57 protein-coding genes and 2 rRNA genes (1 of these 59 running past the window's edge) are annotated in these 57,671 nt (G+C 44.4%); 49 read left to right on the plus strand and 10 right to left on the minus strand.

From position 1 onward, the window contains the following. The 24 genes from Q8P28_01265 to lptG form a co-directional block, all read left to right on the plus strand. Window positions 1-532: ribosomal RNA gene (locus Q8P28_01265) — 23S ribosomal RNA — on the plus strand; the annotation flags it as partial. 74 nt (window positions 533-606) lie between these two features. Continuing rightward, window positions 607-723: ribosomal RNA gene (rrf, locus tag Q8P28_01270) — 5S ribosomal RNA — on the plus strand. 154 nt (window positions 724-877) lie between these two features. Beyond that, the gene (locus Q8P28_01275) at window positions 878-1,423 is read left to right on the plus strand and encodes a helix-turn-helix domain-containing protein (GenBank protein MDP2681424.1); all 546 of its coding nucleotides are present in this window, start codon (window positions 878-880) and stop codon (window positions 1,421-1,423) included. Window positions 1,424-1,430: 7 nt separating this feature from the next. Then, window positions 1,431-3,509, plus strand: coding sequence for a hydrogenase 4 subunit B (gene hyfB, locus Q8P28_01280; protein ID MDP2681425.1), 2,079 nt, complete (start codon window positions 1,431-1,433; stop codon window positions 3,507-3,509). Between the two features lie 34 nt (window positions 3,510-3,543). Continuing rightward, complete coding sequence (locus tag Q8P28_01285) at window positions 3,544-4,488, plus strand: NADH-quinone oxidoreductase subunit H (protein MDP2681426.1); 945 nt, start codon at window positions 3,544-3,546, stop codon at window positions 4,486-4,488. A 27-nt stretch (window positions 4,489-4,515) separates the two neighbouring features. Then, complete coding sequence (locus Q8P28_01290; GenBank protein MDP2681427.1) at window positions 4,516-5,181, plus strand: formate hydrogenlyase; 666 nt, start codon at window positions 4,516-4,518, stop codon at window positions 5,179-5,181. Next, window positions 5,178-6,626, plus strand: a complete 1,449-nt coding sequence (locus Q8P28_01295) for a hydrogenase 4 subunit F (protein ID MDP2681428.1) — start codon at window positions 5,178-5,180, stop codon at window positions 6,624-6,626. The genes Q8P28_01290 and Q8P28_01295 overlap by 4 nt, the downstream gene beginning before the upstream one ends. Before the next feature lie 4 nt (window positions 6,627-6,630). Then, a complete protein-coding gene (locus Q8P28_01300) occupies window positions 6,631-8,217 on the plus strand; it encodes an NADH-quinone oxidoreductase subunit C (protein ID MDP2681429.1) in 1,587 nt (528 codons plus the stop codon). Next, on the plus strand, window positions 8,214-8,720 hold the full coding sequence (locus tag Q8P28_01305) for an NADH-quinone oxidoreductase subunit B family protein (GenBank protein ID MDP2681430.1): 507 nt from the start codon (window positions 8,214-8,216) through the stop codon (window positions 8,718-8,720). Before Q8P28_01300 ends, Q8P28_01305 begins: the two co-directional genes overlap by 4 nt. A gap of 172 nt (window positions 8,721-8,892) precedes the next feature. Continuing rightward, window positions 8,893-11,502 carry an ATP-dependent chaperone ClpB gene (clpB, locus tag Q8P28_01310; GenBank protein ID MDP2681431.1) on the plus strand — a complete coding sequence of 870 codons (2,610 nt, stop codon included), beginning with the start codon at window positions 8,893-8,895 and terminating at the stop codon, window positions 11,500-11,502. Between the two features lie 109 nt (window positions 11,503-11,611). Further along, entirely contained in the window at window positions 11,612-12,061 is a 450-nt protein-coding gene (locus Q8P28_01315) for an Hsp20/alpha crystallin family protein (protein ID MDP2681432.1), read from the plus strand. Window positions 12,062-12,253: 192 nt separating this feature from the next. Continuing rightward, window positions 12,254-13,765, plus strand: a complete 1,512-nt coding sequence (locus tag Q8P28_01320; GenBank protein MDP2681433.1) for a DegQ family serine endoprotease — start codon at window positions 12,254-12,256, stop codon at window positions 13,763-13,765. Between the two features lie 3 nt (window positions 13,766-13,768). Next, entirely contained in the window at window positions 13,769-14,380 is a 612-nt protein-coding gene (locus Q8P28_01325; GenBank protein ID MDP2681434.1) for a flavin prenyltransferase UbiX, read from the plus strand. A 2-nt stretch (window positions 14,381-14,382) separates the two neighbouring features. Beyond that, window positions 14,383-15,669 (plus strand): serine--tRNA ligase, encoded by a 1,287-nt coding sequence (gene serS / locus Q8P28_01330; GenBank protein ID MDP2681435.1) that lies wholly within the window; start codon window positions 14,383-14,385, stop codon window positions 15,667-15,669. A 34-nt stretch (window positions 15,670-15,703) separates the two neighbouring features. Continuing rightward, window positions 15,704-16,996 carry a nucleotide sugar dehydrogenase gene (locus Q8P28_01335; protein ID MDP2681436.1) on the plus strand — a complete coding sequence of 431 codons (1,293 nt, stop codon included), beginning with the start codon at window positions 15,704-15,706 and terminating at the stop codon, window positions 16,994-16,996. Window positions 16,997-17,003: 7 nt separating this feature from the next. Continuing rightward, window positions 17,004-18,182, plus strand: a complete 1,179-nt coding sequence (locus Q8P28_01340; protein MDP2681437.1) for a glycosyltransferase family 4 protein — start codon at window positions 17,004-17,006, stop codon at window positions 18,180-18,182. Continuing rightward, complete coding sequence (gene rfaE1, locus Q8P28_01345; GenBank protein MDP2681438.1) at window positions 18,179-19,192, plus strand: D-glycero-beta-D-manno-heptose-7-phosphate kinase; 1,014 nt, start codon at window positions 18,179-18,181, stop codon at window positions 19,190-19,192. The genes Q8P28_01340 and rfaE1 overlap by 4 nt, the downstream gene beginning before the upstream one ends. Beyond that, window positions 19,189-19,746: a DUF4416 family protein gene (locus Q8P28_01350; GenBank protein MDP2681439.1), complete on the plus strand. Its 558-nt coding sequence runs from the start codon at window positions 19,189-19,191 to the stop codon at window positions 19,744-19,746. The genes rfaE1 and Q8P28_01350 overlap by 4 nt, the downstream gene beginning before the upstream one ends. Then, window positions 19,739-20,647: a YicC/YloC family endoribonuclease gene (locus tag Q8P28_01355; protein MDP2681440.1), complete on the plus strand. Its 909-nt coding sequence runs from the start codon at window positions 19,739-19,741 to the stop codon at window positions 20,645-20,647. Before Q8P28_01350 ends, Q8P28_01355 begins: the two co-directional genes overlap by 8 nt. Beyond that, complete coding sequence (gene gmk / locus Q8P28_01360; GenBank protein MDP2681441.1) at window positions 20,637-21,314, plus strand: guanylate kinase; 678 nt, start codon at window positions 20,637-20,639, stop codon at window positions 21,312-21,314. The genes Q8P28_01355 and gmk overlap by 11 nt, the downstream gene beginning before the upstream one ends. Window positions 21,315-21,362: 48 nt before the next feature. Continuing rightward, window positions 21,363-21,551, plus strand: coding sequence for a DNA-directed RNA polymerase subunit omega (gene rpoZ, locus Q8P28_01365; GenBank protein MDP2681442.1), 189 nt, complete (start codon window positions 21,363-21,365; stop codon window positions 21,549-21,551). After that, on the plus strand, window positions 21,538-22,176 hold the full coding sequence (locus Q8P28_01370) for an isoprenylcysteine carboxylmethyltransferase family protein (protein MDP2681443.1): 639 nt from the start codon (window positions 21,538-21,540) through the stop codon (window positions 22,174-22,176). The genes rpoZ and Q8P28_01370 overlap by 14 nt, the downstream gene beginning before the upstream one ends. Window positions 22,177-22,214: 38 nt before the next feature. Continuing rightward, the gene (gene lptF, locus Q8P28_01375) at window positions 22,215-23,402 is read left to right on the plus strand and encodes an LPS export ABC transporter permease LptF (GenBank protein MDP2681444.1); all 1,188 of its coding nucleotides are present in this window, start codon (window positions 22,215-22,217) and stop codon (window positions 23,400-23,402) included. Beyond that, window positions 23,399-24,478 carry an LPS export ABC transporter permease LptG gene (gene lptG, locus Q8P28_01380; protein MDP2681445.1) on the plus strand — a complete coding sequence of 360 codons (1,080 nt, stop codon included), beginning with the start codon at window positions 23,399-23,401 and terminating at the stop codon, window positions 24,476-24,478. Before lptF ends, lptG begins: the two co-directional genes overlap by 4 nt. 22 nt (window positions 24,479-24,500) lie before the next feature. Here lptG and Q8P28_01385 read toward each other — a convergent pair whose 3' ends face one another. The 10 genes from Q8P28_01385 to rimP all read right to left on the minus strand — a co-directional run bounded on the left by Q8P28_01385 (window position 24,501) and on the right by rimP (window position 35,405). Further along, window positions 24,501-25,172: a response regulator transcription factor gene (locus Q8P28_01385; protein ID MDP2681446.1), complete on the minus strand. Its 672-nt coding sequence runs from the start codon at window positions 25,170-25,172 to the stop codon at window positions 24,501-24,503. 33 nt (window positions 25,173-25,205) lie between these two features. Beyond that, a complete protein-coding gene (locus Q8P28_01390; protein ID MDP2681447.1) occupies window positions 25,206-26,522 on the minus strand; it encodes a pitrilysin family protein in 1,317 nt (438 codons plus the stop codon). Window positions 26,523-26,533: 11 nt separating this feature from the next. Further along, a complete protein-coding gene (gene pnp / locus Q8P28_01395) occupies window positions 26,534-28,624 on the minus strand; it encodes a polyribonucleotide nucleotidyltransferase (protein MDP2681448.1) in 2,091 nt (696 codons plus the stop codon). A 22-nt stretch (window positions 28,625-28,646) separates the two neighbouring features. Then, on the minus strand, window positions 28,647-28,913 hold the full coding sequence (rpsO, locus tag Q8P28_01400) for a 30S ribosomal protein S15 (protein ID MDP2681449.1): 267 nt from the start codon (window positions 28,911-28,913) through the stop codon (window positions 28,647-28,649). Window positions 28,914-28,917: 4 nt separating this feature from the next. Next, window positions 28,918-29,874, minus strand: coding sequence for a tRNA pseudouridine(55) synthase TruB (gene truB, locus Q8P28_01405; GenBank protein ID MDP2681450.1), 957 nt, complete (start codon window positions 29,872-29,874; stop codon window positions 28,918-28,920). Then, a complete protein-coding gene (locus tag Q8P28_01410) occupies window positions 29,871-30,851 on the minus strand; it encodes a bifunctional oligoribonuclease/PAP phosphatase NrnA (protein ID MDP2681451.1) in 981 nt (326 codons plus the stop codon). The genes truB and Q8P28_01410 overlap by 4 nt, the downstream gene beginning before the upstream one ends. Further along, complete coding sequence (gene rbfA / locus Q8P28_01415; GenBank protein ID MDP2681452.1) at window positions 30,835-31,188, minus strand: 30S ribosome-binding factor RbfA; 354 nt, start codon at window positions 31,186-31,188, stop codon at window positions 30,835-30,837. The genes Q8P28_01410 and rbfA overlap by 17 nt, the downstream gene beginning before the upstream one ends. Window positions 31,189-31,253: 65 nt before the next feature. Then, on the minus strand, window positions 31,254-33,563 hold the full coding sequence (infB, locus tag Q8P28_01420; GenBank protein MDP2681453.1) for a translation initiation factor IF-2: 2,310 nt from the start codon (window positions 33,561-33,563) through the stop codon (window positions 31,254-31,256). Between the two features lie 45 nt (window positions 33,564-33,608). Further along, the gene (gene nusA / locus Q8P28_01425) at window positions 33,609-34,910 is read right to left on the minus strand and encodes a transcription termination factor NusA (GenBank protein ID MDP2681454.1); all 1,302 of its coding nucleotides are present in this window, start codon (window positions 34,908-34,910) and stop codon (window positions 33,609-33,611) included. A 21-nt stretch (window positions 34,911-34,931) separates the two neighbouring features. Then, window positions 34,932-35,405: a ribosome maturation factor RimP gene (rimP, locus tag Q8P28_01430; GenBank protein MDP2681455.1), complete on the minus strand. Its 474-nt coding sequence runs from the start codon at window positions 35,403-35,405 to the stop codon at window positions 34,932-34,934. Window positions 35,406-35,581: 176 nt separating this feature from the next. Between rimP and Q8P28_01435 the strand changes: the two genes are divergently transcribed. The 25 genes from Q8P28_01435 to tkt all read left to right on the plus strand — a co-directional run. After that, window positions 35,582-36,016, plus strand: coding sequence for a BlaI/MecI/CopY family transcriptional regulator (locus Q8P28_01435; GenBank protein ID MDP2681456.1), 435 nt, complete (start codon window positions 35,582-35,584; stop codon window positions 36,014-36,016). A 3-nt stretch (window positions 36,017-36,019) separates the two neighbouring features. After that, a complete protein-coding gene (locus Q8P28_01440; GenBank protein MDP2681457.1) occupies window positions 36,020-36,922 on the plus strand; it encodes a M56 family metallopeptidase in 903 nt (300 codons plus the stop codon). A gap of 266 nt (window positions 36,923-37,188) precedes the next feature. Next, the gene (locus Q8P28_01445) at window positions 37,189-38,466 is read left to right on the plus strand and encodes a TolC family protein (protein ID MDP2681458.1); all 1,278 of its coding nucleotides are present in this window, start codon (window positions 37,189-37,191) and stop codon (window positions 38,464-38,466) included. An 80-nt stretch (window positions 38,467-38,546) separates the two neighbouring features. Next, window positions 38,547-39,833, plus strand: coding sequence for an efflux RND transporter periplasmic adaptor subunit (locus tag Q8P28_01450; GenBank protein ID MDP2681459.1), 1,287 nt, complete (start codon window positions 38,547-38,549; stop codon window positions 39,831-39,833). Then, entirely contained in the window at window positions 39,834-42,959 is a 3,126-nt protein-coding gene (locus Q8P28_01455; protein ID MDP2681460.1) for an efflux RND transporter permease subunit, read from the plus strand. A gap of 17 nt (window positions 42,960-42,976) precedes the next feature. Further along, on the plus strand, window positions 42,977-43,147 hold the full coding sequence (locus Q8P28_01460) for a YHS domain-containing protein (GenBank protein MDP2681461.1): 171 nt from the start codon (window positions 42,977-42,979) through the stop codon (window positions 43,145-43,147). Between the two features lie 343 nt (window positions 43,148-43,490). Beyond that, entirely contained in the window at window positions 43,491-44,129 is a 639-nt protein-coding gene (locus Q8P28_01465) for an isoprenylcysteine carboxylmethyltransferase family protein (protein MDP2681462.1), read from the plus strand. Between the two features lie 13 nt (window positions 44,130-44,142). Continuing rightward, window positions 44,143-46,548 carry a heavy metal translocating P-type ATPase gene (locus Q8P28_01470; protein MDP2681463.1) on the plus strand — a complete coding sequence of 802 codons (2,406 nt, stop codon included), beginning with the start codon at window positions 44,143-44,145 and terminating at the stop codon, window positions 46,546-46,548. A gap of 111 nt (window positions 46,549-46,659) precedes the next feature. Further along, entirely contained in the window at window positions 46,660-46,896 is a 237-nt protein-coding gene (locus Q8P28_01475) for an SHOCT domain-containing protein (GenBank protein ID MDP2681464.1), read from the plus strand. A 217-nt stretch (window positions 46,897-47,113) separates the two neighbouring features. Further along, window positions 47,114-47,545 (plus strand): heavy metal-responsive transcriptional regulator, encoded by a 432-nt coding sequence (locus tag Q8P28_01480; GenBank protein MDP2681465.1) that lies wholly within the window; start codon window positions 47,114-47,116, stop codon window positions 47,543-47,545. Window positions 47,546-47,581: 36 nt separating this feature from the next. Further along, window positions 47,582-47,830, plus strand: coding sequence for a thioredoxin family protein (locus Q8P28_01485; GenBank protein MDP2681466.1), 249 nt, complete (start codon window positions 47,582-47,584; stop codon window positions 47,828-47,830). A gap of 61 nt (window positions 47,831-47,891) precedes the next feature. Beyond that, window positions 47,892-48,224 (plus strand): mercuric transporter MerT family protein, encoded by a 333-nt coding sequence (locus Q8P28_01490; protein ID MDP2681467.1) that lies wholly within the window; start codon window positions 47,892-47,894, stop codon window positions 48,222-48,224. 22 nt (window positions 48,225-48,246) lie between these two features. Next, a complete protein-coding gene (locus Q8P28_01495; GenBank protein ID MDP2681468.1) occupies window positions 48,247-48,540 on the plus strand; it encodes a heavy metal-associated domain-containing protein in 294 nt (97 codons plus the stop codon). Window positions 48,541-48,551: 11 nt separating this feature from the next. Next, window positions 48,552-49,013 carry a hypothetical protein gene (locus Q8P28_01500; GenBank protein ID MDP2681469.1) on the plus strand — a complete coding sequence of 154 codons (462 nt, stop codon included), beginning with the start codon at window positions 48,552-48,554 and terminating at the stop codon, window positions 49,011-49,013. Window positions 49,014-49,320: 307 nt separating this feature from the next. Then, a complete protein-coding gene (locus Q8P28_01505) occupies window positions 49,321-49,713 on the plus strand; it encodes a heavy-metal-associated domain-containing protein (GenBank protein ID MDP2681470.1) in 393 nt (130 codons plus the stop codon). A 5-nt stretch (window positions 49,714-49,718) separates the two neighbouring features. Further along, on the plus strand, window positions 49,719-50,603 hold the full coding sequence (locus Q8P28_01510) for a transporter (GenBank protein MDP2681471.1): 885 nt from the start codon (window positions 49,719-49,721) through the stop codon (window positions 50,601-50,603). Window positions 50,604-50,615: 12 nt separating this feature from the next. Beyond that, entirely contained in the window at window positions 50,616-51,608 is a 993-nt protein-coding gene (locus Q8P28_01515; protein MDP2681472.1) for an NHL repeat-containing protein, read from the plus strand. A gap of 147 nt (window positions 51,609-51,755) precedes the next feature. After that, window positions 51,756-52,427 carry a Crp/Fnr family transcriptional regulator gene (locus Q8P28_01520; protein ID MDP2681473.1) on the plus strand — a complete coding sequence of 224 codons (672 nt, stop codon included), beginning with the start codon at window positions 51,756-51,758 and terminating at the stop codon, window positions 52,425-52,427. 166 nt (window positions 52,428-52,593) lie between these two features. Beyond that, window positions 52,594-53,358 carry a TVP38/TMEM64 family protein gene (locus Q8P28_01525; GenBank protein MDP2681474.1) on the plus strand — a complete coding sequence of 255 codons (765 nt, stop codon included), beginning with the start codon at window positions 52,594-52,596 and terminating at the stop codon, window positions 53,356-53,358. A 5-nt stretch (window positions 53,359-53,363) separates the two neighbouring features. Then, window positions 53,364-53,513 carry an SEC-C metal-binding domain-containing protein gene (locus Q8P28_01530; GenBank protein ID MDP2681475.1) on the plus strand — a complete coding sequence of 50 codons (150 nt, stop codon included), beginning with the start codon at window positions 53,364-53,366 and terminating at the stop codon, window positions 53,511-53,513. A 57-nt stretch (window positions 53,514-53,570) separates the two neighbouring features. Next, window positions 53,571-54,185: a cytochrome C peroxidase gene (locus tag Q8P28_01535; protein MDP2681476.1), complete on the plus strand. Its 615-nt coding sequence runs from the start codon at window positions 53,571-53,573 to the stop codon at window positions 54,183-54,185. A gap of 85 nt (window positions 54,186-54,270) precedes the next feature. Next, the gene (locus Q8P28_01540) at window positions 54,271-54,393 is read left to right on the plus strand and encodes a hypothetical protein (GenBank protein ID MDP2681477.1); all 123 of its coding nucleotides are present in this window, start codon (window positions 54,271-54,273) and stop codon (window positions 54,391-54,393) included. A gap of 85 nt (window positions 54,394-54,478) precedes the next feature. Further along, the gene (locus Q8P28_01545; protein MDP2681478.1) at window positions 54,479-54,781 is read left to right on the plus strand and encodes a hypothetical protein; all 303 of its coding nucleotides are present in this window, start codon (window positions 54,479-54,481) and stop codon (window positions 54,779-54,781) included. A 318-nt stretch (window positions 54,782-55,099) separates the two neighbouring features. Beyond that, window positions 55,100-55,783 carry a ribosome biogenesis GTP-binding protein YihA/YsxC gene (yihA, locus tag Q8P28_01550; protein MDP2681479.1) on the plus strand — a complete coding sequence of 228 codons (684 nt, stop codon included), beginning with the start codon at window positions 55,100-55,102 and terminating at the stop codon, window positions 55,781-55,783. Window positions 55,784-55,789: 6 nt separating this feature from the next. Next, window positions 55,790-57,671: the 5' portion of a transketolase gene (gene tkt / locus Q8P28_01555; GenBank protein ID MDP2681480.1), read on the plus strand. It continues 119 nt past the right edge of the window; only the first 1,882 of its 2,001 coding nucleotides appear in the window; the start codon lies at window positions 55,790-55,792; the stop codon falls past the right edge of the window.

Below are 57,671 nucleotides of genomic sequence, written 5' to 3' on the forward strand. Positions count from 1 at the left end.
TGCGAAAGCAGGTCTTAGTGATCCGGTGGTTCTGTATGGAATGGCCATCGCTCAACGAATAAAAGGTACGCCGGGGATAACAGGCTGATCTGGCCCAAGAGTTCATATCGACGGCCAGGTTTGGCACCTCGATGTCGGCTCATCGCATCCTGGGGCTGAAGCAGGTCCCAAGGGTCCGGCTGTTCGCCGGTTAATAGCGGTACGTGAGCTGGGTTCAGAACGTCGTGAGACAGTTCGGTCCCTATCTGATGTGGGCGCAGGATATTTGAAGGAAGCTGTCCCTAGTACGAGAGGACCGGGATGGCGGCATCTCCGGTGTTCCAGTTGTTCTGCCAAGGGCAACGCTGGGTAGCTGCATGCCGAAGGGATAACCGCTGAAAGCATCTAAGTGGGAAGCCCCTCCTAAGATAAGATATCCCGGGCCGCAAGGCCCCTAAAGGTCACTTGGAGACTACGAGTTTGATAGGCCGGATGTGTAAGTCCAGTAATGGATTGAGCTTACCGGTACTAATTGACCGTGAGGCTTGACCATAATAATATCTAAGTGCTTGGGTTCTGATTCTGAGCGTTTTGCCCCTATTCAATTGAATATAAGTTTTTACGCCTTCCCGCGGCCATACCGGAGGGGTCACACCCGTTCCCATTCCGAACACGGAAGTTAAGCCTTCCAGGGCCGATGGTACTGCATGGGCAACTGTGTGGGAGAGTAGGACGTCGCGGGATTTAATATTAAAACCCCGATTCTTAACTGAGTCGGGGTTTTAATTTTTGTGAAAATTTTAAATTGAGGTACATCCTTCTTATCATCGAGAACCTGCCTGCGCACCCCCGTAAACTATTACTTGACAAATGTAAACCATTAGTGTAAACACAATTTATGATTACTATAGGGGCTAAATTAAAAGCCTTAAGAGAGAGCCAAAAATTATCTCTAAGAGATTTGGCTGATAAAACCGGCTTATCTGCCAGCTTCTTATCACAATTGGAGCTTGGGCAGGTGTCGCCATCCATTGCCTCCCTTGAAAATATTGCAAAGGCGCTCAATGTCTATATTACATATTTTTTTGACGACACCCAAAAGACAGATAGTGTAGTAATAAGAAAGAATGAGCGGAGAAAGATATACAGTAAAGGTTCTATGGCAATTATTCAGCCCCTGGCGCATGAAATAAGCAAAAAGAAGATTGAACCTTTTATGCTGGCGCTGGAGGCCGGAGGCGAGGCCGGGGAGCACCCATATTCGTCCCGCCACGGCGAGGAATTCGGGATTGTTATACAGGGGCGGATTGGATTTACCCTGGAGCAGAATGAATATGTTTTAGAAGAGGGGGATAGCGTATATTTTAACTCATTTAAACCGCACAACTGGAAAAATATAAGCAGGAAAAAGGCAAAGATTATTCTGGTTATTCCGGCGCCATAAGGACAAAATGACATTGTCACCCTTTACCCTCGTATCTTTTTCAATGCTTGTTTTTGCGTTTGCCGCTGTTATTGCGGTGGTTTTTGTAAACCGGCAGCAACTGGCAATATCTCTTTGTTTTCCCCTTGCCGCAATTGCTTCAGCCGTTGCTGTTACTGCCGGGGTATGGACAGTATCAAAAGGTTTTATTCTGTCAAAAACTATCCCTCTGGGACTTCCAGATCTACCATTTCACATGAGACTTGATTCCTTATCAGGCTTCTTCCTCGTTGTAATAGGGCTTTTAGGTCTTTTTGTCTCCATCTATTCAATCGGGTATGTAAAAGAGATATTAAAACATAGGCCGGTAACAAGTCTTATTGTATTTTACTGCATCTTTCTTGCCGGGATGTTTTTAGTCATTCTGGCAGATGACGCGCTTTTCTTTATGATTTCATGGGAGGTCATGGCCGTATCATCCTATTTTCTTGTGATGTTTGAGGATGAAAAGATAGAGAATAGGCGGGCAGCCTTTCTCTATCTGGTAGTTGCGCATATCGGCGCAATCGCAATACTTCTATCATTTGGCGTTATGGCTGGCCTTGCAACAGGGATTGAGACATTTAATGGTTATACATTTGATGCCATGCGTTCGACCTCATTTCCGGCAGGATGGGCGACCCTCGCCTTTTTGCTGGCATTTTTTGGATTTGCTGCAAAGGCAGGCGTTGTCCCCCTGCATGTGTGGCTTCCAGATGCCCACCCGGTTGCCCCCTCCAATGTCTCTGCCTTGATGAGCGGAGTTATGCTCAAAACAGCCATCTACGGCATAGTCCGTATTGTCTTTGACCTTATACATGTTTTCCCATGGTGGTGGGGAGGGCTCGTGCTCATAGTGGGGCTTATATCCGCCGTCTTCGGGATACTCTTCGCGCTCATGCAGGTTGACCTTAAAAGACTGCTTGCGTATTCGTCTGTTGAAAACGTAGGCATTATCCTTATCGGCATCGGGCTTTCAATGATATTCATCTCATTTAAAATGCCTGTCCTTGCCGCACTTGCCCTGACAGCCGGGCTCTATCATACACTCAACCATGCCATGTTCAAAGGGCTTCTGTTTATGGGTGCAGGGGCAGCGCTTCATGCCACCCACGAGCGAAATATGGAAAACATGGGCGGTCTTATTCATAAAATGCCGTGGACTGCCGCTCTCTTTCTCATAGGTTGCATCTCCATATCAGCGCTTCCGCCATTTAATGGCTTTGTCTCAGAATGGCTTATGTTTCAGGCATTTCTTTTGTCGCCCGCGCTTCCAAGCGCCCTGCTTAATCTCTTAATCCCGCTCGGCGCCGCGTTTCTGGCGCTTGGAGCCGCTCTTGCCGCGGCATGCTTTGTCAAGGCATTCGGCATAACATTTTTAGGCCGCTGGCGCGGACATCGCAATCCCCCCTTACATCCCCCCTTTTACAAAGGGGGAAAGGGAGGATTGGAGGCGGATTGGTCAATGCGTATTGGAATGATGCTTTCTGCCGTTGCATGTCTTGTGCTTGGGATATTTCCAACAATATTAATAGGCTGGATGGATACATTATCAGAGCAGATGGTAGGGGCAAGGCTTGCTGTTTCAGCAGGGGCATTCGGCTGGATGTGGCTTACGCCAATAAGTCATGAGCGGGCATCGTATTCAGGCTTTATTGTCTTTCTCGGCATTCTGTCAGTGGTAGCTGTAACATATCTCCTGCTCCATACCCGCCGTACTGCTGTGAGGAGGACGCCGGTCTGGAACTGCGGTTTTGAAAAACTGACAAGCCGTATGCAATATACTGCCACTGGTTTTTCCATGCCGATCCGGAGGATATTTGGATTTCTTTTTTATGTTAGGGAACGGGTGAGAACGACTCAATCGACTGGAAATACGGCATATCCTGAAAGATTACATTATCACCTTCGGGTGAGAGACCGTTTTTGGAATTTACTCTACAAACCTGTTGCCGATGCGAGTTTTTGGGTGTCACGAATGGTTGGGAGGCTTCAACAGGGACGGATACAGATATACCTCATGTACTCATTTATAACAATCATAGTCCTTCTGATGTTTTTGAGGTGAAACCAATATGAGTCCTCACAAAGGATAAAGGATGATGAAAACTTACCCATTTATAATAGAGATGCTTCAGATTGCCGCTGTTCTGATATTATCGCCTGTTTTTATAGGCTGGATACGGATGGTGAAGTGCTGGTTTCAGGGAAGGACATCCGCAGGGCTTTTTCAGCCAATGATGGGTATTATAAAATTATTTTATAAGGATGCAGCGCTGGCTGAAAATGCCTCGTGGATATTCCGCTTTACGCCGTATCTTGTCTTTGGTGTAAGTGTCCTTGCAGCAGGTATTATACCGATTATTTCTACTGATTTATCTCTGGCCTTAACAGCAGACGCAATTGTGATAGTGGCGCTCTTTGCGATTGCAAGATTTTTTACTGCCCTTGCCGGGATGGATATCGGCACAACCTTTGGCGGCATGGGGTCAAGCCGCGAGATGATGGTAGCATCGCTTGCGGAACCCGCTATGCTGATGGCGATATTCGCCGTATCGCTGGTCAGCCATTCAACATCCCTCTCGCAGATAGTAACAGCGCTTGGCCATGGGCTGCTGATACTGAGGCCGTCGCTTGCATTTGCGCTTTTAGCATTTATATTAATTACATTGGCGGAAACCGGAAGGATACCAGTGGACAATCCGGCTACCCATCTGGAATTAACAATGATACATGAGGCCATGATACTGGAATATTCTGGAAGACATCTTGCGCTCATGGAATGGGGCAGCATGATGAAACTCTTTCTTTTTACAACACTGGGGATAGCGTCTTTCTTTCCATGGGGCATTGCTGATAAAAATGACATAACAACGGTTGTGTTAGCCGTTCTTTTTCTTGCAATAAAGCTGGCCGTTGCCGGTGTTGGCCTTGTTTTAATAGAGACAGGGCTGGCAAAGATGCGAATCTTTCGTGTGTCTGAATTTTTAGGAAGCGCATTCCTGTTCGCCACATTAGGGATGCTTTCGTATTTTATGCTGGAATAAATAAGGCAGGGATTAGGGGTTATAAGTATGTCTACAAACATTGCGGCTCAGATAAACAGCGTTCTTGCCGCACTCATTCTCCTTACGGCCTTCGGACTTCTTGTACAAAGGAGGATATACGGGCTTTTGCATCTCTTTGCATGGCAGGGACTATTTCTTTCAATAAGCACGGCAGTTGTGGGATTTGTTGCAGGCGCGCACCATCTTTATATTTCATCTGTTTTGACTCTGGCCATTAAGGTGATACTGCTGCCGTATATACTCCATGTCCTTATAATCCGCTTGCGGATACGGAAGGATATAGATACCGTGGTAAATATCCCAACTACCATGCTCATGGGGATTGCCATTGTGATATTCTCTTATCACCTGACCGCTCCTATACGGGAACTTTCTACGCTTGTAACAAAGTCCACCCTTGCGGTCGCCCTTGCAACTGTCATGTTAGGGCTTCTCATGATGATTACCAGGAGGCATGCGGTTACGCAGATTATAGGATTTCTGGCAATGGAGAACGGGCTCTTCTTTGCGGCTACAAGCGCAACCTACGGCATGCCGCTTGTTGTTGAACTCGGTGTTGCGCTCGACATCCTGATCGCAGCATTCATATTCGGCATATTCTTTTTCCATATCAGCGCCACCTTTGAGTCGCTTGATGTGGAGCAGATGGCGAGACTCAAGGAGGAAGACTGATACTTCTCATTCTATTAGGCATATCATTTTTTGCGGCGGTCATCCTTGCCTTTGTGGGCGACAGGAAATATGCGCCTGAGATAAACATCCTCGGCTCTGCCGCCACATTTCTGGCAGGGGTTGGTCTTGCGGTTCAGGTCTACAGGCACGGGCCGATAATAGCAGGCAACAAATTTTTTTTTGTTGATGCCTTTAATGTCTATCTCGCTGTTCTCACATCATTTGTATCAATGACAACCGCCATCTTCAGCAGGAGGTATATGCGCCGGGAAAGGGAACATGGCCGTGTTGGGCACTGGGGCATGCGATTTTATCACGCCATGTTCCAGCTTTTTATCTTTGCCATGCTTCTTGCGCTTCTTACAAACAATCTCGGGGTTTTATGGATAGCAATGGAGCTTGCCACCCTGTCCACTGTTCTTCTGGTCTCTCTCTACCGCACACCTACGGCGATTGAGGCTGCATGGAAATATTTTATCCTCTGCGGCGTAGGTATAGCCCTGGCGCTCTTCGGCACTGTTCTTCTCTACTTTGCCGCAGAAAAGGTTTTGGGCGAAGGCGGCGAGGCTCTTCTCTGGACAAACTTAAATCAGGTAAAAGATAAACTTGAGCCAACGGTTCTCTCGCTTGCCTTTGTATTCTTAATGGTTGGTTACGGCACAAAGGTGGGACTTGTCCCTTTACACAACTGGCTTCCTGATGCGCACAGCGAAGGCCCGACGCCAATCTCTGCTGTCCTCTCCGGATTATTGTTAAATATTGCCCTCTATGCGCTGGTGAGGTGCAAGGTTCTTGTTGACGGCGCTACAGGCACGCATCAGGCCGGCTATATAATGATGGGGTTTGGGCTTTTATCTATTCTTGTGGCCGCCTTTTCCCTTTTGAGGCAGAAGGATATAAAACGGATGTTCGCATATTCATCCATAGAGCATATGGGCATAGCAACCTTTGCCTTTGGTCTCGGCGGGCCCATAGCCACGTTCGGCGCATTACTGCATATGCTGATGCACAGCTTGACAAAATCATCCATATTTTTCACCGTAGGCCATGCCTCACAGATGCACGGCACGCAGGAGATGAGCAAGATAAAGGGTCTCATAAGGGGAAACCCGCTTGTTGGATGGGGGCTCATGCTCGGCGTTATGGCAATTGCCGGTATGCCGCCATTCGGTATATTTACGAGCGAATTTCTTATATTGACAGCAACCATAAAGAATGCGCCGTTTTTAGCGCCTTTTCTTCTTTTGGGGCTTGCCGTTACATTCGCAGCGCTTTTCAGAAGGGTTCAACCAATGATTGCCGGTGAGATTCCTGCAAACCAGCAGTTTTTAAAAGTCGCCCATCTGCCGGTGATTTTGCACATGGTATTGGTGCTTATCATTGGCATCTATATGCCAAATTTTCTGGCTGAGTGGTTTAATACTGCAGTGGCCTTATTTAAATAAAAATATGAGCACACTAAAAGACAATACAATTTCTTTGATAGGAATAGAGGCAAGATTTGATGAAGGGCAGTATCCTAAAGATGTACCTGCCTGTATCGTTCCGCGAGAACGGTTTGCAGAAGTTGCAAAGGCAATGAAATCTGCTGGGGCGAGGCTTGTTGCAGAGTGGGCGACAGATGAGTCTTCCTTCGGCAGAGGCTTCGGCATTTATGCCTGCTATGCAAAAGATTCAGAATATCTTATTATTAAGACATACGCGCCTCTTGAAGACCCCGCATTTCCAAGCCTCATAAAGAAGTTCGTTTCAGCCTATCGGTTTGAGCGGCAGATGAAAAGTCTTATAGGTGTTAATCCAATTGGTCATCCAGACCCAAGGCCTTGGATAAAGCATGAGGACTGGCCTGAGGATGCATATCCATTGAGAAAATCATTTAATGCATCAAAACCATTGCCAAGAGTGGCGGGCGAATACCAGTTCATAAAGGCAGAAGGCGAGGGGGTTTATGAGATACCTGTTGGTCCTGTTCATGCAGGTATCATTGAGCCTGGGCATTTTAGATTTCAGGCTGTTGGCGAGGATATCATAAATCTTGAGGAAAAACTCGGGTATGTTCACAAAGGCATAGAAAAGAGGTTTGAGTCACTATCATGGGTAGAAGGCGCAAAACTGGCAGGCAGGGTATCGGGTGATACTACTGTTGCACACAGCCTTGCATACTGCAGGGCGTTAGAGTCAATGGCAGGGTGCAATCCCCCTCAGCGGGCATTATGGCTTCGGGCGTTGATGCTGGAAAGGGAGCGCATAGCAAATCATCTCGGAGATTTGGGCTCAATCTGCAATGATGTTGCCTTTGCATTTCTTTTATATCAGTTCTCAATACTTAAAGAGAGGCTTCTCCGCACAAACTTAAAACTCTTTGGCCACAGGTTTATGATGGATAGGATTATTCCGGGCGGAGTGGTTGTTGATATTGGAAAAAATGCTCAAGAAGAAATGTTATCAGAAATGGATTGCCTAATAGATGAATTTGAAAGGCTTGTTACTATCTATGATGAAAATCCATCCCTTGAAGACAGGGTAAGGGATGCAGGCACACTCAGTCCTGACAAGGCAAAGGAAATAGGAGTTGTTGGATTTGTGGCAAGGGCAAGCGGCCAGAACCTTGACTGCCGCATACAGAGTCCGTTCCCACCTTATAACATCATTATTCCTAATATAGCAGTCCTTCAATCAGGTGATGTCCACGCCCGCGCATGGGTGCGCATAGAGGAGATAAGGGAATCTATTAGAATCATTTGTGAGATATTGCATAATCTGCCAGACGGAGAGATTTCTAATCCAGATCTCCAGTCTCAAGCCTCCAGCCCACAGCCTCATATGGCTGGCTTTGCAGTTGTTGAAGGATGGCGCGGAGAAATTGTTTACTGGATTCAGTCCGGGCCAAAGGGTGAGATAAATCGGTGTATGGTGAGAGACCCGTCCAGCGTCAACTGGCTTGCTTTGGAGCAGGCGATTCATGGGAATATTGTCCCTGATTTTCCATTGTGTAATAAGAGTTTCAATCAGTCTTATTCAGGACACGACCTATGATTAGGATACTTCATCAGATATTCAGGACAGGTATTGTTACCGAGCCTCTTCCTCCTTTAGTAGAGGCTGAGATAAAAGAAGTAGGCGCAAGACTTGAAGAGACTATAAGAAAGCGTTTTCGCAGAAGCCTTACTATAAGGGAGGTAGATGCAGGTTCATGCAACGGCTGTGAACTTGAGATTCATGCTATAAATAATCCAATCTATAACTGCGAAAGATTTGGCATACGCTTTACCGCTTCCCCAAGGTTTGCAGATATGCTTTTAGTAACAGGGCCTGTTTCACGGAACATGGAGATTGCACTTAGCAGAACCTACAATGCCACACCTTCGCCGAAGCTTGTAGTAGCAGTTGGAGACTGTGGTTATAATGGAGGCATATTTGGCGAGAGTTATGCCTCCCTCGGCGGTATTGGAAAGGTTATTCCTGTAAATATTTATATTCCGGGATGTCCACCTGCGCCTATTGCCATATTGCAGGGTATTCTAAAAGTCATTGGGTGAAACGAGAATGAATAACATGGTACTAAATTGGTAAAGAGTATGACGCCGCTGGATTTAAAAAAAGAACCCCCGTTTCTTTCAAAAGGAACGGGGGTTCTTTTGTAGCCTTGACAATATTGTTCTACAAGACTAAATTATAATCGTAGTTGTTTGAACGGAGGATTATCAAATTATGCGGTTTGACAGATTTACCATAAAATCACAGGATGCGCTGCAGGAGGCGCAGTCAATTGCTGAAAGGCATCAGCACCAGGATGTTGACGACGGGCATCTTCTTCTTGCGCTTATTGGCCAGGAGGGGGGCATAGTTGCGCCCATAATTCAGAGGGTTGGGGCAAATATAAACTTGATAAAGGGCCAGATTGAGGATGCATTGAAAAAGCTTCCAAAGGTTTCCGGCGCCGGTGGGGAGGTATATCTTGCGCCTGGGCTAAAGAAGATTCTTGATAAGGCATTGGAAGAGGCGCAGAGGCTTAAGGACGAATTTGTATCAACTGAGCATATACTCATAGCAATCGCGAACGATAAGACAGGCGAGGCCAGCAGGATACTGTCAGCCCAGGGAGCTACTAAAGACACCATATTAAAGGCATTGGCATCTGTAAGGGGCAGTCAACGTGTAACAGATCAGAACCCTGAGGAAAAATATCAGGCCCTAATGCGTTATACAAGGGATCTGGTTGAGCTTGCGAGAAAGGGTAAGCTTGACCCTGTGATAGGCAGGGATGATGAGATACGGCGCGTTGTTCAGGTTCTTTCCAGAAGGACAAAAAATAATCCTGTCCTGATCGGCGAGGCAGGGGTCGGGAAGACTGCCATTGTTGAGGGCCTTGGGCAGAGGATTGTGTCAGGAGATGTGCCTGAGACCTTGAAGAATAAAAGGCTTCTGGCTTTGGACCTGGGCGCGCTCATTGCAGGGACAAAATACAGGGGTGAATTTGAGGACAGGCTAAAGGCCATTTTGCGGGAGATTAATGAATCGCAGGGTGAGGTGATTTTATTCATAGATGAACTTCATACATTAGTTGGCGCAGGCGCTGCCGAGGGCGCAATGGATGCATCTAATATGCTTAAGCCCGCGCTGGCGCGTGGAGAGATTAAATGCGTGGGCGCAACCACCCTTAATGAATACAGAAAGCATATTGAAAAGGACGCTGCGCTTGAAAGGCGGTTTCAGCCTGTTTATGTGGGCGAGCCTTCTGTGGAAGACACCATATCAATCCTGCGCGGCCTTAAGGAAAAATACGAGGTTCATCACGGCGTAAGGATTGCGGATTCTGCCATTGTTGCAGCAGCCACACTATCCCACAGATATATTGCTGACAGGTTTCTTCCTGACAAGGCAATTGATTTGATAGATGAGTCGGCCTCGGGGCTCAGGATTGAGATAGACAGCATGCCCACAGAGATAGATGAGGTAGAGAGGCGCATAATACAGCTTGAGATAGAGAAACGGGCATTGAAAAAAGAAACGGATAAGGCGTCGCTGGAGAGGCTTGCAAAGATAGAAAAAGAGCTTGCCGATCTAAAAGAAGAAAGCACCGGTTTGAAGGCAAGATGGCAGAAGGAAAAGGCAGAGATAGGAAAGATAACGGCGATAAAGGAAAAGATTGAGGATACAAAACTCAAAGCAGCACAGGCTGAGAGGGGAGGGGATTTGGGTAAGGCTGCTGAGCTAAAATACGGTGTCCTTGTTCAGCTTCAGAAGGATATGGAAGAGGGACAGATAAGGCTGACAGAGACTCAAAGGAATCACGGTATGCTGAAGGAGGAGGTTGGTTCAGAGGATATCGCAGAGGTAGTTTCCAAGTGGACCGGCATCCCTGTGTCAAGGATGATGGAGGGGGAGAGGGAGAAGTTGTTAAAGATGGAGGACAGGCTCAAGAAGAGGGTTGTGGGCCAGGAAGAGGCGATAAAGGCGGTTTCCAATGCAGTGAGGAGGGCGAGGGCAGGGCTTCAGGATGTAAACAGGCCTGTGGGCTCTTTTATATTCCTGGGGCCGACGGGTGTTGGCAAGACGGAGACAGCAAGGGCTCTTGCAGAGTTTTTGTTTGATGACGAGCAGGCAATGGTAAGGATTGACATGAGCGAGTTCATGGAAAAACATTCTGTGGCAAGGCTTATAGGCGCGCCGCCTGGTTATGTGGGGTATGAGGAGGGCGGCTATCTCACAGAGGCTGTGCGCAGAAGGCCGTATTCAGTCCTTCTCTTTGACGAGATAGAAAAGGCGCATCCCGAGGTGTTCAATATCCTTTTACAGATACTAGATGACGGAAGGCTTACAGACGGTCATGGTCGCACGGTTGATTTTAAAAACACGGTTATTATAATGACATCCAATATAGGCAGCCAGTTTTTGACTGAGTTGGGGGAGAATGAATATGACGAAATAAGAAACAGGGCGCTGGAAAGCCTTAAGGTTTCATTTAAGCCGGAGTTTTTGAACAGGATTGATGATATAATCATTTTCCATCCACTATTAAGGGAGCACATAAAGGCAATAGTGGATATACAGGTGGAGCGTCTTAAGAAACTGCTTAAGGAAAGGAAGCTTGAGCTTACGTTGGATGAAGGGGCAAAGAATTTTCTTGCTGCCGAAGGCTATGACCCGGCATACGGCGCAAGGCCGCTTAAAAGGCTAATCCAGAGGGAGATTCAGGACCCCCTTGCAAGTAAATTGCTTGAGGGTGAATTCAGGGAAGGCGATAATATTATTGTAAGCGAGGATAAAGGGAAACTCAGGTTTGAGCAGTCGAAGGCGCGGCATGGCGCAAAGAAATAATTTGATTAATTTCCTGTTAATTTACATTAATACTGCCAAACAGGTCTTGACAAAGGTGTGATTTTCAGGTGAAGTATCATTTGTAACGGTTAAGGGAGGTAGTTTTATTATGGCATTGTTAAAATGGGACCCGTTCAAAGATCTGCTTACCATTCAGGAAAGGATGAACCGCTTATTTGATGAAACCCTCTCCAGGGCAAAAGGCACGGGCGAAGAGATGGGAAGGAGCGGTTGGCATCCTCCGGTGGATATTTATGAGACAGATGAGCATATTATTCTAAAGGCGGAGTTGCCGGGGATAAAAAAGAAGGATATTGAAATAGAGATAAATGACAATATTCTTGTATTGAAAGGTGAAAGCAGGTTTGGAAAAAATGTTCAGGAAGAAAACTATCACAGGATGGAACGTTCCTATGGCGCCTTCCAGAGGGTATTTACCCTTCCTTATATAGTGGATAAGGATAATGTTAATGCAAAATATAATCATGGTGTTCTGGAGATTATGCTGCAAAAAATCAGAGAACAAAAGCCTAAGCACATAAAGGTAGAGGCAAAATAAAAGTGCAAATTGCAAATTGCAAAATTAAACAATCCATTAGCTTATTGCCTAAACAAAAAAACAAAGGAAATCTCAACGAAAGGAGAGGCAGGGCTTTTAGATAATATTCTTTATGATTTGCGAATGAGGTATGTTAGTGTAATAAAATAGCGAACGGCGCATGCCGCTTGCTTCAGTGAAAGGAGGAAGAAGATGGACAATATTACAGGTAAGAAAAGATCCGGCATTACCGGCATTAAGAGTATAATGATAGTCGGGATAGCATCCCTGTTGCTTGGTGTTATGCTGACTGCAAGATTTGGCATCACACCATCAACAGACGCCCAGAGTTTCTGGAAAGAAAAAATGGAAAAGGCAGAGTTGTTGCAGCTTGAGCCCAACTCATTTGTAAGATTAGCAAAAGAACTGAACCCTGTAGTTGTCAACATATCCATGACACAGGTCGTAAAACAAAAACCGATGGTTCCGTTCCCTGAATTCAGAAATCCTTTTGAAGAAGAAGATGAGTTCAGGTTACCAGGAGAGGCACCGGAAAGGGAATTTAAGAGGCAGAGCGCCGGCTCAGGATTTATAATAAATAAAGAAGGATACATCCTTACAAATAGTCATGTGGTGGAAAACGCAGAAGAAATAATAGTTACACTTTCGGATAAAAAGGAAAAGGAGTATAAGGCAAAGCTCGTGGGCAAGGATGTAAGGCTGGATGTGGCGCTTATAAAGATTGACGCAAACGGCGATCTGTCTGTTGCCGCGCTTGGGGATTCTGACAAGATTGAGATAGGGGAATGGGTTATTGCTATCGGCAATCCATTTGGTTTGGGCCATACAGTTACCGCTGGTATTGTAAGCGCAAAAGGCAGAGTCATTGGCGCAGGGCCGTATGATAATTTTATTCAGACTGACGCGGCTATCAATCCAGGCAATAGCGGAGGTCCTCTGTTTAATCTCAGGGGAGAGGTTGTAGGAATAAATACCGCAATCATTGCAGGCGGCCAGGGCGTTGGTTTTGCCACGCCTATCAATATGGCAAAGGATATACTTCTTCAGTTAAAAGAAAAGGGCAGTGTTACGAGGGGATGGATAGGCGTCGGTATTCAGGAGGTGACGCCTGACCTTGCAAAGTCTTTCGGCCTGAAAGACAAGCAAGGCGCGCTGGTATCCTCTGTGCAGGAGGGTGAGCCTGCTGATAAGGCAGGGATAAAGCCGGGCGATATTATTGTGGAGTTTGATGGCAAAGAAATAAACGAGGTAAGCGATTTGCCGAGGACTGTTGCCTCTATTGCCCCCGGCAAAACCGTTAAGGTAAAGATTATAAGAGACGGCAAGCAAAAGGATATTTCAATTACTGTAGGAAAGATGAAAGAAGAGGAAGAGGCCGCGGCAGTTGAGGGGAAGGAAGAGGGAACGCCGGAGAAAAGGTTTGGGCTTTCAGTTCAGTCAATAACCCCTGAAATAGCCCAAAGGATGGATCTCAAGGATACAAAAGGTGTATTGGTGGTTAAGGTCAAGCCTAATAGTCCTGTTGCGGAAGCAGGTATAAAGAACGGTGATATTATAAAACAGGTGAATAGAAAAGATATTAAGGATCTCAAGGAATACAAAGAGGCAATGAAGGCAGTTTCTAAGGACGATACTGTTCTCTTCCAGATAGTCAGTGGCGGCAGGACATTTTATGTTGCCATAAAGGTGAAAGCAAAGGATTAGGGATTGCGGAAAAATACCAGAATTGTTGCCATAACAGGCGCCAGCGGGACGCTGTACGGCTTGAGGCTTATACAGGAACTTCTGAAAAGGGGAGATGATACGGCAGTAATCATCTCCCCTTCTGGTTTTCTGGTTCTGGAGCAAGAGACAGGTTTAAGACTAAAAGGCGATAGACTTGGTGTTGCAAAGGGCTTGAGAAAATATTTTGGCAGAACCAGGGGCAAGATAAACTACTATCCTTCAAACGATATTTCTTCTCAACTGAGCAGCGGTTCATCCCTTATTCGTGATATGGTTGTATGTCCGTGCTCCATGGGTACGTTGGCAAGAATTGCATCAGGCATATCTGGAAACCTGATTGAACGGACGGCAGATGTTGTATTAAAGGAAAAGGGGAGGCTCATTATTGTCCCGCGGGAAACACCTTTAAATCAGATACACCTTGAAAACATGTTAAAGCTCTGTAAAATGAATGCGCATATAATACCTGCAATGCCGGCCTTTTATCACAAACCAAAAAAAATGGAAGACCTCGTTGATTTTGTCGTGGGCAAGATTCTGGACGCAATGGGAATCGAGAATAGATTGTATAAAAGATGGGGTGGCGGGAAATAGTTATGCTGGATATAAAATTTGCAAGAGAAAATCCAGAGAAAGTAATCAAAGCCCTTGAGAAGAGGCATTATGATATATCTGTATTTGATGACTTTCTCAAAAACGAAAAAGAAAGGAAAACGATACTTTCCGCTGTTGAAAACCATCGCCAAAAGTTGAATGAGATTTCTAACAAGGTTGGAGTAGGCAGAAAACAGGGACAGGATGTATCAGAATTATTATTCAAGGCAAAAGAACTTTCAGACACAATAAAAAATCAAGAGGCTTTTTTAAGTGAATGGGAAGAAAAAGTTAAAAATGCGTTATTGATTATCCCCAACATCCAGCACGCAACAGTTCCCGAAGGTAAGACACCGGATGATAATAGAGAAGTCAGAAGATACGGCAACCTTCATCAAATTGCCTTTACACCAAGAGATCACAGCGAAATAGGTGTCAACCTCGGCATTCTGGATTTTGAGCGGGGAAGTAAAATAGCCGGCGCCAGATTTACATTGTATAAAGGTCTGGGTGCGCTTTTAGAAAGGGCGCTTATCAATTTTATGCTGGATGTGCATACGCGGGAGAACGGATATATAGAGGTCCTCCCGCCTTTTATGGTAAACAGGGCATGTATGACAGGGACAGGCCAGCTTCCAAAGTTTGAAGACGACCTGTTTAAGATAGAAGGATGGGATCATTTTCTTATACCTACCGCAGAGGTTCCTGTTACAAATATCTTTAGAGATGAGATATTGAAAGAGGGAGAATTGCCAATCTATTACACGGCATATACGCCATGTTTCAGAAAAGAGGCCGGTTCATACGGCAAGGATGTGAAGGGGCTTATAAGGCAGCATCAGTTCAACAAGGTGGAATTAGTAAAATTTGCAAAACCGGAAACATCTTATGATGAGTTGGAAAAACTCACATCAGACGCGGAAAAGATATTACAGAAACTCGGCTTGCATTACCGTGTTGTTGAGCTCTGTGCCGGCGATATAGGCTTTTCATCCGCAAAGACTTACGACATAGAGGTCTGGCTTCCCGGCCAGGGCAAATACAGGGAGATATCATCATGCAGCAATTTTGAGGATTTTCAGGCGCGGAGGGCGAATATAAAATATAAACCAAAAGATGGAGGAAAGCCCAGATTTGTCCATACCCTTAACGGCTCCGGTCTTGCTGTGGGCAGGACTTTGGTTGCCATACTGGAAAATTTTCAGCAGGAAGATGGAAGCGTAATAATCCCGGAGGCCCTCAGACCGTATATGGGAGGGGTAGAAAGGATAGTAAGCGGTAAGCAGTAAGCAGGTTTGGTGGGGTACAAAAGGAGGGATTGTCTTGCTTGAAGAGAAGATAAAGAACAAGACTGCAAGGATTGGTATTATAGGTCTTGGGTATGTGGGTTTGCCGTTGGCGCTGGAATTTGCAAAGGCAGGTTTCAGAGTAACAGGCTTTGATGTTGATGAAGTTAAAGTCAGGAAGGCAAACAGAGGCGAGTCGTATGTAAAGGATGTAAAAAGCGCGGATTTTGCAAAAGAGATAAAAAAGGAAAGGTTTATTGCAACTGCTAACTTCAATAAACTCAGCGGGATGGATGCCATAAGCATTTGTGTCCCCACACCTTTGAGCAAGACAAAAGATCCGGATATGTCGTATATAATTGCGGCAACAGACGCGGTTTCCAGAAATTTGAGAAAAGGGCAGCTTATAGTTCTTGAGAGCACCACATATCCTGGAACAACCGAAGATGTTATCCTCCCTATGCTTGAGGCAAAGGGCTTTAAGGCCGGCAGAGATTTCTATCTTGCATTTTCTCCTGAAAGGGTTGACCCGGGGAACAAAATCTATCAAACAAAGAATACCCCGAAGGTTATAGGAGGCATTACGAAAAATTGCCTTAAACTTGCCGGTCTTCTTTACGGACAGGCGATAGAAAGAATAGTCCCTGTAAGCTCTGCGCGCGCAGCAGAGATGGTGAAGATACTTGAAAATACATTCAGGGCAATAAATATTGGCCTTGCAAATGAGGTTGCAATTATGTGCAATAAGCTGAATATAGACGTCTGGGAAGTAATAGATGCGGCAAGGACAAAACCTTTTGGTTTCATGCCTTTTTATCCTGGGCCTGGACTTGGCGGCCACTGCATACCAATTGACCCATCTTATCTTTCATGGAAGATGAGGACGTTGAACTACAATGCTAAGTTTATTGAACTTGCATCCGAGATAAATTCATCCATGCCGGGGTATGTTGTAGAAAAGGTTGTCAATGCGCTCAATCAAAAAGGAAAGGCATTGAAAGGCGCAAAGATCCTGATAATCGGGGTCGCATATAAAAAGGATGTGGACGATATAAGAGAATCCCCTGCGCTGGATATTATGGAACATTTAATTAAAAAAGGGGCAAAGGTATCTTACAATGACCCTTTAGTAAAAGAATTATCAATTGAATCCGGCAAACTTAAATCATTTAAACTTACACCAAATCTCCTTGCTAAATCTGATTGTGTTGTTATTGTAACAGACCATTCTGTTTATAACTATGCATGGATTGTAAAGCGCTCAAAGGTGGTTGTGGATACCCGTAATGCAGCGAAGGGGATTAAATCGGAAAAGATTGTGAGGTTGTGAAGATAGATTGAATATAGGCCTTATAAGGATGCGCTATACCCCTTACGGCGGGGCAGAGGTTTTTCTCTCCAGATTCATTGATGAACTCATTAAAAACGGGCATACCTGCCATCTGTTTGCTGCAAAGTGGGATGAGGATATAAAAGACGGCGTCATATGGCACAAGGTAAAAACATTCGGTCCTTCGTTCCTGCGTTTGTTGTCGTTTGCTGTAAATGCCTGGTTTGCCGTAAAAAGAACCGCTCCTGATGTTATCGTAAGTTTTGAAAGGACTTTGTATCAGGATATCTACCGCGCAGGAGATGGGTGCCATAAAGAATGGCTGATACAGAGAAGACAAGTCACAAGTCACAAGTCACAAGTCACAAGTCAAATAATATTGCTTCTAAAGCAATTCATTGTATATTTTAATCCGCGGCACCTTACCATCCTTTATCTGGAAAAAAAACTTTTTAAAAGCAAAAAACTAAAATTTGTCGTTGCGAACTCAAACCGCGGCAAAGAGGAGATAATAAGGCATTATAAATTGCCTGAAGATAATATTTGTGTTATATATAACGGGATTGATATTAATGAATTTGACCTTGGTTGCAGAGATAAAATCAGGGCTGCCTATAGGGAAAAACTTAACATAAAAGATGAAATAGCGCTTTTATTTGTGGGTTCTGGTTTTGATAGAAAAGGCCTCTGGTTTCTTATAGAGGCTGTAGGTATTTTAAAAAGAAACGGTTATAACAAGCTGAAACTCATTGTTGCAGGCAAGGGGAAGATTAGAAAATATAAGAATGCGGCGGACAGGCTTGGAATAGGAAAGGATGTGATATTTACAGGTCCCGTGAAAGATGTGCAAGGTTATTACTCTGCAGCGGATATATTTATCCTGCCGTCCATATATGAACCTTTCAGCAATGCCTGCATGGAGGCAATGGCAAGCGGGCTTCCTGTTGTAACATCAAGGATAAACGGGGTATCAGAGATACTCACTGATGGAAAGGATGGGATGATTATAGATGTTCCTGCAAACCCTGAAGAGATTGCGGAGAAGATTAAGCCTTTGCTGGATGAAAGGGCAAGGCAGGCCGTAGGCAGGGAAGCGCGGATGACTGTTGTAAACTACAGCATAGAAAGAAATGTAGAGAGATTTTTAAGGCTTATTGATGAGGTCAGAGGGGGTCTAAAGGGGTGAGGTCTATTTTAAAATATAACAGAGGGGTTGAGATCCTTGGTAATTTTAAAAAAGGGACTGTCCTTGTTATAGGCGATCTGGTAATGGATCATTTCATCTGGGGAAAGGTGAGGCGCATATCGCCGGAGGCCCCTGTCCCTGTTGTAGAGATTAATTCGGAGAGCCTTATGCTGGGCGGCGCCGCAAATGTTGTAAATAATATCCACAGTCTCGGCGGCAGGGTTCTTGTATGCGGCGTTATTGGGAAAGATGACGCCGGTAAAAAGCTCGTCCATGAACTTAAGCAAAAAGGAATACCGTCAGACGGTGTTATTGTTGAAGGCGATAGGCCGACCTCTGTAAAGACGAGGATTATAGCCCATAGCCAGCAGGTAGTAAGGTTTGATAGGGAGAAAAGGGACAAGATACATCTTGATGCAATGAAGGCAATAATAGACCATACAAAAAAGAAGATAGGCTCAGTGGATGCTATTGTTATATCAGATTATGCCAAAGGTGTGATATCCGAAGAACTTGTGGAAGAGGTGATAAATATTGCCAGGAAAAAGAATAAACCTGTTGCTGTTGATCCAAAGGTCAGCCATTTTGATTTTTATAAAAATGTCAGCATAATAACTCCTAATAATGATGAGGCATCACAGGCATCCGGCATAGATATCGAAGATGACGCAAGCCTTTTGCGGGCAGGCGAGGTTCTTCTCAATAAACTCGGAAGTGATGCGATTCTTATAACAAGGGGGGAGCATGGCATGAGCCTGTTTGAAAATAATGGCGGGATAACGCACATCCCCACTGTTGCGAAAGAGGTTTATGATGTAAGCGGCGCAGGAGATACTGTTATAGGCACGGTTGCTCTGGCAATTGCCTCCGGCGCAAGTTTCAAGGAGGCGGCAGTGATATCCAATTTTGCGGCAGGCATTGTAGTCGGCAAGGTGGGGACAGCCACTGTTACACCGGAAGAATTAAAGAAGGCTGTTGGAAATGGACTCGGAGCGAAGAAAGGAAGATGAGTAAACCAAAGGAGCCGCATTTAGTTAAACTAATAACAAGCCTTATAACCTCTGATAATGGGATTATAAACGGGCTTACAAAACCTGTTTTAAAAAAGATGGAAGACAGATTCGGCGGCATGGATATTTTAAGCGAAAGGCTGGATTTTAGCCATACCGACTATTATAAAGATGAGATGGGGGAAGGGTTGTTCAGAAAGATTGCATCCTTTGAAAAACTTATTAAACCCGACTCACTACCGGATATAAAGCTTTTTACAAACTCAATTGAGGATGAATATCTCAAGGAAGATGGGAAGAGGATAATAAATATAGACCCGGGCTATATCTCCATGGAAAAGATGGTTCTTGCAAGCTGTAAGAATTTCTCCCACAGGATATATCTAATAAACGGCGTATATGCTGACTTAACCCTTATTTACAAGGGCGATGGATTTCAGCCGCTGGAGTGGACATTTTCGGATTACGCCGAAGCTAATATGAGAAGACTCCTGAAAGAAATTAGGCAGAGGTATGCGCACCAACTTCAAAATATGTGGTCTACAAGTGCTTAAGAGCATGACGGGCTGCGGCGCAGCTCTTTTTTCAATTGGGGAAGGCAGGTTTTCTCTTGAAATAAAGAGTGTAAATCATCGCTTTCTTGAGATAAATATAAAGGCCCCGGACAGGTTTTTCCTATTGGAAAATAAGATTAGAGATATTATCAAAAAGTCTTGCTCAAGAGGTTCGTTATCTGTAGCAATCACGTCTCTTGGCACATCTCTTGGAGAAGCAGCAGGACAATTGAAGCCCAATATTCCATTGGCCAGATATTATATTGACGTTATCCGGGAACTTCAAAAAGAACTTGGGCTCAGACAAGAAGAGATTGACATATCACTACTTTTGAAATTCAAGGATATATTTTCTTTTAGCGGTATAGAGCGCAATCATGGAATGGATTGGAATGGGCTTAAATCTGGTTTGGAAAGCGCATTAAATTCTCTCTTAAAGATGAGGGAGGAAGAAGGCTGCGCCCTTGCAAAAGATATAGGTTTAAGGCTTGATTACATGGAGGATATTGTCTCAAAAATGGAAAAACGAGCGCCGATTATATCAGAGGCATATAGAGAGAAACTAAGGCAGAGGATGGCCGATATTCTTAGCGGCGCAGATGTAGATGAGGCTCGATTATTAACAGAGGTTGCCGTTTTTGCCGAGCGAAGCAGTATTACAGAGGAACTGGTAAGGTTAAAGAGCCATTTAACGCAATTTAAAAATATGCTCGGATTAGATGAACTGGGCGCCCATCCGAAGGATGGGTCGGGCAGAAAGGCGGATTTTCTGTGCCAGGAGGTTTTGCGAGAGATAAATACCATTGGCTCAAAGGCCAATGACTTTGAATTATCCACTCTGGTTGTTTCAGCAAAGGCAGAGCTGGAGAAGATACGGGAACAGGTTCAGAATGTCGAATAAAGAAGCAAGCAATAGTCAGCAGTCAGCGACAGGCGGCAACGGCATACTTTTTATTGTCTCTGCTCCTTCCGGCGCCGGCAAGACAACACTTTGCAGGAAGGCGGTTGACTATTTCCATGATTTAAGGCATTCTGTATCTTACACAACGAGGTCTCCCAGGGATGGTGAAAAAGACGGAATTGATTACCACTTTATAACTAAAGAGACCTTCCAGGAAATGATTAATAAAGGGGAGTTTCTTGAATGGGCAGAGGTTCATGGAAATAGGTACGGAACATCATTCAACGAGACTAAAAAACTGCTTGTAGGCGGATTGGATATAATCCTTGATATAGATGTCCAGGGTGCAAGGCAAATAAAACTGCAAATTGTAAATTTCAAATTTCAAATTTCAGGGGTCTTTATATTTGTCCTTCCACCATCATTGGAGGACTGTGAAAAAAGGATTAGAAACAGGGGTAAGGATAGTTATGAGGCAATTTTAAGCAGATTGGAAAATGCTAGAAACGAGATAAAAGAAATGTTCTGGTATGAGTATGTTATTATAAATGAAAACCTTGAAGATGCGTTTGAAAGGCTTAAATCAGTTATAATAGCTGAGAGAAGCAAAAGAGAAAGGATGATGGGAAAGCTTAAGGGGCTTTATCCCACGTTTCTGAAAGAATGAAGTAGTTCACGTGACAATTTTTGAGCGTGAACATTATAGGAGGTGTATATGGCAAGGATAACGGTTGAAGACAGCCTCAAAAGAGTGCCGAGCAGATTTGCGCTTGTAGTTTTGGCAGCAAAAAGGTCAAAGAATTTATTGAAAGGCGCAAAACCTCTTGTAAACTCGGAAAACAGGGCTATTGTAACTGCATTGAGAGAAATAGCAGCCGGCAAAATTGTATGTGAGAATACTTAAAACCTTAAAAAACATCATAAGCCACAACAGGATTCTAACCAGCGTTATGTTGGTAATTCCGTTTTTTTTCTTCGCTCGGCCCGGATTGTTAACCTTATCCATTGGCCTGCCGGTCATTCTCTTGGGAGAAGTGATACGTATATACGCCTCCGGTTACATTCATAAAGGTAAGGAAATAACGATGGACGGGCCTTATTCCTTGACGCGGAATCCCCTATATCTTGGGAATTTTTTTCTCGGTCTCGGATTTTCCATAGCCGCTGGCAACGTTTTTTTCCCGATTATTTTTATAATCCTCTTTTTTTTCATTTATCATGCTACAATTGAGCAGGAAGAGGCTTTTTTATCGAACAAATTTGGGGAGGTGTATGCGCACTACAAAGCAAAGACATCGAGGTTTTTTCCAACACCTTCTTCTATCAGAAATTCAGTAAACCCCGTTAGAAGTCCGCACATAGGAAGTAATGAAAGAACAAGTGGCATGAAACCTTCGGATAGGGAGACTTCTAACGGGGTAAAGGGGATATTTCGCTGGGAACTGGTTAAGAAACACCGGGAATACAATACCTGGATAGGAATACTGATTGGAATACTTCTACTCGTTGTCAAGTTTTTGGCGGTCTGAATCTTTTTCATTTGAGAATCATTCTTGCTGATAAACCCATGCCGCACATAATACAGAGATATATTTTCAGGGAGATGGCCATTCCCTTTCTCTTTAGTATCGGTATTTTTACCATTACCTCCCTCCTGAGCAAGATACCCCATCTCATACAGTTAATGATTAATCATGGGGTGGGTTTTTTGGTCGTTGTTCAGTTTATTGTATTCATCCTGCCGTCAATTCTCATATACGTCATTCCAGTATCATTTCTCATAGCTGTCCTCATTGCATACAACAGACTTTCCAGCGACAACGAGATAACAGCGATGAAGGCATCGGGCCTGAGCATATTAAAGATAAGCCGGTCCGTTGCCATTATGGCGCTATTTGCATACAGTATTTCATCTTTTTTCACAATCTATGCCTTTCCGTGGGGGAGTTTGTCATCCAAAAGGCTTATATATGACATGGCAAGAAGCAAGGCAAGTATTGGTTTAAGGGAACGGGTATTTAACAGCGCGTTTAACGGGCTGATATTGTATGCAAACCGTATAATAACTGAAAATGGCGAACTGGAAGGTATTTTCATTTCGGACCAGAGGGATGAAAAAGACAACAATATAATAGTAGCAAAAAGCGGCATTATATCATCTGACTACCAAACTATGAAAATAACCCTGAGGCTTTTTAACGGCAGAGTCCACAGGTCAGGAGAAAAAGGGCTTTATAAGATTGTTACCTTTAATACATACGATTTAAACTTAAGCCTTAAAGATGAAGAGATAAAAAATCCTGATACTTCAAAGACCAACAAGGATCTGACTGTCAGCCAGCTAAAAGAAAAAATAGACGATATGAAGAGGGGGGGAAGAGATCCGTCGCCACATATAATAGATCTTCATAAGAGATTTGCACTCCCTGCTTCTGTATTTGTTTTTGGTCTCCTTGGCATCCCATTGGGAATCCAGAGGGTAAGAACAATAAGATTTACCAGTTTCACCATTGGCCTGGGAGTTATGTTATTTTATTATGTATTGTCAAAAGCATTGGAGTCGCTCGGAGAAAAGGGGCTTCTTAATCCTGTATTGGCAGTATGGGGAACGGATATCTTAATGGCTGCTCTGGGTGTTACAATGTTTTACAAGGCGGCCAAGGATTCTCCTGTAAAATCATTGGCATGGTTAGAAGAAAAGAAAGACGCCGCGCTTGTGATTATTAAGGCCGCTCTGCTGCGGAGGAAGGGATGAGAATACTTACAAGATATATCCTTAGGGAATTTCTTAAAATTTTTACACTTACACTCATTGCCTTCGTATCTATTTATCTTGTTATAGATATATTTGAGCAGTTTGACAGGCTTATAGAACATCGCGTTAGGTTTGGCGATGGATTTAAATTATTTCTATACAAGACACCTTTTATCTTCTACCAGACAAGCCCGGTTGCTGTTCTAATGGCTACCTTGATATCCCTTGGTATCTTTGTCAGACGCAGCGAGTTTACTGCTGCGATGGCAGGCGGAATCAGTGTATCACATTTTTTTATACCTTTCTTTATGACGGCATTAGCCGTAAGCGGGTTAAACTTTATGCTTAATGAGTCAATTATACCATTGGCTAATCAAAAGGTTATGGCTATAAAAGAGACAATGGGGGGGATAAATAAAAGAAGAACGCAGTTTGTTCAGGACAGCGTATGGTTCAGGGATAAGATGGACATATACAGCATAGACTATATAGAGCCGCAAAAGGGGATTTTAAAAGGCCTGACCATATATAAGCTTGACAATGATTTTAATATTATTAAAAGGATTGACGCTAAAGAGGTAAGCTGGATAAATGGGAAATGGATTGCAGCCAGTGGCAAAGAACTAAGCTTTCAGCAAGGCGGACTAGTTGAGGAAATAAAAATGACAGGAAATACGATACCGCTTGCAGAAAAACCGGAAGATCTTATAAATATTGAAAGGCTCGCAGATGAGATGAATTTCAGAGAACTTTTGAGATACGTGAATAAACTTAAGAGAGAAGGGTATGTGCCTACAAGATATCTTGTAGATTTACATTCCAAAATCTCATTTCCATTGGTAAGCATTATTATGGCAATGATAGGAATGCCGTTTGCATTAAAGAGCGGAAGGCACGGCGGGATAGCTGTTGGCGTTGGTATAAGCATCATCATAGGTTTCAGCTACTGGGTCGTCTTTGCAGTCAACACCTCCCTCGGGTATAATGGCATCACCCCGCCTTTTTTGGCCGCATGGCTTACAAATTTTATCTTTGCCGCGCTGGGGATTTTGATGTTTGGGTATGTCAGGCAGTAAATGGAAGATTAAAATTTTTACCCTATTCCCCTTCCTTCACAATATATCCTATACCCCTTACAGTGTGTATCAGTTTTTTGAAAGGTTCTTTGTCTATCTTGTTTCTCAGATGATTTACATAAACATCAATGATATTGGTGTCGCTGTCAAAGGAATAATCCCAGACGTGCTCTGCTATCATTGTTCTGGTCAGAACCTTATTGGGATTTCTTAAAAAGTATTCCAGGAGACCGTATTCCTTTGAGGTCAGATCTATTACAATATCGCCTCTTTTTGCCTTTCTTGTAGCCTGATCCAGAACGAGGTCTGCGAACTTAAGTTCGGTAATGCCGTAGCCCTTCCTTCGCATGAGCGCCCTTACCCTTGCCAGAAGCTCTTCAAATGCAAATGGCTTGCTTAAATAGTCATCGGCCCCGCTGTTAAGCCCTTTCACCTTATCATCCACAGTGTCTCTTGCAGTGAGAAGAAGCACAGGGGTCTTGATCTCTTTATTTCTTAAATCCCTAACCACGTCTACGCCGCTTTTTTTAGGGAGCATTATATCCAGTATAATGACATCATAGTCATTTGTTGATGCGAGATATTCACCTTCAACCCCGTCATACGCAACATCAACGGCATAGCTTTCTTCCTCAAGCCCTTTTTTTATAAAGCCCTCAACCTTTTTTTCATCTTCTACAACAAGTATGCGCATGGCAGCCTCCAACAAAGCAGGAAGATTTGAACTTTATTGCTTCAATACCTTCGGTATATCTTCACCTTTTATCCTGCCAATTGCGGCAAGGGTTATTTTACCCGGATTGAATATATCTTTAGCCAGTCTTCTTATATCCTTCGGAGTCACCTTATCTATACCGCCTATTATCTCCTTCAGGGTAATTGTTCTTTTAAAATATATCTCATCCCGCGCAAGTTTTGTCATTCTGCTTTCGCTCGTCTCAAGACCGAGCAGCATGCTGCCTTTTAGCTGTTCTTTTGCAGATTTAAGCTCTCCTGTAGCAGCCTCTTTTTTTGAAAAGGTGTTTAGCTCTTTCAGAATCAATTCTACCACCTTGCCGAATGTATCAGGAGCAGTTCCGGCATACACCACCAATGAGCCTACATCAAGGCAGAGATTCAAATATGAGTATACGGAATAGGCAAGCCCTCTCTTCTCCCTTATCTCCTGAAATAAACGTGAACTCATTCCGCCGCCAAGCAATGTATTGAGCAAGTAAATCTTGTATCGGTCGGGATGTGTCTGGTTTGGTGAAGGTGTGCCGAGGCAGAGATGCACCTGTTTCAGGTTCCGCTGTTCCAGTGTAATGCCGGGATACGGCTTCGGGATTTCTGATCCCTGCTTGAAACTTGCAGAGCCTGCCTCGCACTTGATGCGGGGGACAAGTTTAGGATTTTGGATTTGGGATTGTGAGATCGGCATTTTTTCAAAGGGCTTCAGCAGTTTCAATAATCTTTTATGGTTTATATTTCCAGCCGCTGTTATAATCACAGCATGCGGCAGGTATGACCCCCGGTAATAAGACACAACATCATCTCTTTTTATAGAGTTTATTGTCTGGAGATTGCCAAGAACCGGCATACCAAGGGGATGTCCTTTCCAGAAGGCCTTTGCAAACATATCATGGATTAAATCATCGGGTGTATCCTCGACCATCTTTATTTCCTGCAGGATTACCGCTCTCTCCTTTTCTAACTCTTCTTTATTAAATTTTGAATTCAGGAATATATCTGAGAGGAGGTCAACTGCCAGCGGGATATCCTTGCTTAACACTTTGACATAAAAACATGTATTCTCTCTGCCTGTAAAGGCATTAAGCACACCGCCAACAGATTCTATCTCCCTTGCAATATCCAGGGCAGTTCTTTTTTCAGTGCCTTTAAAGAGTAGGTGCTCAATAAAATGGGATATGCCGTTTTTTTTGCCATCCTCATTCCTGGAGCCGATGTTTACCCATATGCCGATGGAGGCCGATTGAATATCGGGCATCTCTTCGGTGATAATCTTAAGGCCGTTTTTTAGTTGGGTTTTATAAATCCTGGACATAATAGGTATGATTAGCTTGCAACTGTCTTTCCCAGCGCCTCTTTGCGGGAAAGTCTTATTTTCCCCTGTCTATCTACCTCCAGAACCTTTACCAGCACCTCGTCGCCTTCCTTGAGTATGTCTTTGACATCCTTGACCCTTTCTTCAGCTAACTGGGAGATATGCACAAGCCCGTCTGTTCCCGGAAATATCTCCACAAATGCGCCAAAGTCCATAATCTTTCTTACCTTGCCGAGATATATCTTTCCTACCTCCGCCTCCTGGGTAAGTTCCTTTACCATAGCAATGGCCTTTTGCGCAGCCTCATCATCAGGGGAGGCAATATTTATCTTTCCTGAATCATCTATATCCATTTTTACGCCGGTTTTTTCTATAATGCCTTTAATGTTCTTTCCGCCAGGCCCTATAACATCCCTTATCTTATCCTGTTTAACATAAATGGTGATTATCCTTGGTGCATACTCGGAAAGCTCTGTTCTTGGAGATGATATTGCCTCTTTCATCTTTTTAAGGATATGAAGTCTGCCTTCTTTTGCCTGATATATTGCCTGTCTTAAAATCTCTTTTGTCACGCCTGTTATCTTTATGTCCATCTGAAACGCAGTGATTCCGCTTTCTGTGCCGGCAACCTTAAAATCCATATCGCCAAGATGGTCTTCGTCACCGAGTATGTCTGAAAGCACAGCTACCTTTTCGCCTTCCTTGATAAGGCCCATTGCAATGCCGGCCACAGAGTCTTTTGTGGGAACACCGGCATCCATCATGGATAGCGATGCGCCGCATACACTTGCCATAGATGATGAGCCGTTACTCTCCAATATATCTGAGACAATCCGTATTGTGTAAGGAAACGTATCAGCTTCAGGAATGATATTTGCTATAGCCCTCTCTGCCAGTGCGCCATGGCCCACCTCTCTTCTGCCTGGTCCCCTTAGCATTTTCACCTCTCCGACAGAAAAAGGCGGAAAGTTATAATGGAGCATAAATCTCTTATATTCCCATCCGGAGAGGGCATCTATCTTTTGTTCATCCTCTGATGTGCCAAGTGTTGTAACAACCATTGCCTGGGTCTCACCCCTGGTAAAGAGGGCAGAGCCGTGGGTCCTTGGGAGGAGTCCAATCTCGCAGCTTATAGGTCTTATATCAGCAAGTCCTCTGCCATCTATCCTTATATTTTTAGAAATAACAGACTTTCTCAATATGTGGTATTTGAGGTCTTCAAATATCTTTACTATCTCATCCTCTCTGCCTTCGTAGGTTGATTTGAGCGCCTCTATCAATTCTTTGGATATGTCGGACAACCTCTGATATCTGTCCTGTTTGGAGGGGATATTAAGCGCCTCGCTTATTTTAATATCAGCAAATGTCTGTACCTTTGCTGTCAATCCAGTATCTATGTTGACAGCAGGAACAGGCATTTTTGGTTTTCCTATTTCCATGATTATTCTTTTCTGGAGTTTTATAACCTCCTGCATGGAATCATGGGCAAACATCATGGCATCAAGGAGTACATCCTCTGACACCATCTTTGCACCGCCTTCAACCATTATTATTTCATCCTGGCTGCCGGCTACTATTAAATCGATATCGCTTTCCTTTTGCTGCTTATATGCAGGGTTGCATATAAGTTTTCCGTTTATCCTGCCTACCCGAACGGCTGCTATTGGGTTATTAAACGGAATATCAGAAACCATAAGCGCTGCCGAAGCCCCAAGCATTGCCGCTATCTCAGGATCATTTTCCGGATCAAACGAAAGAACTGTTGCAATAACCTGGGTCTCGTTAAAATATCCTTCCGGGAAAAGAGGCCTGAGGGGCCTATCTATCAATCTGGAACACAGAACCTCTTTTTCGCTTGGCCTGCCCTCTCTTTTAAAAAATCCACCAGGGATACTCCCCGCAGCGTATCTCATCTCCATGTAATTTACAGTAAGGGGAAGGAAATCTTTGCCTTTGCTTGCCTCTTTTGCCGCACAGGCAGTAACAATAACCGCAGTATCCCCGTATCTTACCAAGGCAGAGCCATTTGCCTGCTTAGCCATCTTTCCAATCTCTATTGAGACCGGCCTGCCGCCGAAATCTATTTCATACCTCTTTGTCATTTGGTTTCTTCTCTCCTATGCTTTATTTTCTTAAGCCTAATTTGTCAACAACAGCCTTATATCTCGTAACATCCTTTCTCTTCAGATATTCAAGCAGCCTTCTCCTCTGGCCAACCATCTTTAAGAGTCCTCTCCTGGAATGGTGGTCATCCGTATGTACCTTGAAGTGGCCGGTCAGATAGTTTACCCTCTCGGTCAGCAAGGCAATCTGCACCTCCGGCGAGCCGGTATCTGTTTCTTTTCGCTTGAAGGTCTTTATAACCTCCTGTTTTCTTTCTTGTGTAAGCATATTTTTACCTCCTGTTTTCTAAGCCTGCCCCTGCATGTACTAAGCAGGGGTGAGCCTCACTATTTTTTAACACCCTTTCTAATTTAAATCCCTCCTCGCCTTTATAGGTGGCAAGGGCAATAATCCGTCCGTTAGCGGTAAATCTTATCATCTCATTATCTCTAATGGAAGGGAAAAAATTTACCCCCGCGCTAAAAGTTTTGGTATTGGGAGACATGCCATCCATTATTTTATTAGCCGTTATTGTATCAACCTCTATATCAGGTATATTTGAAAAAAGCCTTTCAACAGGGATAATATTATTATGCAGTATGTCTTCTTGTAAATCTTTGAGGTCATTTATTGAAATACTGTCTTTCAGAGAAAATATCCCGCTTTTCATCCTTCTTAAACTGACAAGATGTGCGCCGCAGCCAAGTTTTCTCCCTATGTCAAAGGCAAGGCTTCGTATATATGTTCCCCTGGAGCATATCGCATTGATAGTAATAAACGGGAGTGTAATATTTGTAATACCTATACTGTAAATCTCTACATCACGCGGTTTTCGCTCCACCGTAACACATTGTCTGGCCAGCTTGTAAAGGGGAACACCGTCCATTTTTACAGCAGAAAACATCGGAGGGATCTGTTTTATTCTGCCTTTGAAATCATTTATAGCCGAAACTATACTTTCTTTAGTAATAGATGTTATATCTCCTTTTGCCACAACGACGCCTTCGCTGTCATAGGTGTCGGTTTCTTCCCCAAGTTTTATTGTTGCCAGATATTCCTTTTCTCCCTTTTCTAAAAATCTCGCAAGTTTTGTGGCTTCATTTATACAAAGGGGCAAAACACCTGTTGCAAGAGGGTCAAGTGTGCCGATGTGCCCCACCTTCCTCGCCCCCAATCGTTTTTTTACCATCGTCACAACATCATGCGATGTGGGGCCTGTTGGTTTATCTATTATCAAAACACCTGTCATATGGTGACTCTTTCGTATATCCTTTTTTCCGTTGCAGATATGACTTTTTCTTTTATATCTTTAAGATTGCCTTTTATATTGCATCCTGCCGCATTCATATGGCCGCCGCCGCCGAATTCCATTGAAATTTCGGCGACATCTATTCTGCCCTTGGATCTCATGCTTATCTTGTATTCCCCTTGTTTTGCCTCTCTTAAAAGGATACCGACTTCGACCCCTTCAATTGTTCTTGCGTAATTTACAAATCCATCGGCCAATTCCTTGTTTGCGTTAGCCTTATCAAGCATATCAAGGGTAACGACCAGAGAGGCGACCCTTCCATCACTTGTCAGCTCCAATGTATTTAATACGGATGCAAGCAGTTTTAGTTTGTTGACAGGAATGCTCTCGTAAACTCTTTGAGATATATCCCAAGGGTCAACGCCAAGCCTAAGCATTTCTCCTGCTATACCGAATGTCTTAGGTGTAGTGCAGGAGTATCTGAATGAGCCTGTGTCCGTAAGTATTGAAGTGTATATATTTATTGCTATATCACGGGTTATCGCAACCGGTATCTCCTTTAAAAGGTCATAAACCATCTCGCCCGCGGCGCAGGCATCCGGGTCTATGACATTTATATCGCCAAAACAGTCATTTGTGGCATGATGGTCAATATTGATAACCTTTCCCTTGTTTTTTATCTTGTGAAAATCTTCGCCAAGCCTGTCTTTTTGTCCGCAATCTACAACAAAGACAGCATCATAGATTTTGTTTTCATCTATTTTGTTTGTGCATTTGTCTGCAAAGGGGAGAAAATTAAAGGTTTTTGGAACAGGGTCATACAAATATGCGGTTACATCCTTTTTAAGCTCTTTTAATCCCAGAACAAGGGAGAGCAGCGAACCAACTGCATCCCCTTCCGGGTTGACATGAGAAGACACAAGAAAGTTTTCGCCATTTTTAATTTCGTCTATTACTTCTTCAAATTTCTGAGCCACTTTTAATCTCCTTTATTATCTTTTCTATACGGCTTGCATATTCCAATGAGTCATCAAATTTAAAGGTTATTTCAGGAAAATATCTTAACTTGAGCCGTTTGCCGATTTCCCTCCTCATATAGCCGCTTGCGCTCTGAAGCCCTTCCATTGTTTTTTCTTTTTCCTCATCATTTCCTATCATGCTGAAATATACCTTTGCCTGGCGAAGGTCTTTTGAAACCTGCGCCTTCGTTATCGTAACAAAGCCAATCCTTGGGTCATGAATCTCGCCAAAGAGCATTGTTGCAACCTCTTTTCTTATTTCTTCGGCAATTCTCTCTGAACGGTTGTAAGTCATATTAGCTCATGGCTGATAGCTCATGGCTCATAGTAACTTGCTATCAGCTATCAGCTATCAACTAATTACAGTTTTCCCGCTACTTCTTCTATCTGATATGCCTCTATAATATCGCCTACCTTGATATCATTAAACCCTTCTATGGCAATTCCGCACTCATAGCCTGTTGCAACCTCTTTAACATCATCTTTGAATCTTTTTAAAGAGGCCATTTTACCGTCATATACTACCACGTTGTCCCTTAAAAGCCTTACCTTATTTCCTCTCAATATCTTTCCATCAGTAACATAACAACCTGCAACAGTCCCTATCTTTGACACGCGGAAGCTCTCTCTTACATTTGCCCTTCCAAGTATATTCTCCCTGATTGTAGGCGCAAGCATCCCTTCCATCGCCTTTTTTATGTCATCTATCAATTCATATATAATGCTGTAAAGCCTTAAATCAACACCCTCTTTTTCTGCAAGCGCCTGGGCCTTGGGTTCAGGTCTGACATTGAAGCCGACTACTATTGCGTTGGATGCAGCCGCAAGCATTACATCGCCTTCCGTGACGCCTCCGACTGCGTTGTGTATGATATTTACTTTTATGGCATCGGTTGGAAGCTTATTTAATGCCTCCTTGACAGCCTCTACCGAGCCCTGAACATCGCCTTTTACAACTATCCCAAGTTCTTTTACTTCACCTATTTTAATCTTTTCATATAACTCTGCAAGGCTTATCTTTGCTGTCTTTTTAAGTTCTGCCTCCTGCTTCTTTTTAAACCGTATTCCGGCAATCTGCTTTGCGGTTGCCTCATCCCTTACTACGGAAAATACATCGCCAGCCTCAGGAACGCCTGAAAGCCCAATGACCTCTACAGGCATAGAAGGTCCGGCCTCATCTACTTTTTTCCCCCAGTCGTTTGTCATTGCCCTGACCCTCCCGGAGTGCACACCGCTTACAATCGCATCGCCTGTCTTTATGGTTCCTTCATGGACCAGGACTGTGGCAACCGGGCCGCGGCCTTTATCAAGCTTTGCCTCAACAACAGCGCCTTTGGCAGGTTTTTCTGGATTTGCCTTTAACTCCATTACATAAGCCTTAAGAAGGATGAGTTCCAGAAGCTCTTTAATGCCAATGCCTTTTTTTGCAGAGACCTCGGCAAATATTGTATCCCCCCCCCAGTCCTCCGGCACAAGGCCGTATTCTGTCAACATCTGTTTTACCCTGCCCGGGTCTGCGCCGGGGAGGTCAATCTTGTTTATCGCTGCAATTATCGGGACATTGGCAGCCTTGGCATGGTTTATCGCCTCTATGGTTTGAGGCATAACCCCGTCATCTGCCGCCACTACCAACACCACCAGATCCGTTATCTTTGCGCCTCTGGCCCTCATTGCTGTGAATGCCTCATGGCCGGGTGTATCAAGGAATGTTATATCGCCTTTTTCAAGATGGACATGATATGCGCCTATATGCTGGGTAATGCCTCCTGCCTCGCCGGCAGCCACATTTGTCTTTCTTATGGCGTCCAGAAGAGATGTCTTGCCATGGTCAACATGGCCCATAACAGTTACAACCGGAGGTCTGATTTTTATCTCGCCTGACGCCTCTGCAATATCCTTCAGAAGCGATTCTTCCTGCGGGGCAATGCTCTCAACCTCGTACTCAAAATCAGACGCAACCAATGTTGCGGTGTCCACATCTACAAATTGATTTATACTTGCCATTATGCCGAGGTTCATAAGTTTTTTTATAATATCGCCTGCCTTTATGCCAAGCCTCTGGGACAGGTCTCCAACACTTATGGCATCAGATATCTTTATAACCCTCTTGGCTGCCTTTGGCACAGTTATCTCGGTCTTCTTAAGCTCCCTTTCCGTTGACGGCGGCCTTATTTTATAAAACTTTTCCGGCCTTTCAAATTTGCCTCTCTTGCCAAAAGGCCCTTTTCTTTCATACTGTTTTTTCTTAGCAGGCCTTTGTGCAGCAACAATTTTTATCTCTTTTTTAACATGCTTTTCTTCAGGTATTTTCTCTATTGATATTATAGGCGCGATGTGGGTTAGTTTAGATTCCGCTGAAGGAATTTCCGTTTTGGCAGGGGGAGTAGCCTTTTCTTCCTTTTCTATAATTACAGCGGTAGACGCCTTTTCTTTCTCTTCTATCCGCGTAACAGGCTTTCTACCAGTCTTTTTCCCTTTAACGGTCTTTTCCCCTTTAACAGGTTTTTTTACTTGTTCTGATATCTGAACCTCTAACTTTTTTGCCGTTTCCTTTATTGCCTCTTCTGCCTTTTTGGCAGATACTTCTCTTTCTGTCTCTGTAGGCCCCACAGCCCTCCTCCGGATAACAGTAGGTTTTACACGTTTTTCTTCTATTTTTTTATCTGCCATTATTTTTTATTCACCCCTTGATTAACTGTAAACTGTAAAGAACCACTACCGCTTAATGTATTCCCGCGCTGCCTCCAATATTTTTTCAGCCTTTTTAAGAGCAATACCCTCTATAGTTGAAAGCCGTTCTATTCCTGCATTAATTATATCAGCTACAGTATTTATCCCTGCGCTTTTAAGCGCATCTCTTGTTTTAGGCCCGATACCCGGCAGGGAAGATACATCTTCATCCTCTGCCTTCTTAATTTCTTCTTCGCTTTGTATTACTCTCATGGCTTCAGCGCCCTCTATAACCGCCTGCGACTGCGTAATCTTCTTTGCCTCTGTTTCACTGCGGATGTCTAACTTCCAGCCTGTAAGTTTAGCAGCAAGTCTTACATTCTGTCCCCTCTTGCCTATGGCCAGAGAAAGCTGGTCGTCAGGCGCTATAACCTCCATTGAATGGTCTGTTTCATCCATAATAACCCGGACTATCTGCGCTGGTAAAAGCGCATTGCATATAAATTTTGCAGATTCATCTGACCACGGAACTATGTCAATCTTCTCACCCCTTAACTCCTGGACAACCGCCTGAACCCTTGAACCCTTAACCCCAACGCATGCGCCCACAGGATCAACTGCCTGATCATTTGATGATACGGCTATTTTTGTCCTGTCTCCAGGTTCTCTTGCAATGCCTTTAATGTTAATAATCCCTTCGTATATTTCAGGCACCTCCATCTCAAAAAGTTTAGCTACAAGATTTGGATGCGTCCGTGAAAGGACAATCTGCGCCCCTTTTTGAACATCTCTGACATCAATTATCAATGCCCTTACCCTGTCGCCCTGACGATAGTTTTCTCTTTTGACCTGCTCATCCCTTGGAAGAACAGCCTCTGCCCTTCCCATATCCACAATAATATCGCCCCTTTCAAAGGTATGTACTATCCCTGTTACAATCTCACCTTTTTTATTTATATATTCGTTATACACAATATTTCTTTCAGCCTCTCTCATCTTCTGAATTATAATCTGTTTTGCGGTCTGGGCCGCAATCCTGCCGAACTCGGCGGTGTCAAGTTTGATGCCAAGACTATCGCCCAGAGCCGCCTCCGGGTCAAGCTCATTGGCCTCGGCAAGCAATACCTCTTGATCAGAGTTGGTTATATCCGTTACAACAGTTTTAAACTGAAACAATTCTATCTCGCCCAGTTCCTCGTTAAAGTGCGCTTCTATAACCTTATTCGGGCCGTGTTTCTTTTCAGCCGCCTTAACCATGGCAGATTCAAGGGCATCAATGAGTATGGCTTTATCAAGCCCTTTATCCTTGCCTACCTGTTCAATTACATTATTAAGATTAAGTCCCATATTTACAACCCCCGTAACATACTACATATATTCAAGCTTTGCCTTTTTAATATCATTAAATGGTATCTCCCATTTTTTGCCTTCACTGTCTACCAGTAAAACCATTCCTTCTTTAAAATCATCCAATACTGCCGAGAAGTTCCTCCTGCCGGATATCGGCTGCTTTGTTTTTATCTTTACTTTTTTTCCTTTACATTTCAGAAAATCATTTTCCCTTGTTAATACCCTGTCAAGGCCGGGAGAGGAGACCTCAAGATTATAGGCATGGGGGACGATATTCTTTACATCCAATATTGTTCCAAGTTCTCCACTTACATCACCGCAGTCATCAACCGTTATCCCTTCAGATTTATCTATAAAAAGCCTTAGAACCCATCGGCCATATTCCATTTTGTATTCAACATCAATGAGTTCCATTCCTTTTTGGGCAAGAACAGGTTCTGCCAACTCCTTCACCTGCGCTATTATATCTTCCCCCTTTAAAAGAGGCGTCACGCTCAAAGACCTCCAAAAGATAAACCTTAAAATAAAAAAGCGGGCATAGGCCCACTTTCAAGAAGTGAATAACATAAATATTTTTGTTTTGCAAGTGAAAAATGTCGGCTTTTTGCTTTTCCCCCCTGAAAATTTTTCCCTTGACATTCTACATAAAGTAGAATATCTTGGAGGACATGATAAAGGGATTTGCAAATATTTTCAGGCCGACCAGAAAAGGCCTTGGCCGCGCACTGGGCGATCTTGAAAAAGATATTATGGATATACTCTGGCAGAAGGGCGGGGTTACGGGCAAAGAGGCGCTTGAGGAAATAAGCCGTTCAAAGAAAGCGGCAATTACAACGGTTCTTACTGTGCTTGACAGGCTCGTCAAAAAAGGGATTGTAAAAAAGGCAAAGGGCGAGAGTGTTTATATATACACCCCTGCATTGACAAAAGATGAGTTTACAGATATGGTTTCTCAGGCGGTAATGAGGGGTGTTTTGGATATATCCGCAAGCTCTGCTGTTGCCTCATTTGTGGATGTCCTCGCAAAGACAGACCCGAAGGAATTAGACAGGCTTTCAAGACTTATAGAAAAGAAGAAAAAGGAATTAGGAAGGGGAAATTAAGTGATGGTTTTATTTATCACTATTATTTTTTTTATTCTAACTGCGGCATGGTTTTCCTACGGCTTCCCGCGGCTGATTTCATTCACAGAGGTTTTGGCAGAGTGGTGCCAGAGTCTGTTCCTTCAGTGTCTTGAGTATTTTTTAATTATAAAGACATTCTTTCTTTGGTTTGGTTTTATTGTTTTGTCTGCGTGGTTTGCTTACGCTGTTTTTAAAGCCTTTTTTACATTACTTAAGGCAGCCAGGCAGATTAAGAAACTTCCTTTATCTTGTCACGGCGATATTACAGTCATAAAGGATGATAAACTAAAGACGGCGTTTACCCACGGTCTTTTCCAGCCTAAAATATATATATCTGCTGGGCTTATAAATTCCCTTGATAAATCAGAACTTAAGGCGGTCTATCTGCATGAACTTCACCATAAGAACAGGAAAGACCCGCTTCGTTTCTTTATTCTATCAATTGCAAAAGATACATTCTTTTATATACCGGTAAAAGGATTTATTGAAAGAATTATTCGCACAAGGATTGAGGCTAAGGCCGATGATGCGGCAGTGATGGAGATGAAAGAGCCGTTAAGCCTTGCAGCAGCCCTTTTAAAGATTGCAGGATTTAATAAGAATATGCTCATGTTTCAGCCCGCGTCAATTACGGGGATTGGTTCTGTAGAGAACAGGATAAAGAGGCTTGTTGAAGGAAAGGGGGAGAAGATTAAACTCCCGTCAGCGAAGGCAATTGCAACGAGCATTTTTATATCAGGTTTCTTAATGCTGTCCCTCGCGTTTCCATTGTTTGCGTCTTTTCCTGCACATGGCCGATGCGATATGGAGCATTGCGATGTCCATAAGATTAAACTTGGAAAGGGCTGTCATAACCATTGCGAGGTTCAGGAACACAAACACTAATGCGTAAATTTTTTTTGGGCGATTTATTCTACAATGCGTAGAAGTATTGGATATGCGCAGCATAAGTGATATACGCGCTTTGGAAGCGCCGTTGACCCTTATGAAAGTATTTTAAGTTTTGCTTTATGGTGAACGTTAAAAATAAATAGACATCGTAGCTCAAGGCTTTAGCCTTGAAAGCCTTGAGAAACCTCAAACCTGAAGGTTTGAGCTACAGAAGAATGTCAACTTATTTATGCCGTTTGCTTTAATTATGGAGTGAAGTTATGAAACTACATAAAGTTATAAAGATTTTTCTAATTTCTTTTTTGCTGATCCCTGATCCCAGACCCCTGACCCCTGCTTTTGCCCAGGAACCCTTATCAGTCAATGCGCTGATAGTTGAGGCAATGGCAAATAATCCTGAGCTTCAGGCATTCAGGGAAAAGATTAAGGCAAAGGAATTCGCAGCAAGGGTTGAAGGGGTGTTGGATGACCCGACTTTTAAAGTGGAGATAGAGGATATAGCAAAGGATAGACCTTTCAATCTTGGCGATTCAATGCAGACCCGCTATACATTCAGCCAGATGTTTCCCTTTCCGGGCAAGCTCTCTTTAAAACAAAGTATTGCCTTGAAAGATGTTTTAATATCAGGGGCGGAGCTTAAAAATAAAGAGCTTGAAATAACAGCGATGGTAAAGGATGTTTATTATGATTACGCATTCATAAATGAATCCATAAAGATAATGTATGAGATAAAGGATGTCCTTTCATATATGGCTGATGTGGCGCAGGTGAAATATTCAACAGGCCATGTTACGCAGCAGGATGTTTTGAAGATTCAGACTGAGTTGACAATGCTAACAAATGAGATTATCTCCCTTGAGGCTGAAAAAGAGGTTGCTGAGGCAAGGATAAAATCCATTCTCAATAGAAGTCAGGATGCAGTTCTTGGCGACCCTGGAAGAATAAAAAAAGACAGGATTAAAATTGATACGGCACAGCTTATGACTATGGCTTTGCAGAAAAATCCGGCTATAAAGGCTATGGAGTATGAGACCCAGGCCAATGAATTAAATGTGGGATTGGCAAAAAAGAATTATTATCCGGATTTTATGCTCGGTGTTGCGCCAATTCAGAGGGATGGCAGGTTTGAAAGCTGGGACCTTATGCTTCAGGTAAATATACCCCTCTGGAGGAGCAAATACGATAACCAGACCAGAGAGGCGCAGGCAAATACTAATGTGTTTAAATCCAGATTGAATGCCGAGAAAAACCTGAAAGGGTTTGATGTTAAATCCGCTGCTGTCAAGGTGGAGGCAGCAGAGAGGATAACGACCCTTTATGAGACGAGCCTCCTTCCTCAGGTGGAGTTGTCCTTTGAGTCTGCCATGAAAAATTATCAATCAGGCAAGATTGATTTTATATCGCTTCTTGACGCTGAGCGGACTCTGAAAAGGACAAAGATAGAATATCTCAATTCCATTACGGATTACAGGAAGAAGATAGCCATGTTGGAGAAGGTTGTGGGGGAAGAGTTGGATACAGTGGACAGTGGTAAGTGATCAGTGGACAGTAAAATTATAAACCCCGTTAGAAAGCTCGTATGAGGCTTTATTTCTAATGGGGTAAAGGAGAAAGGGCGATGAAGCGATTTTTAGCAATTTTATTCCTTTTAATAGCCGTTGCTATTGCGGCTGGAGTTGGATGGTATTTCTTTTATAATAAAAAGCCGCAGCTTGCAGAAATCCCTGTGGTCAAGGAACGCAAGGCTTTATTTTACCGCCATCCCATGAACCCATCTGTAACATCCCCTGTGCCAAAGAAGGATGAGATGGAAATGGATTTTATACCTGTTTATGAGGAGGAGGCAGCAGAGGCAGAAGCGCCAGGCGCTGTTATGATAAGTACTGAGAAGATTCAAAAGATAGGTGTGAAAATAGAAGAGGTAAAGAGACGCACACTCAAGAGAACGATAAAGACTGTTGGCAGGGTTGAACATGACGAGGCAAGGGTCTTTAATATCAATGCAAAGGTTGGCGGCTGGATTGAAAAACTTTATGTAAATAGGACTGACCTGATGGTTCATCCAGGTGAAAAACTCCTTGAATTATACAGCCCTGAATTAGTTTCAACGCAGGAGGAATATCTCCTTGCAATAAAGGTAAAGGAAAGGGTTAAGGACAGTCCGTCTGAGGAGGTTAAAAAGGGCGCGGATTCCCTTGTGGAGGCGGCAAAAAAGAGGCTTAAATACTGGGATATTTCAGATGAACAGGTAAAGAGGCTTGAGGGAGAAGGGCGGATTACAAGGACGATGGCTATCCTTGCCCCTGCCCAAGGGATTGTGACAGAGAAGATGATAAACGAGGGGCAGAAGATAGAGGCAGGCGAGATGCTCTTTAAGATTATAGACCATTCTCGGGTATGGGTGTATGGCGAGGTATATGAATATGAACTTCCTTTTGTAAAGATAGGGCAGACGGCAAGGATAATTCCATCTTATACACCGGCAGAAATCTATACCGCTACTATCAGCCACATTTATACACATTTGGGCAGTATAAGGCATGAAGGGGGGGCAGGAATGGAAGATGCAAGGACCGCCAAGATAAGATTTGACCTTCCCAATCTCCGGCATAAGCTAAAGCTTGGCATGTATGTGAATGTGGAACTTGCAGTGGATGTGGCAAAAAATGCCATTGCAGCGCCAGACTCTGCCCTGATAGATACAGGTGTCCGACAGGTGGTAATCGTAGATAAAGGGGACGGGAGGTTCGAGCCAAGGGAGGTGAAGGTCGGCGCGCAGGGAGATGGATATTACCAGATTATCTCAGGCGTAAAAGAAGGCGAGAAGGTTGTTACATCTGCCAATTTTCTCATAGATTCCGAATCAAGCTTCAGGGCAGCGCTGCAGGGGATGAAAGGGCATTAAATGTTAAAAAAAATTATTGAGCTTTCCATAAACAACAAACTCATCATCCTCCTCTTTACCCTCTTTGCAGTCGGATGGGGTATATGGGCTGTTTACCGCATGCCGCTTGATGCAATACCTGACCTCTCTGATGTCCAGGTTATAATCTATACGGAATACCCCGGACAGGCCCCTCAGGTTGTGGAAGACCAGATTACCTATCCATTGACAACCGCCATGCTCGCTGTGCCGAAATCAAAGGTAGTAAGGGGCTTTTCATTCTTCGGCGTTTCATTTGTATATATCATTTTTGAAGATGGCACAGACATATACTGGGCAAGGTCAAGGGTGCTGGAATATCTTAATTTTGCATCCGGCAAACTCCCCAAAGGTGTAACGCCTTCACTCGGCCCTGACGCAACGGGTGTTGGCTGGGTATTTCAATACTCCATAGAAGGCAAAGGTTATAGCCTTGCAGAACTCCGCAGCATCCAGGACTGGTATATCCGCTATCAGCTTACAAAGGTCCCTGGGGTATCAGAGGTTGCATCTATCGGCGGTTTTGTCAAACAGTATCAGGTGAATGTAGACCCTAATAAACTCCTCATCTATAACATATCGCTAAAGGATGTAATTGAATCGATCAAGATGGGGAACATGGATGTTGGCGGAAGGGTCGTGGAGCTTGCAGAGCGTGAATACATGGTGAGGGGCCTCGGCTATATCAAAAATATTCCTGATATAGAAAATATTGTTTTAAAGGTTGACAGGAGCGGCACGCCAATCAGGATAAAGGATGTGGCAAGGGTTGAACTTGGTCCTGATGAGAGAAGGGGGATTGTGGAGAGGGATGGCGAGGGCGAGGTAGTTAGCGGCATAGTTGTAATGCGGTTTGGTGAGAATGCCCTAAGAGTGATAGATGATGTTAAGAACAAGATAGAGGAGCTAAAGCCGGGTCTGCCGCCTGACGTTCATATTATCACAACTTATGACAGGAGCAGCCTCATCCATCGGGCCATTGCAACACTCAAGGAAAAACTTATAGAAGAATTCATTGTCGTTTCCATCGTATGTATCATCTTCCTCCTGCATTTCAGGTCTGCACTTGTTGCCATTCTTGTGCTGCCGGTGTCCATCCTCATATCCTTCATCGTGATGCACTATCTTAAAATAAACATGAATATCATGAGTCTTGGCGGCATTGCCATTGCCATCGGCGCAATGATAGACGGCGCCATTGTGATGATTGAAAATGCACACAAGCATCTTGAAAGGGATAAAGGAAAGAAGGAGCATTGGCAAATTATCGCTGATGCCGCAAAAGAGGTTGGCCCGCCATTATTTTTCTCCCTCCTTATTATTACGGTTTCATTTATGCCTGTATTTACGCTTGAGGCGCAGGAGGGTCGGCTCTTTAAACCCCTTGCATTCACAAAGACATTTGCCATGGCAGCATCTGCGCTCTTGTCTGTAACACTCGTGCCTGTGCTTATGGGGTTTTTTATCAGGGGACGGATCATCCCTGAGCATAAAAACCCCATCACCAGGCTGATGACATGGATATACAGGCCTGCTATTAAGCTTGTCCTCAGGGCAAAAATTACAACCATACTGATTGCCGCCATGGCTCTTGGCGCCACAATCTATCCTTTAAGCAAACTGGGAACCGAATTTATGCCTACGCTCTACGAAGGCTCGCTTATGTTTATGACAGCCACACTTCCGGGTGTGTCAGTAACAAAGATAAATGAACTCCTCCAGACAACAGATAGAATAATAAAGTCATTCCCAGAGGTTGAGCAGGTCTTTGGTAAAGTAGGCAGGGCGCAGACGGCAACAGACCCAGCGCCCCTTGAGATGTTTGAGACAATTATAAACCTGAAGCCTGAAAAAGAGTGGCGTCCCGGCATGACTGTGGACAAGCTTATTCAGGAGATGAGCGCAGCCCTTGAGACGCCGGGTCTTCCAATCCAGTGGTCAATGCCTATTAAAAACAGGGTGGATATGCTTGCAACAGGCATAAGGACGCCTGTTGGCGTGAAGGTATTTGGAAAGGATTTAAACACAATAGAAAAACTTGCAGCAGAGATTGAGGCAGTTTTGAAAGGTGTGCCGGGCACATCAAGCGCTTATGCGGAGAGGATTATCGGCGGATATTATGTTGATATAAAGATAAAAAGGGATGAGGCGGCAAGATATGGGTTAAAGGTTGAGGATATACAGCAGATTATTATGTCTGCTATAGGCGGAGAGAATATAACAACAACAGTTGAAGGGGTTGAGAGGTATCCTATAAATGTCAGATATAAGAGGGAATTCAGGGACAATATGGATAAGATTGGAAGGGTATTTGTTCCAACAATGACGGGACAGCCCATACCCCTCTCGCAGGTCGCTGATATAACCTTGAGCAAAGGCGTTGGAGGAATTAAAACAGAGAATGCCTTGCTTAATACATGGATATATGTTGATGTCAGGGACAGGGATATTGGCAGTTATGTTAGAGATGCAAAAAAGGTTGTGATACAAAATGTGAAATTCCCTGCGGGCTATTATGTAACATGGAGCGGCCAGTATGAATATATGGAAAGGGCTTATGCGAAGCTTAAATATATTGTTCCGCTCACACTTATGATAATATTCCTTCTGCTGTATTTCAATTTCAAGTCAGTCACCGAATGTCTCATAATCCTGCTCGCTATCCCTTTTTCAATAATCGGCTCTGCCTGGATACTCTATATTTTGGGCTATAATATAAGCATCGCTGTTGTCGTGGGCTTTATAGCCCTTGCGGGTCTGGACGCGGAGACGGGTGTTATCATGCTCATCTATCTTGACGGGGCATACAAGAAACGAAAGGAAGAGGGGAAGATGAACACTAATGCCGACCTCTATGATGCCATAATGGACGGCGCTGTGAACAGGATAAGGCCAAAGGTAATGACGATAACGGCTATTATTGCAGGACTACTGCCTATCATGTGGAGCGCAGGCACAGGCGCTGAAGTGATGAAGCGGATAGCAGCGCCAATGGTAGGCGGGATGGTAACATCAGGACTGCTGGAACTCCTTGTGATCCCGGCCGTATATGCGCTGTGGAAGGGATGGGGGATGAAGCAGGGAGCTGATGTTTATTCCAAAGACTGAAAAGAGGAGGTAAACTTATGGTTATTGATCCGGTTTGCAAAATGACTATTAGCGAGGAGAAAGCAATTGAAAAGACAGAATATAACAGCAAGACATATTATTTCTGCGGTAAGGGTTGTAAGGATAGGTTTGAGAAAGAGCCTGAGAAGTATCTCCGTGGAGAGAAGAAGGATTGGATTAAGGAATGAATAGGAAGGGAGGTGGTAAACGGAAGGCTTGATTCAGCAGGGTTGTTAATCGTTTGGCTAAGGAGGAAGTATGTTAAACTCAAAGGCTGTTTCATTAAGTTTTGCTGTAACTATGAGATTTTTTATCTTGTGTGCGCCTTTTTTTCTTACCTGTTTCCTAATGGTATATTGCTCCTTTTCAATACATGGGCGCATAGCATTAACCTTACAAAAATTGCCTCAACAAAGCCGCCAATGTTTATAGATTTCTTTATAGGATTTATAAGTATTTTCGTTTTTTCATATATTACAGGGGCAATCTTTACAGGTATATATAATGCTGTTGTTAAGAGGATAGGCTGATATGCACGGTGACGATATATCATACGCTTATGGTTTCTGGTCTTTGGTCATAGTCAATATTGCCCTGTTCGCATTTTTTATCTTAAGCTATTTGGCCCCGGTCAAGAAGCGGGAATGGCGTTCAATGGGCGTAACACTGGCCTTTTTTGTTGCCCTGTTTACAGAGATGTATGGTTTCCCGCTCACCATCTATATCATTACAGGTGTCCTTGGCAGCAGGTATCCTGCGCTGAATCCATTTTCTCATGCAAGCGGACATCTGTGGCTTGCATTTCTCGGCGGCGGGGCAATGATGATGACAGTTATTCATCTAATCAGTAATGGTTTAACCATCATAGGTTTTGTAATAATGTGGAATGGATGGAAATTGATACATGGCGCAAAGGGCGGATTTGTGACAGAAGGGACTTACGCATATGTTAGACATCCGCAGTATTCAGGACTTTTTCTCATAATGATAGGCATGCTCATCCAGTGGCCTACCATCATAACAGCCCTGATGTTTCCTGTGCTTGTCTTTATTTATTACCGCTTGTCAAAGAGGGAAGAAGGCGAGATGATTAAGACATTCGGAGAAGAATATAAACAATACGCGGAAAGGGTTCCGATGTTTATCCCAAATATTAGGAAGACAGAATAACAGGAGGTTAATTATGGCTATTGATCCGGTTTGCGGGATGACAGTTGATGAAAAAAAGGCCGCAGGCAAAAGCGTCTTCAATGGGCAGAGCATATACTTCTGCTCTGTTAATTGCAAGGGGCGTTTTGATGCTGACCCTGAGTCATTCATGTCTTTGGCGCAGGGCAAAAAAGAATCTCATGCTGCAATGACGGCTGCCGGGGCAGGCATCCATGAAACCGCCAAAGACCAAATCTGCGGGATGGTGGTGGATAAGAATAAGTCTCTCAAAACAGAAGTTGGCGGCAGGACATATTATTTCTGCAGCGACGGCTGTTTAAGGACATTTGAGGCGCCTGAGGCGGAGCTAAAGAGTTTAAAGAGAAGGGTATCTATTGCAATGCTGGGTGTCCTTGCTTTAGCTATATTAAGGGCAGGTTTCTTTTTAGGTCTTGCAACAGGCGCAACCATTGTTACATGGGCGCCTATCCCGCAACTTCCATGGTTTACATGGGGTGTATGGCTATTTATTCTTGTAACCCCTGTCCAGTTCTTAGGCGGCTGGAGTTTTTACAAAGGTTCTTACAATGCCATAAAAAACAGGATGATAAACATGGATATCCTGATTGCGCTTGGGACAACCGTTGCCTATATCTATTCGGTCATCGTGATATTTGCCCCTGATATTCTGCCTGTAAAGGTTCTGGAGAGGGATGTATATTTTGAGGTCTCTGCCGTTATCATTGCATTTGTCCTCCTTGGAAAATATATGGAGGAGATTATAAAAAAGAGGTCTTCTGCCGCAGTAAGGAAACTCATGGATTTAAGGCCTCAGACCGCAAGGGTCGTAAGGGACGGCAATGAGATGGAAATCCCCGCAGAATTTGTGAGAATAGACGATATTGTTGTTGTAAGACCTGGTGAAAAAATCCCGGCAGATGGTGTTGTGATAGAAGGCTCGTCCGCTGTGGATGAGAAGATGATAACAGGAGAGAGCATACCTGTAGAGAAAAAAACCGGCGATGAGGTTATCGGTGCCACAATCAACAAAACAGGAATGTTTAAGTTTAAGGCGGCAAAGGTTGGGGGAGAGACAACACTCTCTCAGATTATAAAGATGGTTGAGGAGGCTCAGGCCTCATCGGCGCCGATTCAGAGGATTGCAGATAAGGCAACAGGCTATTTTGCGCCTGCTGTTGTTATTGCAGCTATACTGTCATTTTTAGGCTGGTGGATTTCAGGAAATTTCCCTCAGGCCATTCTTTCATCCATCGCGGTATTGATAATTGCATGTCCATGCGCATTGGGTATTGCAACCCCTGCTGCCTTAATGGTTGGCGTTGGTAAAGGCGCCGAAGCGGGCATACTTATAAGGGGGGCTGAATATCTTGAAAGGGCGCAAAAACTTACAACAATTGTTTTTGATAAGACAGGGACTTTGACAAAAGGAGAACCCTCGGTGACAGATATAGTAGCCAGGGGCCAGGGGTCAGGGGCCAGTGAGGATGAGATACTGAAACTTGCGGCTATTGCCGAGAAAGGTTCTGAGCATCCCCTATCAGAGGCTATTTTAAATGCAGCGAAGATGAGAGGGATAGAAATTCCTGAACCTGAAACATTTGAGGCTATTCCGGGATATGGGGTAAAAGTCGGATACAAAACTCAAACCATACTTTTAGGCAACCGTAAGTTAATGGAAGCAAATAATGCCCATGTTAAAGATATGGAAGAAAATATTGCAGGACTTGAAAAAGAGGGGAAGACAGTGATGATACTTGCTGTTAATCCCCCGACCCATCCTTCGGATGGGTTCCCCGCCCCCTTTAACAAAGGGGGAATAGAAGGGGGATTTTTAAAGGGTGGCGGAGGGGGGATTTTGGGTATCATAGCAGTTGCAGATACGCTCAAGGGGCATTCAAAGGCCGCAGTCAGCGCCCTTAAAAAAGAGGGGATTGAGGTCATCATGCTTACAGGTGATAATGAAAGAACGGCAAATGCAATTGCAAAACAGGTCGGCATAGAAAATGTTATTGCAAATGTGCTTCCGGGAGAAAAGGCAGGTGTAATAAAAGGGCTTCAGACTAAAGGGAAAGTTGTGGCAATGGTTGGTGACGGCATTAACGATGCGCCGGCGCTTGCGCAGTCTGACATTGGCATTGCAATAGGAAGCGGCTCTGATGTTGCTAAAGAGACAGGTGGGATAATACTTGTAAAGGATGACATAAGGGATGTTGTTGCAGGGATTAGACTATCAAAGGCAACAATGAGAAAGATAAAGCAGAATCTTTTTTGGGCGTTTATATACAATACGATCGGCATTCCAATCGCAGCCTTTGGATTCTTAAATCCTATAATAGCGGCAGCGGCAATGGCCTTGAGTTCCCTTTCGGTAGTGGCTAATTCGGCTGCGCTTAAGACCTTCAGGGTCGAGGTGGAATGAAAGAGGTGGCTGCGGATATATGGATATATTATAAATGGGAGGAAGGGAGATTAGAATGTTTGGAAGGTAATACAAATCGTATGTGAGCAAAAAAAGAAAGGAGGTTATACCATGATGGACGGTAGCGTGATGGGCGGAGGCATGGGGTTCTGGTCGCTTTTTGGAATGATCTTTTGGATTGTCTTGATTGCGGGGATTATCCTCCTGACGATATGGGTTATACAGAGAGCCGCAGGAGGTGGAACCGGCAAGGCCGAGGAGTCTGCCTTGGAAATCTTAAAGAAACGGTATACCCGTGGGGAAATCTCAAAAGAAGAGTTTGAAGAGAAGAAACGGGATATTTTATAGAGGGGTCCTGTTATGCAGAAAAACGAGTTGAGATAACGGCCGTCGTGTTGATAGTTATGTTGGTTGTTACCCAGTCATATACGCATTATGGAAGGGGATTTGGATTAAAGAAAGATTAGCAATCCAAATCTTTTTTTCTGCTGATACCCACCACTAAAAAATACCACAAAAAAATACTTGACTTTATACCATAGTATAGGGTGTAAACTTAAATCAAATGAATAAAAACCTCAACACAATAGGTAAACTGGCAAAGGCAGTTAATGTTAATGTGCAGACTATTCGCTATTATGAAAGGCTGGGGTTATTAATGCCTGCGGGCAGAAAGGAATCCTACAGGCAATCCGGATACCGTTTATACGACAAGTTGTCATTGAAGCGGTTACTTTTCATCCGTCATGCAAGGGAATTAGGTTTTACCCTGGAAGAGATTAAAGAACTTCTTAATCTCAGTGTTAGCCCCACTGCGAAGTGCGGAGATATAAGAAAGAAGGCAGAAGAAAGGCTGATGGATGTTAATAAAAAGATAGATGGGCTTGAGTCTATGCGAACGATTTTAAAGAGACTGATAAAGAGCTGCATGAGCAGAAAAGATACAGACCCATGTCCAATACTAAAGGCAATTGATGAAGACGGGTGGCAGGTATGAAGCGATGGTTTATTGTGAAGAAAGGGGGTGAGTAAGATGGCAAGAAAGATAGAGGTCTTCAGTGCCGGATGTCCAATCTGCAATGAAACCCTCAAGATGGTAAGGGATGTTACCAAGTCCTGCGGCTGCGAGGTTATTGAGAGGAGATGCAGAGGAGATGTATGCTGTGATGAGGCTGTAAGGTATGGTGTAAAGACAGTCCCTACCATAGCGGTTGATGGTGTTATAGTTTTTGAGGGCAGACCCACAAAGGAGCAGGCAAGGACAATCCTGGCAAGGTATTAGTATTAAGGGCAAATGGGGCAAAATTCCCATTTGCCCTTAATATCTTTGGGAGGTGAAATCTATGAAGGAAAGACGTGCATCTATTGCAGGTATGTTTACCGCGCTTATTGCCGCGAGTTGCTGTATCGGTCCAGCCCTTTTCCTTGCCTTTGGGATAACAGCCTTGGGGTTTCTTACAAGGCTTGAGGTCTTTAGACCATATCTTCTGATTTTGACATTTGTCCTTGTTGGTATCTCCTACCATTATGTCTATGGCAAGGGTTCAAGGTGCAAAGATGACGAGGTATGCAACCCAAGGGCAATAAGGATAAACAGGGTCCTCTTCTGGGTTCTTGTGGGTTTCGCAGTATTCGGGATTAGTTTCCCGTATGTTGCAGCATGGCTGCTGGTTTAGATAAAAAAAGGAGGATTTTTTTATGACAAGGTTAGCCGCTATCCTTATCTGTCTGGTCTTTATATCTTCAAACCCTGCAATAGCAGGGGAGGTAAAATCTGTTACCCTTGAAGTGAAAGGGATGACATGCAAACTGTGTCCCCCGATGGTAAAGAAGGCGCTAACAGATGTGAAGGGGGTTAAGAAGGTTGATGTAAGTCTTGAAAAAAAAGAGGCCCATGTGGAATACGAGGATGGGGTAGTAAAACCAGAGGAACTAATCAAGACTATAGATAAAGCAGGTTTTAAAGCATCTTTATCAAAGGAAAAGAAATAGGCGGTTGCAAATTGAAAGGATTATCTATGGAATGTTGTCCTCCCCAAAAGATACAAACCGATTTGGTTAAATGTTCAGGTTGTGGTAATACCGGACAGTCTATTAAAACCAGAACCCTCAAACACTGGCTCATAGCAGAACTTGTGCCCACCATCCCTAAAGTCCTCTTTTATTTCTGCAAGACAAGGGACTGTTCTGTAGTCTACTTTTCAGAGGATGGCTCTATCCGATATACAAAAGACCAACTCCGGGGCATAATAGGTGTCAAAGAGACAACCTCTCCCATTCAGGTGTGTTACTGTTTTGGTGTTACAGAGGAGATGATATTAAAGGAGATTAGAGAGACAGGCAAGTCGTCCTATTCCACATGGATTGCAAAAGAGATAAAGGAGGGTAATTGCGCCTGCGATGTGCGTAACCCAAAGGGTAGTTGCTGTCTTGCCGAGATAAAAAAGGCTGAAAAAGGACATTAAAGGAGGAGGTGATTACAAATGTTGAAGAGATGGATGTTAAGGGCTGTGGCCCACTGTTCAGAGGGTTGTAGTATCTCGCCCTGGGCAAGGCGTTAAAAGGCCCATGACAGTTGGATGTCAAATAAAACAAAAAAAGCTTACTATAAAGAAGTGAGTTAAAAGGAGTATATGGCAATTACAATCTGTTAAGGTATAATTTGACAAAAGAAAAAATCTAACAGAGTATAGATAAAAATGGACAGAAAAATACTGGTAAAATTGTCCAAGCTTAAGAGCTGGAAAAATAAAAAAAGGGACAGGAAAACTCATGATACCTAACAAGAGTTATGACAAAAATTTCAAAGCAAAAGTAGCGTTAGAGGCATTAAAGTTTATTGATCCAAGTATAGCCATCGCACTCAGCCTCATCTTGGTTGCGACCAGTGTATTGGCCGCTCCAGCCAGCTACCGACTGCGGGTAGACGGACTCGCTTGCCCGTTCTGTGCCTATGGCATCGAGAAGAAGCTGGGCGCGCTTGAAGGCGTCCAGAGCGTTGAAACGCACATCAAAGACGGTGTCGTGATCGTCACCATGAAGGGTGGGGTTACGCTCGATGAAGCAACGGCCAAAAAGGCGGTGAAAGAAGCCGGCTTTAATCTGCGCAGCTTCGAACAGACCCAAGCCGCTCCACAAAGCACACCGGGAGGACAGGCAAATTGAAGACGGTGTTGAGGACGGGGGTGGCCGCCTTGTGCCTATGGAGCGCAGCCGCCTGGAGTGCGCCGAGCACCTTCAATACCGCCCTTCCGGTCTACGAGGACGGCTGGGTTCTGCGCGAGCAGTTTTTATTCATGAAGAACGCCGACGATCCCACGTCCGCGAACCGCGACATGGAAGTGTCAGGCGTTATGTCGGTGCTGGGTTATGGCGTAACCCGTGATCTCGCGTTGTTTGGTGTGCTGCCCTACTTCGATAAACGCCTGGATATGACCATGGGCGGGCAGGATATCACCCGTCGTAAACAGGGCATGGGCGATATCACTTTAATGGGGCGCTACACGCTGTTCGAGCGCAATGCTCAGGGACAGACATTGCGTGTGGCGCCGTTTCTTGGGGTGAAAGCCCCGACTGGCAGCGACAACGCCCGGGACGGTTTGGGGCGTCTGCCGCCGCAGGTTCAGCTTGGTTCAGGTTCATGGGATATACTCGGCGGTGTGGTCGGCACTTACCAAACGCTGGATTTCGAGATCGACGGCCAAGTGAGCTACAAGGCCAATCGCGAAGCCAACGGTTTTCAATTCGGCAATGTGACCGAACTCGATGCTTCGCTCCAGTACCGCCTGTGGCCGCGCAGTTTGGGTGCAGGCCTTCCTGGTTTTCTCTACGGCGTCATAGAAGCCAACCTCGTTCATGCGGCCAAGGACCGGAGCGGTGGCTTGGCTGACCCGAACTCGGGAGGCGCCACGCTGTTTATCGCGCCTGGGCTGCAATATGTCACCCGCAAATGGATTGTCGAGGCCGGCGTTCAGATTCCCGTCATCCAGAACCTCAATGGCACGGCGCTCAAGAACGATTATGTCTTTACCACCGGGTTCCGCATCAACTTCTAAGGAGAATGAGACATGAAACTCACCACCGCTATCAAGGTAGGCCGCACTATCATCATCGTAGCGGCGGTCTTCATGGTGGCCGGCCGGCTGGCTTTCGTGCCTTCGGCTAAGGAGCCGTCCTACCGGTTCGTCACCGCGTGGGGTGAAAAAGGGGATGCCCCGGGACAGTTCAACGACCCGACCGGAATCGCCGTGGCCGGCGACGAGGTGTTTGTCGCCGATTCCCGCAACGGCCGCATCCAGGTCTTCGATCTCGACGGCCACTTCAAGCGCCAGTTCGGTTCGCCAGGCGATGGCCCTGGCCGGTTGGGCCGGCCGATGAATCTCACGGTTCACGAGGGCGAGCTCTACGTTGCCGAGTACTTCAACGACCGCATCCAGATGTTCGCGCTCGACGGCACCCCGAAGCGGACCATCGGCAAGCCGGGAAGCGGCCCAGGCGAATTCAATGCGCCGGGTGGGGTGGCCGTGGCGCCGAACGGCGATCTGTTTATCGCCGATTTCTACAATCAGCGTATCCAGCACCTCAAGGCGAACGGCCGCTTTGTGCGCCAGTGGGGCACGACCGGTAAAATCGGCATCTGGGCGGAGGAGTTCAACTATCCCACGGACGCGGCCTTGGGTCCCGACGGCATCCTTTACGTGGCCGATGGCTACAACGACCGGATACAGGTCTTCGGTTCCGACGAGACTTTCCTGCGCAAATGGGGCGGCCCGTTCGCCATGAACATCTTCGGCCCGTTCAACGGCTGGTTTGCGACGGTGACCAATGTGACGGTCGACAGGAAAGGCGATGTGTTCGTCGCTGACTTTTACAACCATCGGATTCAGAAATTCGCCGCCGATGGCACGTTCCTGACCCGCTTCGGCACGAAGGGAAGCGGCCCAGGCCAGTTTAATCATGCCATCGCTGTGGCGGCGGCCGATGACGGAACGGTATTCGCCGTCGATTTCGGCAACAACCGCGTGGGAAAATGGCGGCAGGGAATGAGTTATGAGCGGTAGGCGCTTGACTTGGAGTCATCTCCAGGCTCTAACCTTAAAGTTGAACCAGAAGGCCGGTCTCCCTTTTGCCAAGCGCCGGCAAAAAATAGTAGCATCCTGCGCAAAACCTTGTTAGACTTTGCATGAGATTTTCATCAGGGATGCCGTATGAACAAAACCAAACTCTGGTACATAAACGCAAATAAACTCTTCTCCGGACTCTCGGGAAAAAACAGGGGCGAAATAGCATCCAAATTAACGGAGATGAATGTTAAGAAAAATGATTTTGTCTACAACGCAGGGGATAAAGCCAAGACCGTCTATGTAGTGAAGGAAGGCAGGGTCAAAATAATCCGATACTCTCCGGATGGAAGAGAGCTTATAATCGACATCCTTGAACAGGGAGACATATTCGGCGAACTGGCTATGGCCGGAGAAAAAGAACGGGAAACCGATGCAGTGGCAATGGAAGATTCCTTTATATGCGCTATGCAACGGGGAGATTTTGAAGACCTGCTCGGTCAAATGCCGGGTCTTTCTCTTAGCATAATAAAATGGATGGGCCTTCGGTTGAGGAGGGTAGAGAACCGTTTTGAGAATATGATCTTTAATGATGTGCGGACGAGACTTATCGCCCTCTTCAATGACCTGGCTAAAAAATACGGTATGACTGTTAATGATGGAATAAAGATAAAACTTAGATTATCGCACAATGAGATAGCCAGCCTCGTCGGCGCCACAAGAGAGACGGTCACGCTCGAATTAAACAACCTCAAAAGAAGCGGCAGCATCCTCATGGATGGTAAATATTTTATCCTGCCTCAAAAGCATCTATCATAAATTTTTCTGAATTTGTAAGTTTCATTACATTTTTACCCTGATTCCTCTGGTATAGTTCAACAATGAAGAACCCCGGTTCAATAAGGAAGTGCAACACTTAGGAAAGGAAGGTATCCTAAGTGAATGCTGGTTTCATGGATTTTGGAAGTATGTTGAGGAGATTATTGTGAATCAAGATAAGTCGAAAATAACGAAGAGAAAGGCAAGGTATATTATAGGTGCCTCAATCCTTATCATCATAATTCTTACCAGTTTTGCCCTGCTACCAGACTCTCTCGTGGCATTCCTCGAGCCAGAGGGGAGCATACAGAGGTGGCTAACCGCCGCTGGGAAGATGGCACCGCTGCTCTTCATTGCAGTAATGGCTTTAACGGTTGCAAGCCCGTTACCGACGCTTCCCCTGGATATAGCCGCGGGGGCATTATTCGGCCCGTTTCTGGGGACGCTGTATGCTGTGTTTGGCGCTTCTTGTGGAGCCATGATTAATTTTTTTCTGGCCCGTTATCTTGGGCGAAAATTTATTGAACGTTTTCTCAAGGGGCATATCAATTTTTGCACGATCTGTTCGGACAAACTCGTGGCCCGCCTGATTCTTATATCCCGACTGGTGCCGGTAATTTCTTTTGACCTGATAAGTTATGGAGCCGGGCTCACGAAAGTTTCTGCCCGGTCCTTTTTTCTGGCGAATTTCTTGGGCATGATCCCGCTCACGTTGGCCTACACATTGTTAGGCAAGTACGTGACCATCAAACTGTGGATGGCAATTCCCCTGGGGGTAGTCATGGTGGCGCTGTTTTTTGCCATCCCTTACTGGCTTGAGAAGCATGACCTATTCGGGGTGAGCAAGCTGTTCCGCCATCCAGAAGCCGATCAAGAAAAGCAAACAGGGACACTTTCAGATATGCTAAAAGACGTCAAAGAAAGGAGGTGAATATTATGGCGGATAAAACTCAAAAAGAAAAGCTTTTTGCCCAATGTTCATGCGGTTCTGGCAAAAAATATGGAGAATGTTGCGGCAGAAATGAGCCGTGTTCTTGCGGTTCCGGTAAAAAGGCAGGGGAGTGTTGTTTTAAGGCTGCAAAATGATGTCAATAACATTTTCTGCTATAATAAACCAAACACTAAAACAAAGGAGGATGGACTATGTGTCAAAATTGGAAGAAGATGGTTATAATAGCATTACTGGCATTGCCATTGATTATGATGGGAGGTTTTAGAGGGGATGCTCAGGCAGGTGAAAAGAACCCCTGTGCAAAAAATCCTTGCGCCATGAAAAACCCATGCGCCAAGAATCCATACGCGGCTAATCCATGCGCGGCGAAGAAAGATATGGCAAAAAGTTCAAAACCTATCAGGAAAATAACTATTACCGATAAGGACAAACTCATGAAGCTGGGCGAGAAACTATGGAATGACACAAAGCTCGGGACATCCGGTGCGGCCTGCGCTTTATGCCATCCCGGTGGCAAGGGTCTGAAGAAAGCCCCGTTTCCAAAATATCTGAAGATGCCTGATGATATTTTAACCTTAGACCAAATGATAAATTTCTGCATGGAAAACCCCATGAAGGGCAAGCCGCTATCATGGAACTCGATAAAGATGACTGCCCTGGCAGCCTATATCCAGGCCAATGCAAAGGAGGAAGGGGAGGGAGGGACGCCTGCAAATCCGTGCGCTGCAAAGAATCCTTGCATGATGAAAAACCCCTGTGGTATAAAGAATCCGTGTATGATGAAAAACCCATGCGGGAAGGAGTAGGCTCTTTTTTAGCCACAGACTTCCATTAACCCAGAAAATGCATTTGCATTTTCTGACATGAATTGCAAAGAAGGAGGTGAAGACCATGTCTCTTATGTGTCCCATGCAAGGGTGTAAGGAAAAACAGGGTATGTGCGGCCATGAGAAGGTCATGCTGGGTTTGGTGGGTATCATCGCGCTGGTAGTTTTATTGGTAAAGTTTGCTTAAGTCGGTTGGGCCATAAACGTCTTCATATCCCATGAGTTAAGCAAACCAGGTGTCTGCAAATACATAAAAAAAGGAGGTGAAAACTATGTATCGGAACTTTAAAAAAGCAATTGCTGTTGCTTTGGTGACATTGCCACTATTTATGTCCGGCGGTTTTAGCAATGTTCAGGCCGAGGAGAAAAATCCCTGTGCAGCTAAAAATCCGTGTATGGCGAAGAATCCTTGCGCAAAAGGCGCGGCAAAACACGCTAAGGCGGGCGTAAAATATTTGCAGGAGGCCATCAAGCATCTGGAAGAATCTGCTAATGCAGGCGGCGACGCCCATGTTCAAGAGGCGCTTGACCATGCAAAAGAGGCGCTAAAGCATGCAGAGGCGTCTGGCAAATAAGGAGAATAGCGCAAGAGAACAATCCCCAGCGGGGTAGTCATACCCCGCTGGAAGATTATGCCATCCATCCTAAGGTTACTGCTATAAAACATAAAAAAAAGGAGGAATTTTATTACAAGGTTGGTTGCTATTCTTCTATTACTGGTCTTTATATCTTCAAGCCCTGCAATAGCAGGGGAGGTAAAATCTGTTACCCTTGAAGTGAAAGGGATGACATGTAACCTGTGTCCCCCGATGGTAAAGAAGGCTAAAAGATTGACTATTGAAATGAAGGTTATAAATCCATTAGATTATTTTAAAGAAAATCAAATTATAATTATGATTATAAAATCTGCCGAATTTATTAAAAGTAGTTCTTCTATTGAGCTTTGCCCTAAAATAACTGCACCTGAATTCGCTTTTATTGGCAGGTCAAATGTTGGCAAATCATCTTTAATAAACATGTTGGTTAATAGAACCGGTCTTGCTAAAACCTCAGCAAAACCAGGGAAAACCAGACTAATTAATCACTTTCTTATAAACAAAAGCTGGTATCTGGTTGATTTGCCGGGATATGGATATGCATCAGCTTCAAAAGTAGAAATTGCAAAATGGAGTAAATTTATTGATGACTACCTTAGTAAAAGAGAAAACCTTGCATGCCTTTTTGTGTTAGTTGACTCACGCATTGAACCTCAGAAAATTGACATGGAATTTATAAGTAATTTAAAGTTTCTGGGAGTTCCTTTTGTTCTTATTTCTACCAAAACTGATAAAATATCAAAACTGAAAATTGAAAGACATATTAAATCATTTAAAAGAGAGCTTATAGAAATGCGGGAGGAGTTGCCAACACACTTTATGTCGTCTTCTAAAACTGCTACAGGCCGCAGTGAAATACTATCTCTGATTAAAAAAATCAACAATGAATGGAATCTTGATAAAACAATTGAAGAAGTAAAAAGAGGTAAAAAAGTGGAGTTAATTGGGGACACATATTCAGAACCGAAAAAGGAGATATAATTTTTTATGAACATCATTGACAAACTCTGTATAAATACCCTGCGATTTCTTGCAGTAGATGCTGTAGAGCAGGCGAAATCAGGGCATCCCGGCATGCCCCTTGGCGCAGCGCCAATGGCATATACTGTGTGGGACCGCTTTCTTCGGCACAACCCTAAAAACCCTGCGTGGTTTAACCGCGATCGGTTCATACTTTCTGCCGGACATGGTTCCGCCCTGTTATACGCGCTTCTCCACATGACAGGTTATGATCTGTCTCTTGATGATTTGAAACATTTCCGGCAGTGGGGAAGTAAAACCCCGGGTCATCCTGAATACAGACATACACCGGGGGTTGAGGCTACAACTGGCCCGTTGGGGCAGGGTTTTGCAATGGGCGTGGGAATGGCTATAGCCGAGAGATTTCTTGCCAATGTTTTTAATCGCCCTGATTTTACCGTTGCAGACCACTATACTTATGCGATTGTATCTGACGGCGATCTGATGGAGGGGGTATCGTCTGAGGCGGCATCTTTTGCAGGCGCAATGGGACTCGGCAAGTTGATATATTTGTATGATGATAACGATATTTCCATTGAAGGAAACACGGATTGCACCTTTACCGAAGATGTTCATGGTCGTTTTACTTCTTATGGGTGGCAGGTAGTCTCTGTAACTGACGGTAATGACATTAAAACAATTGAAGACGCTATAAAGGCTGCCATGGCTGAAAAGAATAAACCTTCGCTTATTATCATAAAAACCCATATCGGCTATGGCAGTCCAAAACAGGATACTGCCTCTGTGCATGGCGAGCCGCTTGGGAGTGAGGCGGCCAGAAAAACAAAGGAGAAACTTGGCTGGCCGCTGGAGCCTCTTTTTTACATTCCAGAAGAGGCATTAACTCATTTTAGGCAAGCTCAGAAAAGTGGGGCAAAATTGGAAATGGATTGGAACACCCTTTTTGAAAATTATAAGAAGGCATATCCTGATTTGGCTGTCAAATTTGAACAGGCTGCCGGGGGCAAACTCCCAAAAGATTGGGACCATCTGTTATCTATGTTTAAGCCTGAAGAGGGGAGTATTGCCACCAGAAGCGTATCAGGCAAGGTAATGAATGCTCTTGCAGGCGTTCTGCCTAATTTTATGGGTGGTTCCGCGGATCTCTCACCGTCAACCATGACTACCCTTAATGGCGGCGGTGACTTTAGTTCTGGAAACCAATCAGGCCGCAATATACATTTCGGTGTTCGTGAAAATGCTATGGGAAGTATCATTAACGGCATGTCCATCCATGGCGGTGTTATACCTTACGGCTCTACCTTTCTTGTCTTTTCTGACTACATGCGGCCGGCTATCCGTATGGCAGCCCTTATGAAGGCCCATTCTATTTTCGTTTTTACCCACGACAGTATTGGACTTGGGGAGGATGGCCCAACGCATCAACCTATAGAACAATTGATTGGGCTGAGAACTATACCGGGCCTTACCGTATTCCGTCCTGCAGATGCAAATGAGACTGTTGCGGCATGGAAATTAGCGGTTGAGCGGAAGGGGCCTGCGGTTCTGGTGTTGACAAGACAGAAGCTGCCAATATTGGATCCGCAAAAATATCCAATTGCCGAGGGTGTTTCAAGAGGTGGATATATTCTAACAGATGCTGATAATGCTCATCCCGATATCGTGTTGATTGCCACTGGCTCTGAGGTTCATCTTATTTTGGCTGCGCATGGGCAATTGACAAATCAAGGTATAAAGGCTCGCATCGTATCCATGCCGTCGCTGGAGCTTTTTGACGAACAGCCTGCAGAATACAAAAGGCATATCCTCCCGCCTAATATAGTGAAACTATCTGTAGAGGCCGGCAGCCCAAAGGGTTGGCGGGAGTATGTGGGTGATACAGGGGATG

The sequence above is a fragment of the Deltaproteobacteria bacterium genome, from assembly GCA_030690165.1.
Lineage (GTDB): Bacteria > Desulfobacterota > GWC2-55-46 > UBA9637 > UBA9637 > JACRNJ01.

Bases quoted from the DNA above. Each gene is read 5' to 3' on its own strand.
- Q8P28_01485 (MDP2681466.1), top strand. From the start codon at position 47,582: ATGGCAAGAAAGATAGAGGTCTTCAGTGCCGGATGTCCAATCTGCAAT.
- Q8P28_01495 (MDP2681468.1), top strand. From the start codon at position 48,247: ATGACAAGGTTAGCCGCTATCCTTATCTGTCTGGTCTTTATATCTTCA.
- gmk (MDP2681441.1), top strand. From the start codon at position 20,637: ATGTCGAATAAAGAAGCAAGCAATAGTCAGCAGTCAGCGACAGGCGGC.
- lptF (MDP2681444.1), top strand. From the start codon at position 22,215: ATGCCGCACATAATACAGAGATATATTTTCAGGGAGATGGCCATTCCC.
- Q8P28_01385 (MDP2681446.1), bottom strand. From the start codon at position 25,172: ATGCGCATACTTGTTGTAGAAGATGAAAAAAAGGTTGAGGGCTTTATA.
- Q8P28_01455 (MDP2681460.1), top strand. From the start codon at position 39,834: ATGTTAAAAAAAATTATTGAGCTTTCCATAAACAACAAACTCATCATC.
- serS (MDP2681435.1), top strand. From the start codon at position 14,383: ATGCTGGATATAAAATTTGCAAGAGAAAATCCAGAGAAAGTAATCAAA.
- Q8P28_01320 (MDP2681433.1), top strand. From the start codon at position 12,254: ATGGACAATATTACAGGTAAGAAAAGATCCGGCATTACCGGCATTAAG.
- Q8P28_01435 (MDP2681456.1), top strand. From the start codon at position 35,582: ATGATAAAGGGATTTGCAAATATTTTCAGGCCGACCAGAAAAGGCCTT.
- Q8P28_01300 (MDP2681429.1), top strand. From the start codon at position 6,631: ATGAGCACACTAAAAGACAATACAATTTCTTTGATAGGAATAGAGGCA.
- Q8P28_01545 (MDP2681478.1), top strand. From the start codon at position 54,479: ATGTATCGGAACTTTAAAAAAGCAATTGCTGTTGCTTTGGTGACATTG.
- Q8P28_01540 (MDP2681477.1), top strand. From the start codon at position 54,271: ATGTCTCTTATGTGTCCCATGCAAGGGTGTAAGGAAAAACAGGGTATG.
- rbfA (MDP2681452.1), bottom strand. From the start codon at position 31,188: ATGACTTACAACCGTTCAGAGAGAATTGCCGAAGAAATAAGAAAAGAG.
- Q8P28_01465 (MDP2681462.1), top strand. From the start codon at position 43,491: ATGCACGGTGACGATATATCATACGCTTATGGTTTCTGGTCTTTGGTC.
- yihA (MDP2681479.1), top strand. From the start codon at position 55,100: ATGATTATAAAATCTGCCGAATTTATTAAAAGTAGTTCTTCTATTGAG.
- Q8P28_01475 (MDP2681464.1), top strand. From the start codon at position 46,660: ATGATGGACGGTAGCGTGATGGGCGGAGGCATGGGGTTCTGGTCGCTT.
- Q8P28_01460 (MDP2681461.1), top strand. From the start codon at position 42,977: ATGGTTATTGATCCGGTTTGCAAAATGACTATTAGCGAGGAGAAAGCA.
- Q8P28_01290 (MDP2681427.1), top strand. From the start codon at position 4,516: ATGTCTACAAACATTGCGGCTCAGATAAACAGCGTTCTTGCCGCACTC.
- Q8P28_01520 (MDP2681473.1), top strand. From the start codon at position 51,756: ATGAACAAAACCAAACTCTGGTACATAAACGCAAATAAACTCTTCTCC.
- infB (MDP2681453.1), bottom strand. From the start codon at position 33,563: ATGGCAGATAAAAAAATAGAAGAAAAACGTGTAAAACCTACTGTTATC.
- Q8P28_01490 (MDP2681467.1), top strand. From the start codon at position 47,892: ATGAAGGAAAGACGTGCATCTATTGCAGGTATGTTTACCGCGCTTATT.
- rpsO (MDP2681449.1), bottom strand. From the start codon at position 28,913: ATGCTTACACAAGAAAGAAAACAGGAGGTTATAAAGACCTTCAAGCGA.
- Q8P28_01535 (MDP2681476.1), top strand. From the start codon at position 53,571: ATGTGTCAAAATTGGAAGAAGATGGTTATAATAGCATTACTGGCATTG.
- Q8P28_01470 (MDP2681463.1), top strand. From the start codon at position 44,143: ATGGCTATTGATCCGGTTTGCGGGATGACAGTTGATGAAAAAAAGGCC.
- lptG (MDP2681445.1), top strand. From the start codon at position 23,399: ATGAGAATACTTACAAGATATATCCTTAGGGAATTTCTTAAAATTTTT.
- Q8P28_01315 (MDP2681432.1), top strand. From the start codon at position 11,612: ATGGCATTGTTAAAATGGGACCCGTTCAAAGATCTGCTTACCATTCAG.
- Q8P28_01305 (MDP2681430.1), top strand. From the start codon at position 8,214: ATGATTAGGATACTTCATCAGATATTCAGGACAGGTATTGTTACCGAG.
- nusA (MDP2681454.1), bottom strand. From the start codon at position 34,910: ATGGGACTTAATCTTAATAATGTAATTGAACAGGTAGGCAAGGATAAA.
- Q8P28_01440 (MDP2681457.1), top strand. From the start codon at position 36,020: ATGGTTTTATTTATCACTATTATTTTTTTTATTCTAACTGCGGCATGG.
- Q8P28_01285 (MDP2681426.1), top strand. From the start codon at position 3,544: ATGAAAACTTACCCATTTATAATAGAGATGCTTCAGATTGCCGCTGTT.
- Q8P28_01505 (MDP2681470.1), top strand. From the start codon at position 49,321: ATGATACCTAACAAGAGTTATGACAAAAATTTCAAAGCAAAAGTAGCG.
- Q8P28_01515 (MDP2681472.1), top strand. From the start codon at position 50,616: ATGAAACTCACCACCGCTATCAAGGTAGGCCGCACTATCATCATCGTA.
- Q8P28_01350 (MDP2681439.1), top strand. From the start codon at position 19,189: ATGAGTAAACCAAAGGAGCCGCATTTAGTTAAACTAATAACAAGCCTT.
- pnp (MDP2681448.1), bottom strand. From the start codon at position 28,624: ATGACAAAGAGGTATGAAATAGATTTCGGCGGCAGGCCGGTCTCAATA.
- clpB (MDP2681431.1), top strand. From the start codon at position 8,893: ATGCGGTTTGACAGATTTACCATAAAATCACAGGATGCGCTGCAGGAG.
- Q8P28_01445 (MDP2681458.1), top strand. From the start codon at position 37,189: ATGAAACTACATAAAGTTATAAAGATTTTTCTAATTTCTTTTTTGCTG.
- Q8P28_01390 (MDP2681447.1), bottom strand. From the start codon at position 26,522: ATGTCCAGGATTTATAAAACCCAACTAAAAAACGGCCTTAAGATTATC.
- Q8P28_01450 (MDP2681459.1), top strand. From the start codon at position 38,547: ATGAAGCGATTTTTAGCAATTTTATTCCTTTTAATAGCCGTTGCTATT.
- truB (MDP2681450.1), bottom strand. From the start codon at position 29,874: ATGACAGGTGTTTTGATAATAGATAAACCAACAGGCCCCACATCGCAT.
- rpoZ (MDP2681442.1), top strand. From the start codon at position 21,363: ATGGCAAGGATAACGGTTGAAGACAGCCTCAAAAGAGTGCCGAGCAGA.
- Q8P28_01530 (MDP2681475.1), top strand. From the start codon at position 53,364: ATGGCGGATAAAACTCAAAAAGAAAAGCTTTTTGCCCAATGTTCATGC.
- Q8P28_01275 (MDP2681424.1), top strand. From the start codon at position 878: ATGATTACTATAGGGGCTAAATTAAAAGCCTTAAGAGAGAGCCAAAAA.
- hyfB (MDP2681425.1), top strand. From the start codon at position 1,431: ATGACATTGTCACCCTTTACCCTCGTATCTTTTTCAATGCTTGTTTTT.
- Q8P28_01480 (MDP2681465.1), top strand. From the start codon at position 47,114: ATGAATAAAAACCTCAACACAATAGGTAAACTGGCAAAGGCAGTTAAT.